This window comes from Niastella caeni (assembly GCF_004834005.1).
GTDB lineage: Bacteria > Bacteroidota > Bacteroidia > Chitinophagales > Chitinophagaceae > Niastella > Niastella caeni.
The window spans coordinates 1-57671 of sequence record NZ_STFF01000016.1 but is presented as its reverse complement, the minus strand read 5'-3'; the positions used below and the strand labels follow the sequence as shown (position 1 = coordinate 57671).

The following is a 57671-nucleotide window of genomic DNA, read 5'->3' as shown; positions in this document are numbered from 1 at the left end:
CGATGTAATTTTCGCTGGCTTCTTTTTCTTTGATCAGTTCAGCGATCCATTTAAAACCGGTCAATACATTATAACATTTTACATTGTTATCGGCTGCAATGCGGTCGATCATGTCCGTTGTAACAATGGTCTTTACCACAAAATCATTCTTTTGGGCAATGCCTTTGGCTTTACGCGCTTCAATGATATAATTGAATGCCAGAACGGCCGTTTGATTCCCATTCATCAACATCCAGTTGCCCTGTTTGTCTTTAATGGCAATACCCACGCGGTCGGCATCGGGATCGGTTCCCAATAAAATATCGGCATCCAGCTCTTTGGCTTTTTTCAAACCGATGCTCATAGCTTCGCTTTCTTCGGGGTTCGGGTATACAACGGTGGGGAAATTGCCATCGGGTTTCGACTGCTCCTCCACAACGTGCACATTGGCAAACCCAAATCGTTGCAATACCTCAGGCACCATCGTAATGCCGGTACCATGTATGGGTGTATATACAATTTTAAGATCGCGTTGGCGGGTGATCACTTCAGGATAAACGCTCAGGCTTTTAACCATGTCGATATACGCGGCATCTACTTCTTTCCCAACAATTGTAATATTGGCTTCACCTCCACTCCATTTCACTTCATCAACCGAATCAATTTTCTCTACTTCTTTTATTACGTTTTTGTCGTGCGGCGGTACCAATTGCCCGCCATCGTTCCAATAGGCTTTATAGCCGTTATATTCTTTAGGATTGTGCGAAGCGGTACATACCACCCCACCCTGGCAGCCCAGGTGCCTGATGGCAAAGCTCAACTCAGGGGTTGGACGTAAAGCTTCAAATAAAAATACTTTAATGCCGTTCGCTGCCATTACATTGGCGGTGATCTCGGCAAACTGGCGGCTGTTGTTGCGGCTATCGTGCGCAATGGCAACACGAATAATGCCGCCAGGATATGTTTGAATGAGGTAATTGGCGAAGCCCTGGGTGGCCATGCCCACCGTATACTTGTTAATGCGGTTGGTCCCTATGCCCATAATCCCGCGTAAACCACCTGTACCAAATTCCAGGTTGCGATAAAAAGCATCGGCCAGTTCCACCGGGTTTTCCCGTTCAAGCCTGGCAATTTCCTGTTTGGCGGCATCGTCGTATTTTCCGTCTTTCCAAACTTGTACGCGCTGCATAATTGCTCCATCCATAGTGCTCAATTTGATGTTTGTATTGAAGGTTTGAAGTTATATAATTTTATGATTTGACAATTGGTTTATTGGCGGAACCGTACTTTTGCGGTCAAACATAAATAGATATAGTGACAGATCTCATTCAAAAAATATACCTCCCTTCTTTTAAAATAACGATCATTTTCCTGGGGCTTATTTTTATTTGTATTAATATGAATGCTCAGCCGGCAATCGGCAGTCGGCAATCGGCAATCGACAAACGTGAAATCAGTTCCCGGCTGCCAGTTCCCGGTTACCAGGACCTTAATGTCAGCATGCCTGCCAACGATCAAGCAGTCATAAATTTGAGCCAAGGCACCCGGCAACCGGTAACCCATAACCAGTTCCTTAATAAACGCCTTTGGCTCGTAGCCGGCGGGCATGTTGCCCTGTGGACGGCCTCCTACATCGCTTTAAACAAAGCCTGGTATGCAGATTATCCTAAAAGCGATTTCCATTTTTTTAATGATAATGGCGAATGGAACCAGATGGATAAAGCCGGCCACACCTGGACTACTTACCAGGTTAGCCGCATCTCAGCCGGTTTATGGCAATGGGCGGGCCTGAGCGACCGGAAAAGCGCCTGGCTGGGTGGCATTAGCGGATTGGCCTATCAAAGCATTATTGAAATTCAGGATGGCTTTAGCAGTGAATGGGGCTTTAGCTGGGGCGATATGGCGGCCAATGCTCTTGGCGCCGCCTCGTTTGTGGCCCAGCAATTAACCTGGAAAGAACAACGACTTCAAATTAAACTCAGCTACTGGCCGTATGACTACAATTCGCCGGAATTGGTAGCCCGCCGTAACCAGCTTTTTGGCAAAAGTTTGCCCGAACGCCTGCTGAAAGATTACAATTCGCAAACCTATTGGCTGAGCGCCAATGTGCATGCCTTTTTTCCCAATTCAAAATGGCCGGCCTGGTTGAATATGGCCGTAGGTTATAACAGCAACGGTATGCTGGGCGGGTTTGAAAACAGATGGACCGATAAACAGGGCAATACGTTTTACCGGTACGATATTCCCCGGGAGCGCCATTTTTTACTGTCGCCCGATATTGATCTCACCCGCATTAAAACCAATAAGAAATGGTTACGCACCCTATTGTCGGTAGCTAATATGGTGAAGGTTCCGGCGCCGGCGGTCGCACTAAATTCCAAAGGAAAGTTGAAGATGTATGCTTTGTATTATTAAAACCAGTTATTAAGTTATTGAGTTTATAAGTTATTTAGTTGGACTCAGAACTCAAGAACTCAGAACTGAATAACTCAATAACTAAACCGGAAATTATCCTATATCCTCTCCGGTAACATGTTACTCTAAATAAGCCCCCGTAACCACATCCCCATCCACTTCCACAAAAATATGTTCCTGCAGCGTGGTAGCTACAGAAAGCCCTACATAATCGGTATTAACGGGGTACACTTTATGGGTACGTTCTACCAGCGCCAGCGTCTGGATCTTTTTAGGCAGGTACGCCAGGAACGGTTTTATGGCAAACAACATGGTTCTGCCACTGTTGGCCACATCATCAATTACAATGATCACTTTATCGGTAAAATCCGTTTCTCCGCTCAGCCTGATGTCGTGAGGCGATTTTTTATCAAGGGAAATATCGATATTCCAAATGGTAATATTGCTGTTTATAGACCGTAATAATTTCTCCATATTACGGGCAATGGCGCTGCCATTTTCGCGAATGCCGGCCAGGATGATATGCTGTTCGTCGAGATTGTTCTCTATGATCTCATAAGCTATCCGTTGCAATTTCCGGGCTACCGTTTCCTTATCGAGTATATAATTACGCGCCATGAATTTTTTGGGGTCAAAGCTAAAGAAAGTTCTTAATAAATAGCTGCAAGCTTCACGCTTCAAGCCGCAAGCAAATACATTTTGCCTTTTGCATTTTGCTTGTGGCTTACAGCTTGCGGCTTGGAGCTGTATTCCATTAGCAAATTAACCTTATCTTAGCTCTATGTCATATATACCTCAGATACTATTTATCATCATTTCGGCTGCAGCCATTTGGTTTTTTAGTAAAAAGATAATGACTATACGCCGTAATATTCTGCTCGGTAAAGATGCTGCTTTCGACGATCGTAAGGGCGAACGCTGGAAGAATGTATTGTTGCTCGCGTTCGGGCAAAAAAAGATGTTCCGCAATCCCATGGTGGCCATCCTGCACTTTTTTATCTATGCCGGTTTCGTGATCATTAATATTGAAGTACTGGAAATTGTTATCGATGGCATCTTCGGCACGCATCGCCTGTTTGCAACATTTGCCGGTGCAGTATATCCCTACCTGATCAACGCTTTTGAATTTCTGGCCGTAACCGTTCTACTGGCCTGTGTTGTTTTCCTGATCAGAAGAAACGTTGTAAAAGTAAAACGCCTGGCCAGTCCCGACCTGAATGGTTGGCCGCGCAGCGACGCCAATTATATTCTCATTACGGAGATCGTGCTGATGAGCCTTTTTCTCACCATGAACGCGGCCGATACCATTTTACAGGCGCGTGGCCATGGCCATTATGGTGAGAATGTCACTGGAAATTTTCTATTCTCTTCCCTCCTGCATCCATTGCTGGGCGGGTTAAGCGATAGCGCCCTGGCAGGCATTGAACGCACCTGCTGGTGGCTGCACATCGTGGGCATCTTTGCTTTCCTGAATTACCTCCCCTGGTCAAAACACCTGCATATATTACTGGCATTTCCCAATGCTTATTATACACGGCTGCAACCGATGGGCAAAATGAATAACATGCCAGCTATTCAAAACGAAGTGTTGTATGCCATGCAGCCTGAAATGGCCCCGGCCAATGCAACGCCGCCCTCTACATTTGGCGCCAAAGAGGCAACAGACTTAAGCTGGCGCAATTTGCTCGACGCCTATTCCTGTACCGAATGCGGAAGATGCAGTGCCGCTTGTCCGGCCACTATTACGGGTAAGAAGTTATCGCCTCGCAAGATCATGATGGCTACCCGCGACCGGATGGAAGACATCGGTAAGAATATCGATCAGAACGGAGATTTTAAAGCGGACGGTAAAACCCTGCTGCACGATTATATTACAGTAGAAGAATTGCGCGCCTGCACTACCTGTAACAGTTGCGTACAGGAATGCCCGGTTAGCATCAGTCCGCTGGAAATTATACTTGAACTGCGCCGCTCCCTGATCATGGAAGAAAGCAATGCACCGCAGGAATGGAACGCCATGTTCAGTAATGTGGAGAATAACTTTGCGCCCTGGAAGTTTAGTCCCGATGATAGAGACAAGTGGGTTTCTGAAATGGCTAGTAGCTAGTAGTAAGTGGCTAGTGGGAAGACAGCTTCCCGCTATACACCTACACACCTAATAAAAAAACGCGCTACGCAAATAAAGTTGCATAGCGCGTTTTTATATTACATTGCCAGGTATGGTTCAAATAATTAGTACAACAGTATATCAAACGTAGCTCCACCAATCGTTACAGTAGCTTTATTATCGCAACCACTGCTACCGTAGTCTAATGAACGGGTCAAACGGCCGGCAGGCGTTACATCTACTTTACCACTTTCGAACCAGTAACAACTCATTTTACGAACCAGCGCCTGGGTAATATTGATCGTATACGCTTCACCTGAAGCAATAGTGCCACTGGCATTACCGGTAATTGAATACGTATCATCCAGGATGTTCAACGGGGTACTGGAACCGGCAAGCCATTCGCGTTGACGGGTAGATACCCAGGTAATGGTGCCGCCGTTATTGGCTTTTACAATAGAACCATCCACTTCAATTTTATACACGAGGTTATTAGATGCATTCAGACCCATGTTGGTAGTCTTATGCGTTCCTTTGATCTGGTTGTCGTTTACGAAATAGTTATCGAAGGTGATGTTCACTACAGTACCCTGATCGCGGTATTTACCGGTCCAGGTAGCCATTATCTTACCACGGCGGTTTCTGCCATCCAGGCACAGGCAGTTGCTGGTGCCGAAATTAATGACAATAGTACGGTTGGTGCTGGTGGTATCAATAGTTACAGAACCGCAATTACCCATAATATTTTCTATTCTTGCTGTATTGTCATTGGTGGCTTGTCTGAATGAAAAGCTGGTGCCTGCATTGGCCGATGCGTCTACCATGGTATTTACATCGTTGTAATTCGATTCAGCCAGGGAGTTATCCTGTGCAGGTACGGTATCGCTGTCTGCTTTTGAATCTTTTTTACAGGCTATAAATGAAAATGTGATCAGGCACAGGGCCGTAAAAGCCAGGAAAATGGATTGTTTTTTTTGCATGGGGTTTGATTTATGATCCGGTCTCAGACCGGAAACAGGGTATGAGGTTTAAAACGCATAACAGTTTTTTTTGGTGTGTTGGTTATTAGAAAAATGATCGTCAGATGTAAACAATTGATTGTTAATATAATGAAAGTTTTGATATTCTAGGGGAAGAAAGGCAACGAGGAAAACCAATAGGGTGCCTTAGCAAAGGCGGGGCAGTCGGTAATCGTGAAATGGGCTAGTAGCTAGTAGCTAGTAGTGAATGGCTAGTGGGCGCTTTTTCTGAATTTCCTACTCGCTCCTTGCCACTCGCTACTCGCTGTTGTTGTTTTCATTCCCACTTACTTTCTTCTAACTATCTTCCAACTCATAATAACAGCAGTAACCGCAAACACCCCCCCAATGATCCAACTGATGAGGTCGTGATGCGCATTCAGGCGGTTTACGATCAATTGTCCGCCGAAAATAAATATGGCGTTGCCCACGAATGTTCCCAGGCCAATGCCAGCTATATACGTGTTATAATGATCGTAGCGCGGTAACAGCACCTTTTTGGTGAACAAAGCAGTGCTCCAGCCAAACCAGAAAGGGATCTGGGCCGGGTTAATGGCGCTCATGGCCACCCCCAGCCAAAAGCGGTGTATGGTGTGGGAAAGAATAACGTTCTTTTGCGCATGTGGGCTTGCCGCTGCTATAAAATTCGACACTGCCAGTGCTGCAATGATCAGCACGGTGAACCATTCGAGCCAGCGAAATAATCTTTGTTGTTTCTGCACCCAGTCCATCGCCACCAGGGATATGCGCACATAGATGATCTCTACCAGTAAAGCGCCAATCGAGAAATACAGGGCCGGACGAATGCCATCACTAACGGAGATCTGCATGGCCGCCATATTCAGGGTTCCCAGCGGCAAAGTACCGAGGAAGCTGATGCACATTCCTGTAATGAAGATCTTTAGATACAAAACTTCCTAATGTTGTGGTTTGTAAATAATATGGCTAGTGGCTAGTAGTAAATGGCTAGCAGGGCTTTTATTCAAACCTCATAATTAATCGCTTCACTTTATTTTAAAATCTTACCTATTATTTTCTTCCTACTAGCCACTAGCTACTTCCTACTAGCCCTCATTCCGTCATTGCTGCTAATTTCTTCGACCACTCCTTATCTTCCCTGAACATGGCAACGCCTTCCCGAAAGCTAAGGTACCGATGTCCTACCTTCTTATTCATGCGACTGATGCGGAGGAGGATGATCCAGTGGCGAACGATCTCTTTCCAGGCAAAAAATAAAGAGTGGCGCGGATCGTAAATATGGGTGGGTTCCGCCCCTGCCCCATTCACTTCAATGATGGAAAAATTTCTCCCTTCTTTCAATGCCTCCCAGGTATCGTACCGGATATCGAGCCGGCCAAAATAAAAATCAGGGATCTCTTTACAGATCTTATCAATAACATGGGTCAATGCTTCATCGGCCAGATGGCTTACATCGAGGAATTTTGACCCCCGGGCATGATTCCCAAACGGCGACACGATCATTCTCTCACCTTCAGGTAAAACGAAGTTCAGCTTATCGCCATGGATCTTTTTCAGGCTCGCCAGGTACATGATGGCCCGTTTATCCTGTTGCAATAAATGAAGGATGGTGTGCCTGTCATCTCCGGTCACCGATAAAAACTCTTTGCCCACAATGCCGGTGATCATTCCATTCTCCTGGTTGGGATAACGCACATAAAAAATACCGACTTCGTTTTTCCAGGGAACAAATTCCTGGATGTGAAAGTCAAGGTATGCATGGCGTACATAATCGATCACATCCTGTTCATCGCGCAATACTTTTACGCCGCGGCCCCGCCCACCGATATTGGGTTTGCCAATAAGCGGAAACTGCAAGCCGGCCCGCTCCAGGTCGCGCAATACCATTTCGCCATTGGCGGGTATGGAAAAGAAAGCGGTAGCCGGATGATATTGGGGTGGAATAATGCTGATGATGTCTTTTTTGCTTTCGCATAAAAAACCGCCATTCCTGATGGAAGGATTGGAAGCGGCAAAGAAAAAGAACGACCGGGCCCGCAGGCATAACAGGAACCATACCGGGTAAAGGCACAGGTATACACTGTTAAAGCTCCAGTATTCCCAGTGAAATAATTTTATAAAAAACCGTCGGTGCAGGATTCGTTGTATGCTATTCATTATGGCCTGCCATTGATTTTTCGACTACTAAATTTTGTGTGAAAGCAGTGTTGTTTTTGAGATCAAGGTAGCGCATTTGCGTCACATCACCGGTAAGGGCCAGTAAAGTAACGCTTACGGTAAATACCTGTCCGTTGCGGTTCATGCGCAGGTCGTTGTGGGTATCGCCGTCGCCTGTAAATTGATGAAAATGCAGAATATCGTCGGGTGAAAGTTGTTTATGTTCCTGCAGCCATGTAGTAAACCAGCTTTTTCTTTTTTCAACCACTTCTTCATCGTACAAGGTAGCCGACGACCAGATGTGCGGCTGTGATACTGAAAGTAAAGCTGTATACTTTTGTCGTCCGTCCCAGCGGCATTCACACAATTGACCATTATTCCATAGCACGGCAGTGAACGGCTCTATTTGTACTAACGACATATTTTTAAAAGCTATAACCGGGTCCGGCGTATCCAGCAGATCAAGCAGTATCAATCCCCGGCTTCTGCGGTAAGGCGGTTGTGGTATATGCCTGATAAAAGCCCCGTTCAAAAACACGATCGCGTTGCCGTTTTCGTGAGCAGCGATCCAGGTACCACCGGCATCGCCATCTTTCGGGAACAACAGGCGGCCCGAAGTAAATGGATATACAGCAGGTGGCAACGCATTGGAACGCCAATGCTTTTCATCGCGGTTGGATGTAAGATATATTTTATCCGCTACGCGGATAAAGGTTACTGTGCACATTGTTTACGGTACTTAACGGTAGACGATGCTACGCCAAAATCATCAGGTAATTGAATGGTGGAAATTTCAGTAATGCCTACACGTATTAAGGCCATGTGGTGGATCGTGTGCTCGAGGTTATAAGCTACCTCGCGGTAATAATTTGTTTCTATGGCAATTGATTCAGCAACGTGTTCATCGTAACAGGCTTCCAGCGTGAGCGTTTTATTGGGCTTGCTCAACCCCTGGTGAATTTCCAGCAACAAGCGACTCGCCAGCTCTTTATCGGTTTCTATTAATGTGTCGCGCTTACGTCTTTCATAATTTACCGTACCTGATTCATATCCGTTCTCGAGGCATTGAAACAGCTCAATGATGTGTCGCACATGCTGGCCGATCGTATTATTGAACAGCGTTTGACACGACTGGCTGTATTGCGGTGGCGATAACTGGCTGAGCGAACCAGCCAATTGTACAAATATTGTATTTACAGCTTGTTGTAATTGCATTGGTCGGTTTTGTTCCTAAAAATAATTATTTTTCTATTAAGAATTTCCGTTTCAAAACTTCATCGTATATCAAAACTTATACTTTCTTTGCTACTACCTTTAACAACACCGTTAGATTATCACTCACTGTACTACCACCCCCCACTTTAAAATCGCGGCGATTCAACTTAAACGACCCATTGAATAAATAACCATCTTTGATAGTTTCCCATGTAAAAGGAAACGAAATATCCTTTGTTATTCCTCTCATGGTAAGCTTACCGGAAACAAATAATGTTCCGTTCTTTTTAGTGCCTGTGATTTTTACAGATACGAACCTGATCTTTGGATAGTTTTTAACATCAAAATAATCCTCGCTGCGCAGGTGTTTATCGCGTAATTCTACCCCCGTATTTACCGTGCTGGCATCTATATGTACATCAAAACTGCAGCCATCCGGATTATCGGGGTTGAACGTGATAGTGCCCGCCAGGCCGCTAAAGGAGCCGGTTGTGTTGAATCCGAGGTTCTTTATTTTGAATGTGACCTGCGATGCGCTGTCAAGGGGCGTAATTGATTGGGCGGATAAGTTTAGGAAAAGGAACAGGGCCAGAAAAGATGCCAGTACAAACTTCATATAAAATACCTTTTAATGTAATGTAGTCCCTGTTACACAAATCATTTGTTAAAGTTATTAACAAAAAGCGTAGAAAATATTGCTCACCTGGTTGCCAATTACCGGTTACCAGTTACCGGTTTTCGGTTCGCACCCCGCCCCCTCAGTTTCACAGGTTGCAGGCTTCCAGGCAATATCAATGTATTGGCTTACGGTTTAAGGCCTTCCACTGTTCAACTTATTAACTTTCTCAACATTGGGATCTGTTGGTAGTACTTAACTAAGAGGACCAAACAACACACAAAAGTGATCAGGGCATAAATAAACAGTACCGCATCTCCATCGAAAACGATGCCTATTTTGGTGAGGTGAAAGAAAAGGGCGCCGCTCATCAGGCCCAGGCCCAACGCTGCCCCCCAACCCGTAGTTCTGGGATACAGGATCAATATCGAAGCGATCAATTCCAGTACACCGGTGCCGATGCGCCCCCAGGGTTCCATGCCCAATTGTGTGAACAGGGCCACCGATTGCTCGTGCCCGGTGAATTTAAAATAAAGGGTTTGCAACATGATTATGGCGGCTAATAACCGTAATGCCCAGATGAATATTGTGTTCGCTTTCATATAAATGTATGTTTTGAGAGTTCTCAATTCATGTTACCTGTTGCCGGTTACCTGTAGCCAGGCCCTGGATGTCGATCACGCTACCTATAGTCACAGCGCCGGTTTTTTACCCGGTAACAGGAACCCGGTAACCGGTAACAGCTACATTTTTAGCTCAATGTCTATTGCTTACTGATTTTCGTCCAATTGTCATCAGCTTTACTTCTTAACCCCGCTTCCTCCTTATTCCAGTCGGTAAGGGTATTGTTGAACAACTTATTATAGAACAGGTACAATTTGCCATTGGTGATCTTGAATGTTGATGGATTAATGGATACTTTCTCGCCCTTGCTGCCCATGGCATAGGCGCACCAGCCCCCATACTGCGGTTCGTACAGCGCCGGGTTCTTTTTAAACTCATCTTTATTGGCGGCAGATGAAAAATAATAGGTGGCGCCCTGATAAAATACGGCAAGGTCTTTACTGCCTTTCTCCGCCTTGTTTTGCTTAAAATAAGCTACGGGGTCATAGCCCTGAATGGCAACACGGTCGTGCAGGTTAAAATGTTTAACGCGCAGGGCTGTTTCCTGGGCATGGCTACTGCTCACCTGTATCAACAGCAAAGCGATAGCAGTTATCAAGTGCTTCATAACATTTATTTTTATATTTCTGATTTTGGGATCCAGGGATTTTGTGATTTCTCTAAATTCAGGTCTCTTTCGAGTTCTTCAAATCCCGAAATCTCAAAATCTCAAAATCCAGAAATCTTAATTACAGCCCAAAACTACATGGCAGGATACGGTAAGTCTGTCGGCTAAGCGACATTGTTGTGGTTTTGTATTTTTTTAACATCGGGAAAACAGATCTCATTGCGATCGTACTGCAGAAGGCCGTCGGCTTCCAGTTCATTGATAAGTGTGGTAACGGTTTGCCGGCTCGATCCTATAAGGTTGGCAATGTCTTCATGCGTAAGATAATTGGGAATGCAGATGGTATTGGATGCGGGATCGAGATGCTTTTGGGCCATCTGCCACAAAAAGTTGATAAGGCGGGTCTTTACATCTTTGTTCAGCAGGTTGAGCAGCCGGTTTTCGATATGCCTGAGCTTGGCGCCTACCTGTTTGCTGTACTTTAATGCCAGGGCTGGCTTTTTTTGCAGCAGTTTTTGAAAATCATCGATTGAAAAGGCGCAAAGGCTAACCCCGCTTTTATAAGCCTGGGCAAACTCGCCATTCATACTATTTTTTTCGAGGGTAATTTGTCCGAACAGCTCGCCTTTCTGAATGATCTCTTTGATAACTTCCCGGCCGCTTTCATCAATGTAACCAATACGCAAATAGCCTTCTTTTACGAAGTACAGTTTGTTGTGATGAAATGCTTCAAAGTAAATATAGTCGCCTTTTCGGGCTTCAATAAAATTGTGCACTATATTCAGCTCATCGTACTCTTCATCGGTTAAATTAGACCATAGATCGTAATTGCGTATCAATAGCCATTTGTCATCGGCAGCCATGCCGTAAATTACACAATTTGATAATAGCAACTGGCTATTGGGGAATTCTGTAATAAGTTACAGGTTTCAAGTTACAGGTTTCTGGGCGCCATAATTTGTATTCCCCCTGTAACCAGAAACCTGCAACAGGTTTGTGGCAACTGTATTCCATTATCAAATTATCACAACCTGTCCCCACTTTAGTCGGGATTAGCTAATTATTTTTATAATCTTCCCCATCACATTCTGCCTCCCCCATACGAAATGCTTAGCTTATTTTATTACGCTTATCTTCCCGGTTTGAACCCAAATTTTCTTTGCTGTTTTTACCCTGATACGGTAATAATATAAGCCATTCTGAAGTGAAGCTACGTCAAGATCCGTGCTGTGGAAGCCCGCCTGTTTACCAGCATCCACAAGCGTTGTAACTTCCCTGCCCAGCATGTCAAATACTTTTATAGAAACCCGGCCGTAAGCAGGTAATTCATAAAATATTTTAGTTGTTACAGATGCCGGGTTAGGCGCATTAGATACCCGCAGCTTTTCAGGCGGCATGGCCGAACGTTCAGAAAATTCACGTCTTGCGTCAATAGTTGTTTGGGTAGCATCAGTTGGGCATGGGCCAAAAATATCTCCATGATCCAAATGGGTTTTTACCCCATTCTGGCTTATACAAATTTCTTTTCCTTTATGACAAACAAGGGCTTTATCGCCTTGGGGGCCACAACCTTCGCAAAGCTGGGTAACCTGAATGGTATAAGCCCCGCTGTTGTCAATGACAACCCCATCGCTTACCCCGAAACGGAGAATGGACGAACCAGCGGGTGCTGGCACAAGTGTATTCATGTTTATAATGAAAGTATAGGTATTGTCAGTTCTAAAGGACGGTACAAATGGCGGCTTTACCCCGGCCCCCGCATCAATATCATAAACGATGTGCCTGTAAGCGGTGTTGGGATTCACGGGCGCTGCAAAAACAGATGGGCCAATGGTAGTGACCAGTTGAAAGAAATTGGGCTCATGGGTAGGGTTTTCCGGAATATCGAAGTAAAACGCATCATTTAAAGATGCGCCAGCCGACTGGCCGGTTCCGGAAACCTTTAGCAAAACCAAACCCGAATATTGATTGTTGGTAACAACACCGGCCGTGGTAGTAAAGGGAGCTACTACAATTTCGGAAGGTTGGCAGGCGATGTAACTGACTCCGCCAATGACAAAACTTTGTGTCGAATAGCAAGGAGGGGGTTCGGCACATGCGCCAAGCTGGTCATCGTGACCAAGATGGTCTGAAAGTTTGGACTTTTTGATACACTGGGTTTCCTTGCCCTGATGGCAGATCAGGATTTTATCACCGTTCTTACCGCAGACGGGCAAAGGTTGGGAATACTTGATAGTAGCATAATCAAACCCTGACCCAATACCGGTGCTTGATCCTGTTATATATACATTGCCTAGCCCGTCAACGGCCATGGGGTGTGAAGAAGGAGTAAAAAAACTTATAGATTCCCCATCCTCACCATTGCCGGGACCATTATATCTTGCCACCCATTGCTCAACGCCTGCTGTATCGTATTTAATAGTAGCTAGGTCATAAGCTTCATTCCCCGGGCCACCGAATAAACCTCTGCTTCTTCCCGTCACATACACATTACCTTCGGCATCCAGAGCCAGGAAGACTGCCTGGTCATCACCGTCAGCAGGGCCATTATACCTTCTTACCCAAACCTCTTGTCCCTTTGCATTGTACCTTATGGTGGCATAGTCAAAATTTCGTTCATCTGGTTCAGCAGCGCTTCTTCCGGTAACATATACATTTTGTAAAGCGTCTACAGCTATGGATAGCGGTTCGTCAATGGAATTGCCAGGGTCATATGTTGCCACCCACAGGTCATTCCCGCTAGCATCATACTTAACGGTAGTATATTCATTGTCATGTTCTCCCAAAGCATTGCTTCCTGTCACATATACATTTCCCGACTTATCTACCGCTATTGCCCACGGGTTAGCACCAAAATTTCCCTGCCTTTTTACCCAAAGTTCTTTTCCTTTTTTATTATACTTGATGGTAGTAAAATCAAGATCGTCCTCATCAGGATCCACTCCAGCAGAACTTGATCCTGTTATATACACATTGCCTGCCTCATCCAGGACTAAAGCAATGGCAAGATCTTGATTGCCCGGTCCGTCATACCTTGCCACCCACTGCTCAACTCCATTTTTATTATACTTGATGGTGGCATAATCGGCAAAAGTTCCGTCGCCAGTACTTTCACCCGTTACATACACATTCCCTTTATCATCTACTTCAATTGATTTCGCCCAGTCAAACCCATTACCCAGACCATTGTATCGCTTCACCCATTTTTTAACTCCGGCAGAATTATATTTTATGGTGGCGTAATCAAAATCAGTTCCATTTCCAGTACTCCGTCCTGTTACATATACATTTCCCTTGCTATCCACGGCTATAGAGTAAGCTGCATCCTCACTGTTACCCGGACCATTATACCGGGCTTCCCATTTTTTTACACCAGCATCATCATACTTGATGGTACTATAATCCAATCCGGTTCCCGTGCCGGTACTTGCTCCTGTTATATAGACATTGCCTTTCTTGTCAACAGTAAGAGATTTCGAATGATCAGCATTGTTACCCGGGCCTTTGTGCCGGGCCACCCACTCCTGTGTAAATTGGGAAAAGCCAGCAATGGGAAGAAGAAAAAATGTTGAAAGAAGCCAGAACTTCATGAATAGTAGCATGATTCTCATACCAGAAGTTTTAAGATTTAATAATAATGGATATTATTATCATGGGGCTAGGTTATACATTCCCTTTTTTCACCGGGAATGGCCTGGTAACAGAGACAGTTGTGTAAAAACGCAGACACTTTCAAGGGAGGGAAGGAAGGCGTTATTGGAATAATTTATGCGTAAGCGCTATTGGAATGGATATGAATTAATGCAGGTGATTATTTAATGGGAATCAAAACTTTTACAAAGGACGGTTATTTGGCGGGGATATTCTATGAGCGCGGTCAGGGAATACAGCCGAAAGAAAACAGGAAAAGGCAAGGCAACAAGGCATAAAGGCAACGAGGCATAAAGTAAAACGCAATATGTATTGCTTGCAGCGCGAAGCTTGCAGCAGTATTTTGTATTCGCTTTTGGCTGTAGACTTTAAGCGTTGGGCTAATAGTTTAGTGGCAGGTAATTACTTTTATGCAGGTTTTTTTCCTAATTCACGGATCATTCTATAATGCGAGGCAATCGCCTGCTGCATGGTAGGAAATTCGTTATAGGTGATATTAAACTGGCGGCAGGTTTGTTTTACGATGCGGTTAATGGCCGGATAATGCACATGGCTGATGCGGGGGAACAGGTGGTGTTCAACCTGGTAGTTCAATCCGCCTACAAACCAGGAAATGAATTTATTGCGGGGGGCAAAATTGGCGGTGGTCTTTACCTGGTGTATAGCCCACTCATTTTCAATTTTCATTGGCTCCACCTGATCGGCGTGCACAAATTCGGTATGTTCAACCACATGCGCCAGTTGAAAAACCACAGCCAGGGTTAAACCCAGGGTCAGGTTCAGGGCAATAAAACCAAACATCCAGGGCATCCAGCCCAATTGAAAGATCGGGAACACAACAAAAAAAGCTACATATAGTCCTTTACTCATCCAAAAGATCACATGTTCCTTAAAATCCATCTTCGTCATGGGTGTTGTATGCACTTTCTGGTTGAAATATTTGGTAAAATCCATTACAAAGAACCAGGCCAGTGAAGTAAAGGCATATAAAACAAATCCATATATATGCTGGTAGCGATGTGGCGGAAACCATTTTTGGGTTGAGCATTGACGCATGAGCGGGCTCAGGGCAATGTCATCATCTACCCCGTCGATATTGGTGTAGGTATGGTGAACGATATTATGTTTGAATTTCCAGATATATGTGTTGCCGCCCATTAAATTTGAGCTAAGGGCCATCACATTGTTCACCCAGCCGCGGCTTGAGTAACTGCCATGACAGGCATCGTGCATTACATTAAACCCGATACTGGCCAGCACAAAACCCAGCATGCAGCAAAGCAGAATGGCCAAAAAGGCAGGTATCGGTAAAAAAAGCAATAATGTGTAAATAATGATCGCCGCAGGCGCCAGGATGGCCGTTTTGGAGTACAGGTTCCAGTTGCCGGTTTTCTTCAACTGCTGTGCAGCAAAATACTGGTCAACGGATGATTTTAATGTATTGAAAAAGCTCTTGTCTTTATTATTAAAGGTTACTTTAGGCATAATAATCCGAAAAATTGTTTTTGTATCGACTTTAACTACTAAATAAAATGCTGCTACTGAGAGAGCCCTTTATTGCTGGTGGGGGAAGATACGTCTGATTTCAGCGACGCAAAGGTAAAGAAAGAAATGTTAATGCCACCCCATTTATTAAATGATTTCAATTTGATAATTGTCATCGAAATGCAGGCGGTCAACGCCGGTAAATAACATGCAGGGAAGGTTGCTTTCTGGGTGGTATGGCAATTATCAAATCTAAGCGCGAAATTCATGCGAAATTGGTTTTAACAGCATAGAATTATATCATACCTGTTGAGCAAACTCTATGCCATGAAGGATATTGGAATAAATGACAAATCTCAAACCAAAAGAACCAAAAAAATCTCAAAACACAAAAATCAAATTTCAAATGACAAGAACCAGGACCTAAATAATAAATTACAAATCTTAAATGCCAAATAACAAGATCCAATCTTAAGGCCCGCTTATAGGTAAGTTTGGTGCTTGGAATTTGTATTTTGGTGTTTCTTTCTTTGGTTCTTGGAAATTGTATTTTGAAATTTTGTCTTACAGTACCAACTGATCATGCAAACGGGCAAGCGCCTCCTGCGGATCTTTACAGAAGCCCGGATGCACGCGCGACGTTTGTAAAATGGTACTGCGTTGTGCGGTTAGCCAACGAAAACGCGAAGGCATATCCAGTTGTGCAATAGGGCCGCCATCTTTTGCGCCTTTGCAGATCTTTTCAAACGCCTGCAGGTAGGCTTGTATTTCGGCGATATCCGCTTTTTCATCCAATGACCTGATCCTCGATTCATTGACCGTGTGTTTTGTTTGTAAAAACTTTTGTGCTTTACAATACAATATGATGCCCACATTGCAAAACTCTTCCCGTTCTACCTTGGGCACTATACGAATAACAGCGTACTCAAATAAGTATTTTTCCTGCATGTTGGGCTTCTTTTACAAATAAGTGCGACGATGCAATTCGTGTTATTAAAAATTCGGAGTACACTTTGCGACGTTCTGCAACGGATGCTTCTTCCAGATCCGTTGCCAGCCATTCTTCCGGCACCAGGTCAACAATAGCGCGTATACGTTGTTCAGTCAATATCGCTTTGAATTCGGCATCCACTTCATTAAGTTGTGTTGCCTGCGGCAATAACACATGATCTTTTATTTGCGCAAAGGGTTTTTGCGCCTGTTCTTTCCAGTTCTTCCAGGAATGATGAAAGTATAAAGTAGCGCCATGATCTATCAGCCAAAGTTCTTTATGCCAGATGAGCATATTGGTGTTGCGCGGTGTGCGGTCAACATTCATCAGTAAACAATCGAGCCACACAATTTGCGAAGCCAGTCGTGCATCGAGCGTTGTTACAACAGGATCATAAGTAATGGAGCCCGACAAATAATGCAGCGCCAGGTTCAACCCAACACTTGCTTTTAATAAGTCCTGTATTTCTTCATCGGGTTCTGTACGGCCAAAGGCGGTATCCAGATTGGCAAATACAATTTCGGGCATTTTCAATCCAAGCGCCCGAGCTATTTCACCACCAATAAGTTCGGCAATGAGCGCTTTTACCCCCTGCCCTGCTCCCCGGAATTTCAACACATACATAAAGCCATCATCTGCCTCTGCAATTGCGGGCAATGAACCACCTTCGCGCAACGGCGTTACGTAACGCGTAACGTTCACTGTTCTTAATTCTAAACTTTCAGACATAAAAAATGGCGCTAAAAGTAGCTTAAAATCGTGAATCGGCAATCGGTAATCGGGAAATGGAAATTTCACTAATCGGGCGGGCTTTGAATCAGCGCGGCGGAGGGGTTGCAAAAAAATCCCCCTGGTTAAACCGGGGGGCGCTCGTGTATAAAATTGATTTTTCCAGAAAACGTTTCATCGTTTTTTGTAGGTACTCCATTCTTCAAAGAATTCGTTCTCATTATATTGATCTTTAAAATACATTTGAAGGGTACTATCGGTTAAATTGGTAATAGATAATGTAACATTACCATTGACCACAATCTTTTTATCATTATCGATCAATTGATAGGTAGCTGTGTCTCTCTGGGGGCTGAATTAGCCGTTTTTTTAAAGTTAATCGGGAAGGTCACCTGCTGTGCGTAACGCCTAGGGAAAAGTCGAAAAAAAAGCGAAGTGTGCGGACTGATAATGCAGGATTAAAGTATGTTTTCATGGATATAAGGTTTTCTTAATATAGCGTATATACATTAAGTATATATCTGGCGCGAAAGTAAATAAAATATCCACGGTTACAAAAAGAGCTACGTTTTATCCATCGCCATAAATTGAAAAAAGGCCGTTCCGATAATTCGGGACGGCCTCTTGCCATGTATGAAAAATGAAATTATTTTTTGAAGTGATCCCATTCTTCGTAGTAATCACCATCTGCATTTTTTACTTTTTTGAAATATACCAGCAGATCAGTACCGGTAAAGGAATTGATGATCAGGGTATCATTATCGATCATAACAGTACGCGCATCGAGCATTTTGTAATGCAGGGTATCGGTACTTAAGGGGGAAGAAGAAATAACCCTGCCATCGCCTTTGAATTCTATATGCAACCCACCGCCATTAAGTGTAGATGAATCTTTATGATCTGCGCCATTATAATGTTCATTCCAGTTGGCGCTTACTAAAGTCATTTTTCCCAATAATTTTTCCGGCGTCGATGAGGTTGCATCTTTTTTACAAGAGAATGCAAGAACAAACAAAGCCATCATGGATACGATCGTGCACCTTTTCATTTGGTCGGTTTTATATTTCACTTATTGAATTTTTGTGTTACGCGCTGCTATTTTTCATATGAACGATAACGCCGCATTACATTCAGCGAAACAGTAATGGCAGGTTTACTTATTGGCAATCGCAATAGCACCCTTTTGTGTTTGGTAATTTCCCTGTATGTTCTGAAGAATTAAATGGTCCAATGCCGTTTGTAAAACACAGAAAGCTTAGTGACCAGCATGGTAATGAAGTGATTAGGTACGTTTTTCATAAGTTTCAGATATTAGATATAAAACAACTATGTTAAACCAGCAGCTAAAGTATAAAAATATTTGGGGACTTGCAAGAGGGGGAAGAAGAAGGGCAGCAAGCTGCGAAAAATTTAGGCTTCAAGATGAAACTTGCAACCTGGGGTTGTATTACATGAAATTGTATTCGCGTGCAGCTGAATTTTACTTTAGGCTGTAAAAGGATTTATATTGATCAGATTGCCTGGAATTAAAAAACCCGATGTTACAAGACAGGCTCATAACATCGGGCTTTGTATTCGTTTATAACTTGCAGCTTGAAGCCTGCGGCTGTATTCAACTATTTCTCACTTAAGCTAACCGCTACTGAAACGCGTGTTTCATCCATAAACAAATTCAGTGCAGTTGGTTTAGCGCCGGCAGGAACTTTATATGTCCAGGTTTCTTCTTCTGAAGTTGCTTCCGGTTGCGCCTCCAAATATCCTGAACCTGAATCATGGGTGATATTGGTGCCATTATCTAATTGTAAACGGGAATTAGGATAATCGACATGTAAATAACTGCCGTCGCCGATCTTGCCTCTATTGGTCAGCGTAAGCGTAAACGTGATTTCAATGCCATTGTCTTTACCATCGGCATCTGATAATACGATTGCTGTAGCGCCTTTTACTTTTACCAGGGCTTCTTTCTTTTTGCCTAAAATAGCAGAATCTGGCGTAATGGTCACTTTGTATTCTTTAGGCTGATTGGCTCCTGCAGGCTTTTGCTCTTCACCGCCGGCAGTTGTTTGTGTAGCATTGTTTGTTTCATTGTTCTCTTCTTTTTTGCCATCGCTTTTACAAGCAGAGAATACCAATACAGTCGCCATGAAACCCAGGGTAATAATTCTTTTCATAAAAAATTTTGAGGTTTAAATAATCCAATAGAAAAAGCATGCAAATAAAATGTATTTAATATGAAAGCGGGATTAACTGTTCAAAATACCTACTTACCTTAGTAGTTATTGCCAGGTGAATCGCTTTATATTACATACGCGTTATATGTATGGCCTTCGATTGTTTTGTTACACCTGGGTTTATTAAGAAACAAAATTTTTTTAAAGCCTGATGGCTGCGGGAAGTCAGGGTTACTAAAAAGGTATATCTTTAATGACCGTTCTTATAGGCTCAAGTAGGGCAATAACCGTTTTTTGCAATTTTAATTGGCTCCTGCCCTTTTCTCTACAAATCATCTACCTGTTTATTATTGTTTTTACCCCGGCTTTGGACCTTGGTCGTATCTGGGTTATACCTGGGTAACCAATGTCCCGTATATATTCCGTACATATCTCGTATTTGTCTCGTATATAAGCCGTTCCTTTAAAAGAAACGAAACATCATCGAAATACCTGCGAAACAGGTACTACATAAGTACGATATAATGGTTAACCAAATACGATGCAGGTATAGCCCAGGTTAGAACAAGGGATAAACAACAGGTTAGAAAATAGTAAACTGGAAGTAAAATGTGTGATCTGGCCGGGGTAGCTTATTGTGAAGATTTATGGGGGCCTATGTGTAAAATATAGATAACCCGTACGTAACCGCGAAGATACATATTTTTCGTAACTTACATGTGTTATTTTTGTAATACACCATTAAACCTGCCATTTATGGGAAAGCTAAAGCCAATCCTCAACTTTACCGGTTCTGTAGCCGGATTATCTGTTTATACAATGAGAGGGTCCGATCAACCCATTATTCGCCGGAAAGGCGGTCCCACCAGGAAACAGATCAAAACAAAAGACTCGTTCGCTACTACCCGCAAAAACAATATGGAATTTGGCGGAAGGGCCAAAATAACCGCTCAGGTGATGGACGTGCTTCGCCCGTTGAAATACCTTGGGGATTACAATATCGCCGGCCCGCTGAATTCGCTATTTATACCGATACAGGAACTGGATACCAAACACGAAAAAGGCCATCGCGATGTTCAACTGACCAAAGATCCCAGGGTGCTGGAAGGATTTAACCTCAACCGCCGCACCCCGTTTGAAAGCATCGTGCTTAACCCGCCTGAGTACACGCTTTCAAAAAAAACATTGAAAGGCGCCATCACATTTCCTGAATTGACGCCTGACAGAAACTTTATAGTGCCCGGCAATTTTCAATGGTACAGGTTCATCGTTGTATTAGGTATAGTGGAAGATATGTTCTGTGATCCTGGTAGCCGCTGGGACGATTATCACGCCAAACATGGCAATCCGCTATGGCTTGCCATTAGCAGGGAAACAGATTGGCTGGAAGTATACCCCGGCTCCCCGTCAACCACTTTCAATATTGAAATGAAAATATCACGGAAGGATTATTTAAAGCAGCTTAGTCTTAACTGCCACAGCCTGATGCTCGGCGTTGGCATTTCCTTCGGCACAATGCAAAAAGGCAAGATCACCATGGCCAAGTATATTGGTGGCGCTAAAGTTTTGGGAATGGCGTAGGGGAATGGTGAATAGTGAATTCGCCCAAAGCCAAGGCTTCGGCGAACAAGTCGGCAGTCAGCAATCGGCAAGTTCAGTTACCGGTTGCCGGTTACCGGTCGCCAGGCCCTTAAAGCAGGACGTCTGCCAATAATTAGATGCCATTGATTTGAGTCCCGTAACTGGAACCTGGAAACCGGTAACTATAAACTATAAACTGCAAACTATAAACTATAAACTATAAACTGCAAACTATAAACTGTAAACTGCAAACTATAAACTGCAAACCATTAACTAACCTCCACCACCACAATAGTATCAGGCCCTTCTATGGTAATACCTTCCGTCGAAATAACTATACCGGTTTTTTGTTTGGTGAATTTTACAGGCGTGTTGCCGCCCAGCAATCTTACCTGCTTTATTTTTATTTTGGCATCGGGCAGTAAAATAGTATTGCCCTCCGGGGCTTTGAATAAATGGAGATAGATGAGTTTTCCTTTCTGCGTGGTTACACCCCACGACTGCGGCTTAAGCGGTCCGCCCCGGGTGCCATAAATGCTTTCCCCGTATTGTTGCAACCACTTCCCTGCCCCGGCCAGCGTATCGGTAAATTCTGATTGTATCAGTCCGGTTGGCATGGGCCCTACATTCAGTAAAAGATTGGCATCGCGGCCTGCCGCGCCCACCAGCAATTGCACTACCTGATTCACTGATTTATACTTTCTATCGGTAATGTTATAGCCCCAGGCGCCGTTGATAGTTTCGCAGGTCTCGAGCGGCATGGCATCAGACGGCTTTTGAAAGCTCAGTCCCGATTTATTTTCACCTGGCAGGTCTCGTTCAAACATCTGGAAATCTTCTCCTGCAAGGGGTGATAAATGATGGTTATTGCCTATCATGCATTGCGGCTGCAATTTATGTATGAGCTCGTAGATCTCGTTGTACTTCCAATCGATGCGTGAAGAACGGTCGGCATGTCCTTCCTCATTGGTCTGGTCCCAATGCCCATCGAACCAGATACACAGGATGTCGCCATAATTCGTCAGCAGTTCGGTAAGCTGGTTCTTCATGAACTGCAGGTAAGAAGCGTAATCGCCTTTGCCGGTTCTGCCCGTACCCTGACCGGTTCGACCGGTTTCCCAGGGATAATCCGTGCGGTACCAGTCGAGCAGGGAATAATAGAGTCCCAGCTTCATTCCCTGCTTACGGCATTCTTCTGACAACAGTTTCAGCACATCTTTACCATATGGCGTGTTGGTTATTTTCCAGTCGGAATATTTGGTATCCCAGTTCGAAAACCCATCGTGGTGGCGGGTAATGAACACGATGTATTTCATTCCGGCATTTTTAGCCGTTGCCACCCATTGCGCCGCATTAAAGTCAGCCGGGTTAAAAGCGTGCAGCAGGCGGGTATAATCAACCACTTTAATATTCCGGTTATGCATCACCCATTCGCCATCGGCCAGCATACTCGATAATCCCCAGTGAATGAACATCCCGTATTTATCTTCCTGGAACTGGCGCCGCGACTGCAGGTTCTGCGCAGTGGGCTTGTAATTACCGGTGTCGGGAGCGGTTGTTTGCGCAAACAGGCTGGCAATAGCCATAAAAATGGCAACAATGGTTGTAGTGGCTTTTTTCATTTGTAACGTTATTGTGCTATGAAAATAAGGGAAAAGCTGTAAGCTGCAAGGGAAAAAGCTGTAAGCTGTAATGTAAGCCAAAAGCTTCTTTGTATGCATAGAGCTCTCTGCTTAAAACCTGAACTTTATTTTTAATTGTAACTTGCAGCGCTGTATTGCTTTCGACATTCGGCTTTGGGCTTTCGACTTTAGGGTTTCGGCTTAAAGCGTGAAGGCTCTGTATTCGCTTATAGCTTGTAGCTTACAGCTATGCATTTAATAATAAATTATGGAAATAGGCATAAGTACTTTTGTTGAACTCACTCCTGATCCGGCAACAGGTAAAACCATCTCGCAGCACCAACGCATGCGCGACCTGATGGAAGAAGTAGAACTCATGGACCAGGTAGGCCTGGATGTATTTGCGGTAGGCGAACACCACCGGCCCGATTTTATAGCTTCCTCCCCTGCTGTTATCCTGGCTGCAGCAGCCGCCAAAACAAAAAACATCAAACTCTCCAGTGCGGTAACCGTTCTTAGCTCCGACGACCCCGTGCGGGTGTTTCAGGATTTTGCTACAGTTGACCTGTTGAGCGATGGCCGCGCAGAGATCATGGCCGGACGGGGTTCTTTTATTGAATCGTTCCCGCTGTTTGGCTATAACCTGAATGATTACGATGCCTTGTTTGCCGAAAAGCTCGACCTGCTGGTGCAATTGAATAAAAGCGAAAAAGTAAGCTGGAAAGGAAAGCACCGGGCTTCTATCGATAACCTGGGCGTATATCCCAGACCTTACCATCCCGAATTACCTATATGGGTAGCCGTGGGCGGAACTCCGCAATCGGTGATGCGGGCCGCATCATATGGCTTGCCGCTGGCCATGGCCATTATTGGCGGCAGCCCCGAAAACTTTGTGCAGTTGGCGCAGTTGTATAGAAATACATATAAGAAAGCCGGGCACGATGAACAAAAGCTGCAAATAAGCGTGCACTCACATGGTTATATAGCCGATACATCACAACAGGCAGCGGATGAGTTCTTCCCTTCTTACCAGCACGTGATGACGCAACTGGGCAAAGAACGCGGCTGGCAACCCATGACGCGGCAACAGTTTGAAGCCATGCGTACCAAACGCGGCGCGCTGCTGGTGGGCAGTCCGCAGGAAGTCACAGAAAAAATATTGTATGAACAGGAACTGTTTGGCCTGACCCGCTTCTTATTGCACGTGAGCGTAGGCACCATGCCGCACAGTAAAGTAATGCGCGCTATTGAATTGTTGGGAACTAAGGTTGCTCCGGCAGTAAGAAAGGCGCTTGGCCATTAAGAGTTTATTGTTTATGGTTTATGGTTTATTGTTTGTTGTTTATGGTTTGTTGTTTATGGTTTGTTGTTTATGGTTTGTTGTTAAAAAGGCAATGTTTACGACGTATAGCTGTATTTGCTTCGGCTTGCAGCTTCCCCCATGGTACATGATTTGAATCAGTAGTTCAAATGATAACCTTGACCTGGGTTATTATTCCTTTGAATGTATTCCAATCTGAATACAATAAATTATATTTGAATTATCAGATAAATGTTTGGGGATAGTTGTGGTATAGTACGCAAATCATTAACTGTTAAAACTTTCCCACCATGCGCGGAGAGACCTACCAAAACACTACACTTCCTAATTTATATGAAATGCTGAACGATTGCAGCATTGACCGGGTGATGGCTATTGATGATCAATGGTGCGTAATTGCCTGGAACAAAACGGCTGTCCTGGTTACCGGTATCGATAAAACCCATATCATTGGCAAACCGTTGCTTAATGTATTTCCGGAATTACAGAAAGATAAAGAAATGATCGATGCGATCCAATTCGCGATGAAGGGTAACAAATCTTTTTTACCTGCCCGGGCCGGATTGCTTAACCGCCAATCGTACGAGAATCATTTTATTCCATTAACAGATGAGGATGGTCAGGTAAAAGGGGTAATGAATATCATGCATGATGTGGCCCACCGGGAAAAAGCAGAAAAAAAATTACAGGAATTAAATGAAGCCCTGGAGCAAAAATACCGTCAACTGGAAACTGCCACAACAGAGATGGCGACATTCACCTATATTAGCAGTAACGAAATAAAGGAACCCTTGCGACATGTATACACGGCGTTTGAGTTGCTGGTGAAATCGGAAGGGAAATCGTTATCCAATGGCGGCAAGGCCAACATCCGTCGTATACAGGCGTCCCTTAACAGGATGAACCTGTTGCTGGATGACATCTGGGCGCTTAGCCATATTAACAGCTTTCAACAGGTTCGCAACACCGTTGACCTCAACGACATTTTCAGGGAAACGCTGATCAAATTAAGTAATAAAATAACAGAAAAAGAAGCTATTGTTACAGCAGATAATCTCGGGGTTGTACCTGGTTACAAAGACATGTTGCAAACCCTGTTTGTTAACATCATTGATAATGGACTGAAGTTTCAGAAACCTGACAATCCGCCTCAGGTACAAGTCACGAGCCACCTGTTACAACCCAATGAATTGCCTGGCAGTTTTCAAATCAAAGAGCCAATGGTATTACTCACGTTTACCGATAATGGCATTGGGTTTGACCCGGCATATGCCGATCGGGTGTTTATCATGTTTGAAAAGCTCCATTCCTCAAGCCATTATTCCGGATCAGGTATGGGATTGACCATTGCCAAAAAGATCGTGGAAGCACACGATGGTTTTATACAGGCTACCGCCCATCCGGGAAAGGGAGCTACCATTCAGTGTTATTTACCAGTTGAATGATATTTGTTACCGGTTGCCGGTCACCGGGCAAAAAAACGAACACCCCACTTTTTGTAGGGTGACCGAAATTCCCCTGGCAACAGGAAACCGGTAACTGGTAACCCCTATTTTATACATCGGTCGGGCTTTGTAACCTGAACCCTGTAACCTGTAACCGGCTTACACTACCCATATTTTTTTATCCCAGTTGTACTTGCCTTCATGTTCAGCTTCCACGTTGATAAACGTTTCGGCAATATCGGTTAGTAACTGGTCATTCCATTCTTCTTCGGCCAGTGATTTATCCAGTATATCTGCCGCCCGTTCGAGGCCCATTGTTAAAGCCAGTGCCACCAAACCGCCATATGAAGCAATTTCGTAGTGCTCTATTTTCTGACAGGCAATGATCAGTGCGGCATCCCGAGTCATAGTACCTTCTTCTGTTTCCCTTATAATCGTTTTGCACTCCTTTATTAAGCCGTCCATTGCTTCACACCGCTTCCCTTCTGGTTTTGATCCGATGATATGAAATACTTTTTCGAGCCTTTTCACATGCCGTTTTGTTTGTTGGGTGTGATCTTCGATCGCGTCTTCCAGCTCTTCGGTGGTGGCAACACTTTTTATTTCGGGTAGAGTCTTTACTAATTCCTGTTCGGCATAATACATATCTTTAAGCTGATCGAGAAAGAACTTCTGCAGAAATGATGGTGACTCCTGCGCACCTGACTGACCGGCGCCTTTTTTCTTGGTTTCTGACTCAGGCCCATGCCCATTTCTTTTACCTGTTTCTGTTACCGTGCCCATATTTTAAATATTTGAATGGTTAATAGGTGAAAATAAGTTAACCTTTGAGGTCAAAGCTTTATGAAGTACGAGGTATGAAATAAGAAGTACGAGGTATGAATAAAAACCAGTAATGAAGTCCAAAATACAGGTTCTTCCTATTTCTTACCTCCTACTTCTTACTTCCTTATAAATTACCTGGAACTACTTCTGCTTCTTTGTCCGCTTCTTCCGCGTTGTGAACGGGAGGAAGAGCCACTTCTGCTGCCTGATGAACGGCCGCGATTTGAACTGCTGCCACGACCGCTGCCGCCGCTATTACCGCCGCTGCGTGCCTGTCCGCCCATACTGGCTATACGGCGTACTTCACTTTTGGGCATACTGGCAAAACCACGTCGGGATGTATCGCCACTGCTTCTGCCCGAACGGCTGGAAGAAGAACGACCTGATGATCCACTGCGGGATGAGCGGTTTCCAAATGACCTGCCTCTGTTCTGATCGCTTTCGTGTGAAGCGCGGCCTCCCATACTGGCAATACGGCGAACTTTTTCACGCGGCATGCTTCCAAATCCACGACGCGAACGTCCCTGCATCTGACCCTGCCGGCCACCATATTCATCTTCCTCTTCGTCTTCTTCTTCATACTCTTCCTCTTCTTCTCCATACTGGCCCTGCATGCCATATTCATCATAATCGTCCTCTTCTTCATCATAAAATTCACCTTCATCAACATCTTCTTCTTCTTCTCCATAGCGGCCCATCATTCGGTTATCGTCATAATATTCATCTTCATCAAAATCCTGGTCTTCATATTCACTACCATATTGCTGGCCATATCCTGTCTGTTGTCCCCAGCCGCCTCTTTGCTGTCCATATTCTCCCTGTTGTCCAAAGCCTCCATATCCGCCCTGTTGCCCATAACCACTCTGACTTCCTCCATATCCTTCTCCCCAGCCACCTTGCTGTCCTTGTCCATAGCCATGCCTTCCCCAACCTCCGTAACCACCATGCTGTCCGTAACCCTGGTTTCCATAACCGCCCCAGCCTCCTTGCTGGCCTCCATAGCCCTGGTTTTCCCAACCACCTTGTTGTCCATATTCACCTTGTCCTCTAAATCCTCTTTGCCGTCCATATTCTCCTTGTCCGCCAAATCCTCTTTGCTGTCCGTATTCACCTTGTTGTCCAAAACCTCCTTGCGAGCCATAGCGGCCACGGTTGCCTTCATTGTATTGACGACCGTAATCTTGCCTGCCCTGGCGTTCTCTTCTTCTCATAATTAAAGTGTTTAATCGTTAGAAAATTGATGTGACATACATTGCAATTTTAATGCTCACCGTATTGATTTGTATTGTATTCCTTTATTGTTATAAACACTGATGTTGGCATAATAAAGGATTTTCCCGTATAACAACTATTGTTTTGCGTTATACTGCAGGACATTTAATATCAACTATCAATTCTTAAACTATAACAATAAAAGAAGTTCTTACATGTTGCAGAAGTGTATAGCCAAACGGCGAGCTGGTAAAATATTGCCGTTAGTGTATTAAAGCTATTTACAATTGATTGAACAAAAAAAATAAACCACACAATTTTTTATTGTTGACTTTGATGCCGACATATTTCCACAATATGTCCCAATGAGTTGCTTTTGTAAGGCAGCATTTCACTGGCATACAATTTTTATATAATAGTGAAATGTTTCTCATGGGGGTGGTTATGTAAACAGGTTTACCTTTTGGGTAAACATGAAAAACAAACCTGAGATTATACTCCAACAACCTGATCTGGGTAATGCCAGCGAAGGGACTGAGGAACTAAGAGGACTCCGGTACAGCCGGAGTCTTTTTTTTGCCATACCTGCACTATAGATAATGCGTATAAAATATTCTACAGCAGTTTTTTATTCAAATCGTAATTTACAGTCTTATTTTTTAATGCTACATCATGTGCGCAAAGCAAAAGAAACCAGCGAGGGCAAAAGCGCCATCTCGAAAACAAGCTCCAGCTAAAAAGAAAAAAACAGATGCGCCGTATTTTGCCGAACCTATTTTTCCTGTAGCTGCTATCGGTGGTTCTGCGGGCGGCATTGAGGCCATCTCCCAATTTCTTTCGCACCTGCAGCCAGACCTGGGCATTGCTTATGTTATCATTCAACACCTTTCGCCGGATCACTCGTCCATTTTGCCGAGTTTACTGGAAAAGCGCACTTCTATGAAAGTGCATCCGGTTACAGATGGAATTAAAGTAGAGCCCAACAATGTGTACGTTATTCCCCCTGCTGTATACATGACCATTTCCGACGGGCACCTGGTATTGTTGCAGAAATCAAAGACAGATAAACAACGGCATGTGTTCGATTATTTTCTGCTATCGCTGGCGCCGGTATACCAACACAAAGCCATTGCTATTGTACTGTCGGGTGTTGGCTTCGATGGCACCCAGGGCGTTCAGGCCATAAAAGCCGAAGGCGGTATTTCCTTTGCGCAGGACGATTCAGCCCTGTTTCAATCCATGGCCCGCAATGCATATGAATCGGGATATATAGATTTCATCTTGTCGCCCGAAGGCATTGCCAATGAATTGGCTGCTTTGTCAAGACAGAACTATTCAATACAATCTCCCGAAGAAGACATAGAAGTAAATGAGCTTGCTATAAAAAGGATCCATTTATTGTTACATAACCGCTTTGGGGTCGATTTTGCGCATTATAAAGGCACCACCATCAACCGGCGCATTTTACGGCGTATGGCACTGAACCGGTTAAAGCAACTGGACCCGTATATTAAATTGTTGCGCGAAAATCAAACGGAACTGGAATTGCTGTATCGTGATCTGCTGATCAATGTTACCTGCTTTTTCCGTGAGCCAACCCTGTTCATAACACTTAATAAATTAATTTTTCCTGCTTTATTCAAAAACCGTAAGAACGGTGAACCGTTGCGCATCTGGATCCCGGCCTGCTCAAGCGGTGAAGAAGCCTGTTCCATGGCTATTTCCCTGTTTGAATTCCTGGGTGAAAAAGCATTTACCACACCTATACAGATCTTTGCTACCGACCTGAGTGAAACAGCTATTGAAAAAGCACGAACTGGTATTTACAGCAAAAACTCGTTACAACATGTATCGCCGCAACGGCTGAAGCAGTTCTTTGTTAAAGTGGACGGCAGTTACCAGATCATAAAACCCATCAGGGACATTTGCATATTTGCCACCCACAATCTTCTGAAAGATCCGCCGTTCAGCCGTATGGACCTTATCAGTTGCCAGAATGTAATGATCTACCTGGCATCCAATGCACAGAAAAAAATATTGCTTGCATTTCATTATGCGTTGAAACCAATTGGATATCTGGCATTGGGCAAATCAGAAACCATTGGCAATGATACCGACCTGTTTGAAGCAGTAGACAAAGAACATAAGCTGTATATTAAAAAAGCGATCGCCCAGCCCCTGCCTTTTGATTTTTTCAACCGGCAGTCCCGTACCCCGGTATTGCAACAAACATCTCCCGGGAAACAGGGTTCTGCTCCCAATAGCGATGTGGATATTGAAAAAGAGACAGATAAACTCTTATTGTCGCGTTATGTACCGGCCAGTGTGGTGGTTAACAAAGACCTGCAGATCTTACGATTTCATGGCCCTATCAGCGATTACCTGCAACCCGCTGCCGGCAAAGCCAGCCTGCACCTGTTAAAAATGGTTAAAGATGAACTGGTGTTTGAACTCAGGGGTTTGCTGAACAATGCAAAAAAAAGAAAACAGGTAATGCGAAAAGAAGGCATACATCTTAAAGATGGCAGTTATCATCGCTCCATCCGGATAGAAGTGACGCCGGTAAAATCGCATTTGTTCAATGATCCATATTATCTTATTGTTTTTAAAGATGACCATGACGTAGAACTGCAAAAAAGCAAGCAGCCTGTTCAGCAAAAAAAAGGAAGACCCGATAGTAAAGACCGGCGCATAGATATACTGGAGCAGGAATTAAAAGATGCCCGTGAGCAGATGAAGACCATGGGTGAAGAGTTTGAAGCTACCCGGGAAGAATTGCAATCGGCTAATGAGGAAGTGCTTTCTTCCAATGAAGAGCTGCAAAGTATTAATGAGGAGCTGGAAACTTCCAAAGAAGAATTGCAAAGCACCAATGAGGAACTGATCACGATCAATGAAGAATTGCAGTTGCGCAATGCCGATCTGAGAGAATCGGTTGAATACACTGACGCCATTGTGCAAACCACCCGCGACCCATTGGTGGTTTTACATACCGACCTTCGGGTGCGCACCGCCAACAAAGCTTTTTATAACCTGTTCAATTTGCAGCAGGAAGTAGATGGCTTGTATTTCTTTGAATTTGCCGACGGTTTGCTGGATGTGCCTGCCTTACGACAGCAATTACAGGAGACCGTTACTAAAGGTATCGGGTTTCAGGATTTTGAGCTTACGCATCAATTCCGCGAACTGGGCGAAAAGACACTGCTCTTTAATGCCATGCGCATGCATGGGGAAGGCGGCGATAAACGCGCCCGTATTTTGCTGGCCATCGGTAATGTTACCGAAGGCAAACGGGCCGAAGACTCATTGCGCCGCAGTATGGAACAACTGCGTGAAAAGGAAGAAAGACTGCGGATAGCCATGGAGGCGGGTAAAATGGGCACCCTCGACTGGAACATTTTTACCAGTGAGATCCAGTGGTCTACCGATCATAATGTTATGTTTGGTATTCCCGTTGAAAAGCGAAGCGGTACCTACCAGGAGTTCTTTCAATACGTGCATCCGAACGACAGGGAAAAAGTAGCAGGCGTATTACAAACAGCCATTGATACCCGTAAAGACTTTGCGATGGAAATGCGGGCACTTCATACCAATGGCCGCATTACATGGATTGCCGCTTTTGGCCGTCCCTTTTATAATGAGCAGGGCCAGGCCCACCGCATGATCGGGATAGTGATAGATATAACAGAACGAAAAATTCTGGAGAACCAGAAAGAGGAATTTATAGGCATTGCCAGCCACGAACTAAGAACACCGGTCACCAGCATTAAATCCTATGCCCAACTACTGCAGGAAATGCTGAAAGTAAAAAATGACCTGGAAAGTGTGGAAATAATAAAAAAGCTCGATCGCCAGATCGACCGCCTGTCGCATTTGGTCGCCGACCTGCTGGATATTACCCGCATCAGGGAAGGGCAACTATTGCTGCATCCCGAGCTATTAGATCTCAATGTGCTGATCAGGGAAATGGCGGAACTGATGCAACGAACTACGGTACAACATGTAATTGTGTATGAGTTGCAATCGCTGCCACCGGTAAAGGCCGATCGCGAACGAATTGGACAGGTGCTGATCAACCTTATTGGAAATGCGATCAAATATTCACCCAAGGGCCAGCGTATAATTATCAGTTCGGTCTTAATAAACAAAACAGTGAAGATAAGCATAAAGGATTTCGGCATCGGTATGAGTGAAGAAACCCGCCTTAAAATATTTGAACAGTTCTTCCGGGCCAGCGATAACAATGTTCAAACTTACCCTGGCCTTGGTCTTGGTTTGTTTATTGCATCAGATATCATTAAAAAACATGGCGGCGAAATTGGAGTGGAAAGTGAAAAAGGAAAAGGAACACTGGTGTATTTTACACTGCCGGTACAACCTGCATAGGTATACGCCTTTTATTTCACCCTTATGAAAAAAGTAATGATCATAGAAGACGATGAGGCGATCCTGGATGCATTGAGCATAATATTTACCCGTGCCGGTTACGAGACCTCCGGTTTTATAAATGGTAATTTCTTATTGGAAGGTGAATTTGACATTCCGGATCTGTTCGTTATTGACAAACTACTGTTGGGTGTTGATGGGCTGGATATTTGCAAATACCTGAAGGGGTTGCCGGCAACACAGCATTTGCCCATTATTATATTATCAGCTACACCTTATTTGCAAGAACAGGTAAAGCGTGCCGGCGCAGACGGATACCTGGAAAAACCTTTCTCCAATAACAACCTGTTGCAATTAGCTGAAGACCTGCTTAATGGCACTAATCGGCCTTTACATTAAATTTTTCAAGCAGTGCGGCTTCTGCCCTGATATCATCCGGTACTTCTGCATCGACTGGTGTTTTATTGACAATGGTATATTGTATTGCTTCAATCATGCCGGCTACGGGTAAAATAAAATCTACCATGGCATTATTCAGCACCGATTGAGGCATATCGGGGTAAGCGGCTTCGCGGGGTTCCTGAACAATACAGGTGCCGCCGCATCTTTTAATGGCCTGCATGCCTGCCGTGCCATCATCGAGCAAACCGGTGAGTACAATGCCAATAACCCGTTCGGTGTAATATGCTGCAGCAGAGCGAAATAATACATCTATTGACGGCCGCCACCGGTTCTCCGGCGGCCCTTTTGTAATATGCATTGCCCCAGCCTTCAAGATCAAATGATGATCGACCGATGCTACATAAATATGCCCTGGTTTTATAGATAATCCTTCAGTCGCCAGCTCACAATGCATTGAAGTGTATTTTTGCAACTGGTTTACTATAAAATTATCATTACCCTTACTGGAAATATGCAATACGATGAAAATGGCTGCATGAAGGTGCCGGGGTAAAGTGGCTGCCAGTTTGCATAAAGCATCATGCCCGCCGGCAGAAGCACCAATCACTATTATAAAAAATGGCATGACTTACCGGTATTTATGTAGCTTGAATTGCATATGTGCTCAAAAAATCATACCACCGCCAAAAAAATCATATAAAATGATGAGATAGAAATGTAAAATAATTTTTTTACTCATTTCGAAGTTTTATCTTTATATCACCTGCGGTAATACCACATCCGTTTGTACATACATCTTTTCTCTTATTGTATATTATCCATTTCATCAACCCTTATTGATTTTATACGTGAGTCTTGTTTAGACACAGGCATTGGATAATGCAACGCTTGCCTCCCGAAAAATAATGAATTACCACCAATGCCAGGTGTAGTGGCGGGTAATTTCCATACTCGTATTATTGCAATTTGTGTTTTTAAATAAATAACCTTGTCAAAAGATGGTTATGCAAAAAACAATCTTACTGGTAGACGATGATGAAGAGGAATTCTACATTATTAAAATGGCGCTGGAAATGACTGAATTTAATTACCGGTGCATTTGGGCGAATGGTTTAGATCAGGCTAAAATTATGGTGAAGGAACACCAACCTGATTTTGTTTTTATAGATATCAATATGCCTCGCTACAATGGCATCTGCTGCTTGAAACAATTGAAACAAATTACTCAGTTGCAACATGCTGTATTTGTAATATATTCAACTTTTATCAGCGAAGATGATCACCAGGCAGCCATGGAGTTAGGCGCCTCCTGCTGTATACATAAACCGGAGAATATAAAAATTCTGCTGAACCAGTTAACCGGTTTATTCAACAATAAAGCCCATTACTCCTAATTGAAAAAAATTAAGGGAACACATTGCAACGCGCCTCACGACCGGTATGCAACGTGTCCCCTGTAGTCAATTTATGCCGCAAAACAGCTTAACTGATCTTCTCAGCTTTATAGCCTGCTTCCTGGATGGACTTGATCACCTCCGTTTCATTTACTTTATCACCGGAGCTGATGGTTAACACCTTATCAGGTGACTGCGTATCTACATTCCAGTTATCTTCCCCTGCCGTTTTATTCAGGAACGGGGTAACATTGGCCACACAGCCACTACATTTAATGGTCGTCTTGAATTTTAATGTTTCCATACTATGTGTTTTTTACAATTTTGTTGATCTTAATCTTAAACTATTGGTTACTACTGAAACCGAACTTAATGCCATGGCAGCACCGGCTATCATCGGGTTCAGCAAAAATCCGTTGACCGGATACAGCACTCCTGCTGCCAGCGGTATACCGATGAGGTTATAAATAAAGGCCCAGAACAGGTTTTGCCGAATGGTGCGTACCGTTTTACGGGAAAGCACCAGCGCTTTGGGTATCGACTGCAGGTCAGAAGTGATGAGCGTCATTTTAGCTACGTCCATCGCAATATCAGATCCCTTGCCCATAGCGATACTTACATCGGCCTGAGCCAGCGCATGAGAATCGTTAATACCATCGCCTACCATGGCCACTACCTTATTTTGTAGTTGTAATTTTTTAACGAAATCGGCCTTCCCATCAGGAAGCATACCGGCGGCATAATGGGTGATCCCCACCTCTGCAGCAACAGCCGCGGCGGTTTGCTCATTATCGCCGGTTAACATGTACACCCCGATGCCCATGTTCATCAATTGCTGTACGGCCTTTGCCGAAGTAGCTTTTATTTTATCGGCAATAGCTATTATGGCCAGCACCTGGTGTTGATCGGCAAAATATACAACGGTGTTAGCCTGTTTTTGCAAAAGCAATGCGGGTTGAACCAGCGCAACATGGGAAATACCGTTCTCATCGATGAGTTGCTGGTTACCTGCAAAGTACCGTTTACCGTTATGCACGCCGGTAACGCCACGTGCCGTAACGCTCTCGAAGTTTGTTACTTCACCGGCAGTCACTCCTTCCTTTTTCAATTCATTAATAACTGCTTCGGCCAGCGGATGCTCCGATTGAATTTCCAGGCTGTACAGGATTTGCTTCAGCACCTTGTTATTTTCAGCACCCGGAAGCCATACCATTTGGGAAACAACCGGTTTACCTTCCGTAATGGTCCCGGTTTTATCTAATATGATCGTATTTACTTTATAAGCGAGCTCCAGGCTTTCGGCATCTTTGATCAGCATATTATGCTCTGCTCCTTTTCCTATACCCACCATAATAGCTGTAGGTGTTGCCAGGCCCAGGGCACAGGGACAAGCAATAACCAACACGGTTACAGAAGTGAGCAACGCATTGGTAAATGCGTTATCGCCCCCAGCTATCAGCCAAACCACAAATGTGAGTATGGCAATACCGATTACTACCGGTACAAAGATGCCGGCAATTTTATCAACCAGTTTTTGCACGGGTGCTTTGCTGCCCTGGGCTTCCTGTACCATTTTAATAATATGGGCCAGCATGGTATCATTCCCCACTTTCTGCGCCTGGAATTGAAAACTGCCTTTTTGATTCACTGTACCGGCAAATACTTTGCTGGCTGATCTTTTTTGCACAGGCACCGGTTCACCGGTGATCATACTTTCATCAACATAGGAAGAACCGGAAGTAACGATGCCATCAACAGGAATTTTTTCACCCGGCCTAACCAGGATGGTATGCCCCGGTAGCACAGCCGAAACGGGTATTTCCTGTTCTTTGCCCTCCATCACCACGCGTACTGTTTTTGGCTGTAAACCCATCAGTTTTTTTATTGCCGATGACGTGTTGTATTTGGCTCTTTCTTCCAGTAATTTACCCAATGAAATAAAGGCGATGATCACGGAGGCGGCTTCATAATAAACATGCGGGTGAATACCGCGAGCATGCCAGAAATCGGGATTGATGGTATTGAACGCGCTAAATACAAAGGCAATACCGGTGCTGAGGGCTACCAGGGTATCCATATTGGCTTTACCATGCCGGGCCTGCTTCCAGGCATTTATAAAGAATGAACGGCCGAACCAGCCTATAACGGGAACCGTTAGCGCCATGGAGATATAGTTACCATACGGCATATTCATGAAGAACATGCCAATAATAACAATGGGAAGCGATAAGATGGATGCCCAGATTGTTCGCTGCTTCAGGGATTCGTAATGGTCCTGCCGGGCAGCTTCTTTTATTTCGGTACTATTGGCTTCATCTATTACGAGGTCATAGCCAATAGAGCGAACTGTTTTTTGTAAATCGGCGGTTGTGGCAATGGCCGGGTCATATTCAACCCAGGCGGTTTGATTGGCAAAATTCACGCCTGCACCTGCTACCCCTGTTACCGATTTTAACATCGATTCAACACTTATTGCACAGGCGGCACAGGTCATATCCAGCACAGGAAAGGTTTTCTTTACCGTTTGGCTGTGAACTATTGTCTTTTGGTCTTTTTCAATGGTTGTAGTTGACATAGAGAAATCCTTTCCACAAAATTCCTATTATGCCCGTACTCCATTGTTATAACATTCAGCGGCTGATGTATATAATTTTAAGAAACAGCGGTGAGGAGCCCTATACCTTGTCTAAAGGTTTGCGAATGTTATCTTTTAATTCGCGGAATTTGGTAGGCGTTAGCCCGGTTTCTTTCTTAAACTGTTGGGAAAGGTGTTGAACACTGCTGTAATCCATTTGTTCAGCAATTTCACTAAGACTTAATTCATTATACGTAAGCAGTTCTTTTACCCGTTCAATCCGCTGGCGAATGGAGTATTTTTCAATGGTGATGCCCTCCATGGAAGAAAACAGGTTCGACAGGTAATGATAATCCAGTTGCAGCTTTTCTTCGAGAATGGCAGACAATTTCTTATTCCGGCTGTCTTCACTTCTATGTATAAGGGAGATAATGATGTTCTTTATTTTTTCAACCAGTTTGTCTTTTTTATCATCGAGCAATTCAAAGCCTATGGCGGTAAGGTTCTTGTTTAAGGTTTCCAGTTGTTCGGGGGTCGGTTCTTTATCAAGCTCAACTTCACCTAAATTAACATTATTATAAGCAATGCCCGTTTTTTCCAGTTGTTCCTTTATAACCAGGATGCAACGATCACAAACCATATTTTTTATATACAATTGCATGTTGCAAAGATACGGCATATACTTTTGACAACGCAACGCGGCCAGGCTACACGACACGACCCCTACTCTATTATGTATATACCGTTCTTTTGGGAAAGCCGCCCGTCGGTTATGCGGCAAAGGATATCAAGTGCCTGCCGTATGCCAATATCTTTGTTAAAGGCCGCGGTAGTAACCACCTCTTTCAGTGTATTGCGTTTTACCTGAATAGATACATTAAAAACCCGTTGCAGGTCGGCAATAATATCGGCAAGCATTTCATCTTTATAATACAGGTTGCCCGATTTCCAGGCGGCAATATGGGCAATGTCGATATTCCTTAATTCAGCGGTAGTTCCGGTGATCCTTACCTGCTTTCCCTTTTCCAGGTTGGCCAGCATTTGATTTCCTGCCGAAACCCTCACCTTTCCCCGTTGCACAGAAACTATAATATTTTTTTGTGCGGGATATGCCTTGATATCAAAGGCTGTTCCTATAACCTGGGTAGTTATTTCACCGGTATGGATAACGAATGGAATTTTATCAGCATGTTCTACATCAAACCAGGCTTCCCCGGAAAGGGTTACTGTTCGCTCCCTGTCTGAAAACGAATCAGGATATCGAATGGAAGAGGCTGAATGCAACCACAGGTGACTACCATCGGGCAACACGACTTCTTTTTGATCACCAGGCGCGGTGGTTATTTCATTAAAATGCATCGGCGTGTTCTGGGCAACAGGAGCAGGTGATTTTCTGATCAAGAAATAATACAGCCCCATACTCGCTATTATCACTATTGCGGCAGCACAGCACCGGTACAACCAAACTATCCCGGAAGTTCTTACAGGCGCCTGCAAAGGGGTTTTATCGACATTGACAATACCCTGTACCATTGCCTGCCAGGATTCCTGGTGAACGGGGATCACAGGGGTTTCCGCCTGCATTAATTCGGCGATAACAGATCTTACTTCCTCACCATTGGTATCGGCTTGCAGCAAGGCCAACAATTCCTGCTGTTCCTGCCGGGTTGCTTTATCAGCGAGGTGCTGCTGAAGCAGGTAGGTCAATCGTTGATTTTCCATTGGTGATCATTTACTGTATTAAGAATCATAAGCAATTAGTTATGGCTATTGCTGAGAAATTTTTATATTCTGTAAAGCAGGAAGATGATCGACAATATAACATCGTATTTGTCGAGGTATTTCCTGATAAACTTCAATGCAGTAACCAGTGCATTCTTAACCGTATTGGTGGACAAACGCAGCTCCGAAGCGATCTCCGGAATACTTTTTCCCTGGTTACGGCTCATTTGATAGATCCTTTTGCGCTGTTCCGGTAACTCATTGACGGCATCGTGAATAAGCCGGTTCAATTCTTTCAGATCAAGGTCTTCTTCCGTTTGTTGTACCGGCTCCAATGCTGATGCGATGGCATAAGAAAATTTATTGTTCAACGCATTTTTCCGCATATAACTATAACACTCATTAGATGCAACTTTATACAACCAGCCACCCGGATTATTTATTTCCTCCAACTTGTCCCTGTTCAACCATACCCTGATGAAAGTTTCCTGGATGATCTCCTGAACAGCCGCTTCCGACCTGGTGAGTTTTAAAATAAATGGGTACAGCTTGGGTAGAAATAAATTGAACAACTTACCAAAGGCATACTCGTTCCCTTCCGCCACCTGGGAAAACAGTATTTTTTCGTTATATGATACGGCATTTTTGTTATCAGCAGCCAAGCAAAACAGATTTTCCATCAAAAGTAAGAAACGGTTAGCTGTAATGTATCTGACGTGCTTACACCAGTGAAAATACCATGTCCGTGTTTAATATTCGTAGGAGCAGAAACAAGGTTTTGTGAACTATTGTCGGGTTCATTGAATAATATCGCATATTCAGGCAATATTTTGTACAGGATCACCTCGTGTTTCCCTAGCCAGAAAAAGTTTTCATAGGTGGGAATCGACGCTTTATGCTCCAGCGAAGGGGCTGTAAATATATTATGGTCTTTTTTCGTGTGATTAGCTATAAGCACCTGGCGGTTACCTGTTTCCACGTTTTTAATAATCACCGTGTGGTATTCCATCTCCCGGTTATCCCATGTGAATTCCAGCAGTTCAGGTGATACACTATTTCCCCATGCCTTGTATTTAACTGTTTGTGATGAACAGGTAAAACCGGTTGGCCGGGTGGGTACAATGGTATAACCGGTTACCTCTACTCCGTTATACCCAAAATATAATCTGCAGGTATCTCCTTCGCTGATGACCATGTCGGGATTGGCATATATTCCTTTTCCCATATAGGACAGCGTGTAAGGAACACGGTTCTTATCGATCTTCACTTTTAGATCATTTAGGGGTATCAGGGTGTCTATAGCGCCAGCGGTAATTTCCTGCGTGATCTTTATGGAAACGCCTTTGCCGGGCGACACATAACCTTCCACTATTGCCTGAGGTACAGGATTTCGTTCACTTTGTTTGATGCAACTGTTTAGAATGACCATTAGAACTATTATAATTTTTCTCATATACTTTTTGTATTAAGTGGTTACAACCTATCTCCATTTAAAGGAAACATTCAGGTTGGGGGTAATACCCAGGTAATTAATGTTTGATTCTACGATCTGGCTGGTTACGATCTGGAAATTCTTATACCAGAGGTTACGCCGGTTATAAGCATTGAAAACAGATAATCCGATGGTGCCATTCCGTTTGCCCGGTTTTCCAAAATGCCAGTTAACGGCCGCATCCAACCGGTGATAATCGGGCAAACGCAAGGTATTCTTATCTGATACGATCAGGAGGTTTCTGATAGTGCCATCGGGCAATGAAATCTGATAGCCACCAGTTGGTGCTGTATAGGGTTTGCCGGTAAGGTACAACCAGGTAATAGCAAAATCCCATCGTTTCAGGCTGTACATCTGAATGATCTTGCATTCATTCCTGACATCGTTGGATGCAAAAAAGTTGTTGGGCCCGTATACAGGAAAATTATTTTTTACTGTTGATAAAGTATAGGCTATCCAGCCGGTGTATTTGCCGAATTTCTTTTGCAACAGCACATCAATACCCTGTGCATAACCGGTGCCTTCGTAAAACAGTTCTTCATATTCCGCACGATCGGGGTTGGGTTGGTAACGCAGGGTATACTCACTGAGCCCACGCAATTTTTTGTACCAGGCTTCCACATCAACCAGGAGATCGTTGTTTTCCCAACTGGCGCCTGCCATAACTTGCCGGGAACTGCTTACCGGTAACTTTTCATTATCGGCCAGTACCCAGAAATCTCGATTTCCATTCAGGATATCTTCCCGTATCACCCGCTTGGCAAACTGATAATACTGCCCGGCTGATCCCTTTAGTTTTATATTGCTGCTGAGATCATAAGTAACAGTTAAACGCGGTTCGTGGTACAGGGAGCTGGTTGCATCAAAATGTGAAATACGTATGCCTGGGGTAAATACCAGCCTGCCATTCAGTAACCTTAGTTTATCCTGTATGTATACTGCATTGGTATTTCCTTTTGAATCGCGGGTTATATAGGCGAGCGAATCGTTCCTTATGTATTGGTATGAAATGTGATTCCGGGTTAGCTGAATGCCCCCGCTGATGGTATGCGTGGCATTGGGCATCCATTCAAACCCGGCTTTCAGCGTATAATCTTTCAGGTCATTGTTCTCTGCAAAACCCGTTTCAATGATCTTGTCACCCTGAATGGTGTCAACGAGGATCTGCCTGGTATTGGCTGTGCGGTCGCTGAAATAATTGGAATAACTGATCAGCGCGGTTGAGAATAATTCCGCATTCCATTTATGGTTCCATTTCAGACTGGCCCCTGTATTGCCCCATTGAGTATTATCGGTAGTACTGGTAAAAAACGCTGTATTTTCATCACTTTCCGCCTCGATGTGGTTGTTCAACTGGTCTTTACCATGATAAAAGCTGGCACTGATACCGTCTTTTTCGGTTGGCCTGTACGTTAGCTTCACGTTCATATCATCAAAGCCAGACACCAGCTTCGTGGTGCCGCGGGCCCGGTCCAGTTTTACCGTACCATTGTCCAGCGATGTTTTATCGGTCCTGGCATGATTAAGCAGGGTGTCATATAAAGGGGTTTTAAAACTGCGGCGGAAAGAAGCCAGGGCTGTTATCTTTTTACCAATGGGAGTTTCAGCAAATGCGCTGGCGCTTAAAAGACCCAGATCAACTCCGGCATTAAAATGATTCCGGTTGCCTTCTTTGCCGGTGATCTCGGCCAGTGCCGATAAACGGCCGCCGTATTTTGCGTCAAAACCACTTTTAAACAATTGTACATCTTTGATGGCATTGGCATTGAAGGTGCTGAAAAAGCCATACAGGTGATCGACATTATAAACTGTAAATCCATCGAACAGGATCAGGTTTTGATCGGGCGTACCGCCACGAACATACAAACCGGCAGATTGCTCATTGCCGGCACTAATACCCGGCATTAACTGAAATGAGCGAAAGATATCCTTTTCGCCAATCCGCGGTAAAGTGGCAATATTGGCCACCGATAGTTTTAGCATACCTGGTTGCTGGTTCAGCTTAAACGTATTGCTCTTTTTATGAGCTATGGTTACCTGGCCAAGATCGCGACTTGCTGTTTTCATTTCAACAGTTATCACAGATCCTGCCTGGGCTCCATACAATGGGTATTGTACCAGTTGGTGTCCGATGGCAGTAAAGATCAATACCGTTGTATCAGGAAGATCATGTATCGTAAATAATCCTGCTGCATTGGTAACAAACCCGCCAGGCAGGCCTGCTATGGCAATATTTACATATGGCAGCGGTTCTCCCGTGATGGCTTCTTTTACCATACCCGTAACCGATAGCTTTCCTTTTTTACCAGCCGGTTGTTGCGGCCGCTTTTTTACAATGATGTATTGCTGTAACTGTTCATATTGCAAGGAAGTATTGGACAACAGGTCGTTCAATACCTTTTTTACAGCAACTTTTTGTTGCTGATAAGTGATCCCTTTTACGTCAGCTACATCTGCCGTTTTATAATTAAATTTCAGGGAGGTAAGACTTTCAATTTTACTGAAAGCCTCTGCAAGTGTTACATTTTTCAGTTCAATACTGATGGTCATTTTGCTTATATCCTGCGCTTGCAACTTTACTGTTTGCATTAAGCAGCAACCAATGAGCATCCATAGGGATAAAATTCTTTTCATGGTTTAATACTGGCTGGTTTACTAAATAGAAGCGGGAACGGTTGAATAGGACTATCGCAATGAAAAATTATTTTACAGGTTATATTAAAAAAACACCCCAGATCTGATCTCCTTTCTCTTTGCAAAAATAAACTTCTGTTCAGCTTATGGTTTTTTAATTAATTAGTAATAGCGGAAATAGCACCTCATGAATGAAGAAAGACGCACAGCGTTTATTAAAGCGGCCACCTGGCATGATTCGATGGAGGAAGCAGAATGGTTGCTGGTGCAGATCCCAATTCGGGGTTCATGACAAATGGACGATCCCTTGCTGGAGAAACATGGTCTGCGTGCGGTTGCATTGGCTGCCCTTGAAGAACGCAGCGATGCTTTGAAGTTGTTTGCACAAAGGCATTAACATAGAACTGGATGGCGTTATCCAATTAATAACAGCCTGTGCTATGGGTGATGCGGCGGCAGTTTAAGAAATGATATATCAATCCCTGTCTTGGCAACATTTAATTAAAGTTCAACCTCCATTTCTTATAGGTATAGCGCCGCTATATTTTAATGATTACAATAATTTAGTTGTTTCATTAACCAATTATGTAACTATTTTTTGTGTTGAAATTTATTGACCCAAGTCACGTTTTTTGAATTATCCTCTTTAATGAATTGTAACAAAAACGCTTAAATAAATATTTTTTTTTGAAAATGGTTTTAGCCATAAAACAATCTTCATTCAGTTCTTTACTATAATTTAATTACTTATTATATTTGATAAGCTCTAGAGATTCCCTGTAATTCCTATGGTGGCCCCGTTTTTTCCGATATCTTATGAGATGGTCCAATCCTGTGAAATGAGGATCCTATCTTGTGAAAAGTCGCACACACAGACTCTTGTTAGTGCAAATTATTAAACCCAAAAACCCCATACCACGATGGGGTTTTTTATTTGTAGTTGCCCCTGTTTTGAGTATTCAATCGTTGTTATAATAAAACATGATCAAGGAATTTTTTTTCAAAGCGTTTCCCTTGAAATCACTGCACCGTTAACCGATGACTGGTTCTCGGTGCAATTTTATCATACTTTTTCTTATGCTTTCTTCGGCTTGCCTAAATGTACTTTATAATCATCGGGCGTTCCGGTGATGGTGAGGTTCATAAAGCGGATTCGCTTATCCTTATCCCGGTATTCGATCGCGTCTACCTGGTCGGGATCCACTTCTTCTTTTTTCTTATTAAACAGCATTCGAAAACCTACCTGCGTCACCATTTTCAGGGGAATACGCACATAGTACGCCATTTTCATATCGAGCGACTGGGTGCCGGAGATTTCCATAAAGCCCAGCGATGAATTGATATTCATGGCCGGTATGGACAAGGTAGCATCTTTAAATGTAAGCACATTGTGCAATGTATCGAAGCGGATCATCTTCAGGTTCTTGTCCTTGAAATATGACGACATGGCGGCCATAGGCGCAAAATTGATCAGCGTTCCGTTGTAAATATTTACATCGAGCTCCGCCTTCGATTGATCTAATAGCGGCGTAAGATCAGGATGTACCCGCATATACCCTTTGATCTGTCCGCTTAACCGGCCCTTGATATTTTTATTGATAACATAGTCCTGGCCAAAGTAATCCAGCTTCAGCATCATTTTTTCCAAATCGATATTATCTACCTTGATGCGGCTTCTTAAGTAGATCTTTTCCGGATTATTACCATTAAAGTGTGCGCGGGCATCTATCTTGCCACCGGCCATTTCAAGGTGCAGCGTATCCAGGTACAGGTGATGGTTTTCCAGCATCCGCACATTGGTGGAAAGGTTTTTCAACCACAACCGGCGGTATTTTATTTTGCCCACATTCACCGTAGCATTAAAATCAAGGAATGGCATCTGGAAAACATTAAATGCTTTGGCATGCACAGAAGAGGAAGCTGTACGTGCGTTTGGAACAGCCGTCCCTATTGAATCGGTTACTACGTTCGCTGCCACTTCCTGTTTTGCGGTCAATCTGTAATTCGTCAATTGGTCAACATCCAGGAAGTTCGAAGAAAACTTCAGGTAATTTTCTTTCATTCTTCTGGCGCTGTCCTTACCGGTGTACAACCGCATGCTTAGATCAAAATCACTGCGACCGATCTTGCCACGCAGGGTATCGATCTTAATAAAATTATCGGTATTGAATTTCACATTGCCTTTGATGCTGTCTAATTGAAAGGCATGCTTTGTAAGCTGCCCGGAAATATTGGCAATTTTTACATTGGCGAATTTAAATACAGAATCGTACCGCAGCATGGTCTTGGAACGCAGCCAGAGGTTGGTAGCCACTTCATCGTGATAATCTTTCGGCACCATTTTCTTTGTCTTACGGCCCAACAGGTCTTTCATAGCCAGTCGTTGCGACTTCAGGTCAAAGGCGATCTCTGTTCTCCCCTTTTTAACTTTGTCGAACCACAAGGCGTAGTTATTCACGCGGCCGCTGAACAGGATATCGGAGCTATCGATGTGCCCGCCAAAATTTTTCAACCGCAAGGTGGTATCGCTGATCGTTAATAGTGCGCCAAACTCGTGAAAGGCATGCGGATATCTTTTAAAAGATGCATTGAGGTGTTCCAGCTTCATCACTCCCTTTGGCAATGGTTTGGGGTGCAACAGTTCATTCACCGATGTTTCGAGCGACAGGCCTACCGTAAATCCATATATTTCTTCTTTTCCTCTCCGGTGTTTGGTAGTATCGATGTTCAGCAGCTCCCGCATGATCATTTTTTTGCTGCGCGCATTCAGTGTAGCTACAACCGGTTTGCTTTGCTGATGAAAGATCGCGGGCAGGTCGCTCAGCGATCCATCTACATAAAAATCAGAATGACCAATATTACAAACCAGAGAATCGAGCCGCACAAAACCATTCTTCATATTGGCATGCAGGTTCAAACGCTCAACGTTGTGCGGATAATTGGGTATGCGGAAGGTAAGATTGCGCACAGCAAGTTCGCTTTGTACGCCCTCGGTGAGCTTACCCATCGATTGTTCGGGCGTACTGATATCAACCAGTTCTTTAAAATTCATTTTAAGGCTGATCTGCCCCGTTAGGCGTTGCAGATCTTTTATACCAAGGAAGGCGCCGATAAATTCCAGCTCCAGGTTCGAATTTACCTGCATGAGAATTTTCGGGTTCTCAAAATTGCGCATAATAAAGTTTCCATCGAACACACCGGTACCGGGTTTTGCATGCATGCCCAGCAGGCGCAGCTCTGAGGTTTTCAGGTTTTGTCCATCCCCGTTGGTATAATAGCCTTTAAAAGCCAGAGAATCCAGTTTTTTATCAGATTGGGAATTATGCAGCCAGGCATTAACGAGGGAGAAGGACACCTCTACCCGGGGCATTTTTCCACTGGCAAGACTGCCTTTAACCGATCCATCAAAGTTCACATGACCATCATAGCGAAAATGTTTTAATTCTTTGGCCACCGATTCGGGTGCAAAGGCAAACAAATGTTGCAGGTCTGGCTTATCGCCCGAGAACTTCAAATCAATAGAGTTATTATTCTGCCGTAAGCTGGCTGAACCGGTGATATTAAAAACGGCATCTTCCACTTTCAGCTTTCCTTTACTTAATTTGAGTAATTGCGAGTTGTACTCATAGGAAAGCGCCAGATCTGTTTCCAGGCGTTTTTGGCGGAAAAGAATCGTATTGCCGGGACTGGTATAATCAATCGTCATCTTGCCGGTTAGTCCGGCATTCAGTTTCAGGCTGTCATTTTCGAGGGCAGACTGAATTCTTTCAATTTTCGAAACAACCAGGCGGCCGCTTTGTTTATCGAGATAAGAAACCGCCATGTTCTTCAGCACGATCTTTTTAATATCCAGTTTCAGCGCAGCATCAGAGGTATCGGTGATAGTGGTGGTATCTGCGCTTATACGGCTGGCCTCTACAATATTCAACTGGCCGTTGTTCTCCTCCACCAGGTCAAGGTGTCCGTTCTTCATGAAGATCACCTTCACTTTATAATTTTGCTTCAGAATATCTGGCAGGCTAAAGCCGGCAAAAAGCCGCTCTGCGGAAAACAATGGTTTGCCAGCGGTGCTTTTAGTGGCGTAGAAGCGCACATTGTTCAACCGAACAGAGATATATGGAAAATTTTGAAATAATGAGATCTTGCTTCCCTCTATTGAGATGGCGCCGGGTAATTTTTTATTGAGCTCCTTTACGGCCAGCTTAACCAGTCGCTGTTGCTGGGTGTATAAAATGGTAAACGCTATTGCTAACAACAACACCAGAGAGATAACCGGTATTAACAGGAAACGAACAAGCCTTCTTCGCACTTTGCTTTTCATGGACAATTTGGTTTGGGGTTTCATGACAAGGTCGGGTCAATGCCGGTACAAAAATAACTGCTGATCGCTAAAAATATATACGTGCTGCATATAATGACTTATTCTTAACGATTCCACGGGATACAAAGTATGTGGGAAAACACTTACAGGCACTGATCGGCAAAATTTATGGGGTCATACTCACATTTTTACTAATATTGGGCATGCAGCTGCCTTTATCCAGGCTCAGTGAGAAAAAGGAGCTTATCCTAAAGCGTTTCTCTACCTTCCGCCCAGGTTGATGCCATATTTTGAAATAGGGTCATCCAAACTCACCTTACCCTGTTCTACCAATTGCATGAGGATGATAGACCCGAATGTTTTTGTAATGGACGCCAGGTGATACACGGTATTTTCATCCGGTTTGATCTGCTTTTTCATATCGGCATATCCTAACCCACCCTGCACAACCAGTTGCTTTTCATTTACGATACCAATAGCCAGGGACGGAATATTATACCTCAGCCGTAAAGCTTCCAGTCTTTTTTCAAAAGCTGCCACATTTGCAGGGTTCCATACTTTATCAGCCGCCGTCACCGGTTGCACTGAACGATTGAGTTTGCGTGAGGAATTACAGGCCAGCACGCCACAGGAGATCATAATAAATAAAATGTATTTCATGCAGACGCCATTTTTATATGACAGGCGAATGCAAACTTCTTATGATTTTAATTTGTATAAAAGAATTGTCCGTCTCAATTCCGGATATGAGATGGATTTCGACCATCAATGCTCCCTGATCAGCGTAATGCGGGTGCCAGTTTACGATATTCAGAAGGAGACATGCCGGTAAGGTCCTTAAAAGTGCGCTGAAAAGTAGCTTGTGAATTAAACCCACAATCCGTGGCAATACCGGCAATGGTCAGGTGACTGGTTTCAGAGAGCTGCAATTTTGTCTTAACTGCTTCTACCCTGTAATGGTTAATGAATTCATTAAAACTTTTTCGCAGGTGTTGGTTCAACACGGCCGAAATTGTTTTTTGCGCAATGTCTGTATGCATTGACAGTATATTGAGGTTGAGCTCGGGATTCAGATACATTTTATCCTCTTCCATGGATTTCCTTAAAAGCAACACCACTTCGTTAATTGTGGCGCCGGTAATTGTTGATGGAATAGAACCATTCTTTTTTGAGATGCCTTGTTGCCAGGAAATGAGATATCCTTTGATCCCCAACCAATAGATCATGATCGCCAGCGGAATATATACCGGATACCATTTAAACGTGTCGAGCATAAAATTGGTGTACCGCGGAATAACGTACGGAATCAGATAGAGCAGCCAGATAAACTGGAAGGCAAGAAAAATATAAACAAACTGCTGCATCCATTTAAAGGTGGCCAACCTGTCGTTGCTGAGCTGGTTCTTCGCTTTTAAATTAGACAGGTATTTTACCGACAACAATAAATAAAACGTAACAGACATCAGGAAGATCAGTTTGGCCAATAAACGATTTGAAAGTTTATTCTTCTTTGCATAAAACAGGAGGCAACAAACGATAAAACCCTGTAAAGTGCCCAGCAATATCACCGTATTTAGAAAAGTGGCAAAGAGAACATGTAAGAAAGGTTATGTAACTGTAATTTACATTAACCTTTTAATTTCAATTACATTATTTCCATGGACACCAAATGATCCCATCCTTATGATCATCACCTCTTAAAATAAACGAAAGTTCAAATGTTTTCGGTTTTTGTTCAGCTTCACTGAGTTTTGAAATGGTAACATCATAGGTTAAGCCGAACTGCATGTTTTTATATCGCAGCCCAATATATGGGATAATGGCATTCTTCGACCAATACCACATACCCACGTAGAAGATCTGGTCTTCCCCTGTTTCATTAATAAAAAAACCTAATGCACCGCCAAGTGAAAAATAACTGGCTTTTGATTGTTCCTGGTAAATACCATTGGTATTTAACAATATATTATCATTGAGGTAGGTTTCGAAATTGGCATGCACCACTTTTCGCATAGCCAGGTACTTGTTCGGATCATCGAGTACCGTTTGCTTAGGCCGGTTCAAATGAAAAACCGCAAGCCCCATGTCGAAATTGCTCCTGTCGTTTGTAAAGCTGTAGGTACCACCTGCACTGGTAGAAAAATATGGTTTCATGTTTGACAGGGCCGCTTCGCCGGAGGGCAGGTTCGTGTCAAATCCATTTCCTACAAATTGTTCAGGATAAATAAGCCGGTGAAATGAGATCCGCTTGTTGGCAATAATGCCCCCTACTCCTATTCCCAGTCTGTGATCACCTACGTCATTAGACAACGTAATGTTATATGATACATTCATTGAACCATATAAACTTTGATGAATACCCGACTGCGCATAATCATACATAAGCATACCGCCTAATCCCAGCACACTGGTTTCAGGCAATTTATCTTTCATGATCTTGCTATCAAAAGAAACCGTTCCGGTAGCATACGGACTGGCAGGGCCTATCCACTGGTCCCGGAAATTGGTAACCAGGCGCCATTTGCTATTGATGTTAGCCGTTAACCCGGGATTGATATTTAACGGAGAGGAAAAGAATTGTGAAAAACTTGGGTCCTGGGACCATCCGAAACCAGGAATAAGTAACAACAACCCTACTACTTTCCAAGTTAATTTCTGTTTCATAACACAAAATTTTATCGTAACAACATTGCATTACCTGCTTTCTTGAATACGGTTCCATCATTTCCAACTGCTTCAACCGTCCAGGTATAGGTATCCATCACCTGTTGTACACCTTTATAGATGCCATCCCATCCATGATCTAATGTCTTTGTTTCAAACACCAGCTCACCCCAACGGTTAAACACCCTGAAATAGCGCAATTCAACAATATTCACATGGAATGGATAGAGGAAATCATTATGACCATCTTTGTTATGTGGCGACCAGGCAGTGGGCACCCATAAGTTAGGGGGTTCATTCACCTGTGTTCTGGCAATCACTTTCACTGTTTGTGTATCTATAACCAAACAGCCATCAGCAGATGTTATGTAGATCAGATAATCCATCCGCTGCCCATAATTGAATACCGGATTGATTATATCGTTCGTGTTCAAACCTATTGCCGGAGACCAGAAATAGGAGTAATTGCCGCCAAGCGCTCTCGCCTTCAATTGCGCTGACACATTTGCCGGAGTAATTACTTCATTATACCTCACGGAAGCAGGCGGTTTGATTATGTTTACAGCAGCAGATGCATTCATAGTATTGGTGCACAAGGCATCGGATACGCTGGTTAGGGTGTATGTTGTATTGGCAGATGGCGACACTTCAATTTGATAAACGGAAGTAGTTATACCAACTACTGTGCGACTGATATTTCCATCGAAATAGGTTATACTGAATGGCGCTTTACCTGAAAGCGTAACGGTTAATTTGGCTTTTGCTCCCGGACAAATATTTCCACCGGCGATAATGGCTGATGGCTTGCTGTTCAGCCGGGCATCAACAGGTTTAATGCTGTAACAGCCTGCGGCATTTGTAGCTTTGATATAGTAAGTGCCGCTGGCATTTACTGTTCTTGGAGCAGGCAGCGGCCTGGTTGCGCTGGAGTCTGTCCAATAGGTGAAGCTAAGGCCAGCATCGCTACCTGCGGTAATAGTCTGTGCAGTAAGGTCGATTGAAGTTTGATTACAATCGGCTGACGGGTTATTTACATTTAAATTCGGCGAAGATTGCAAGGTCAGGTTAGTGGTAACGATACTATCGCATCCATCCTGACTGGTAAAGCTCGATTGGTAAACACCACTTGCAGAGGCAATAACTCCGTTGGGTAATTTATAGGAAGTTTCACAAGTAGAAATATTTTCTGTTTTAGAAGGTGACGATTTCACGGTCAGCAATAAGGTAACAATAGAATCGCAACCAACGGTACTTGTCAGTGTGTCTTTGTAAATGCCAGCAGTGTTGTATTGAGCACCATTCCAGGTGTATGGTAACTGGTTGGCGCAAATGGTGGTCCTGGTTGTGTCGCTCAATACATTGTTTACGGTTAAGATTAATGTGCTGATGGAATCACAACCGGCGGTGCTGGTCAAAGTATCCTTGTATGTTCCAGCAGTGTTGTATTGCGTACCATTCCAGGTATATGGTAACTGATTGGCACAGATAGTTGTTCTGGTCGTGTCGCTCAATACATTGTTTACAGTCAGAATTAATGTGCTGATGGAATCACAGCCGGCAGTGCTGGTGAGCGTGTCTCTGTAAGTACCGGCGGCGTTGTATTGAGCGCCGTTCCAGGTGTATGGTAACTGGTTGGCGCAGATAGTTGTTCTGGTTGTATCGGTTAATACATTGTTTACAGTCAGGATTAATGTGCTGATGGAATCACAACCGGCGGTGCTGGTCAGCGTGTCTATGTATGTTCCAGCAGCGTTGTATTGAGCACCGTTCCAGGTGTATGGTAACTGGTTGGCGCAAATGGTAGTTCTGGTGGTATCGGTTAATACATTGTTTACAGTCAGAATGAGTGTGCTGATGGAATCGCAACCGGCGCCGCTGGTTAGCGTGTCTATGTATGTTCCAGCAGCGTTGTATTGCGTACCATTCCAGGTATATGGTAACTGGTTGGCGCAGATAGTTGTTCTGGTCGTGTCGCTTAATATATTGTTTACGGTTAAGATTAATGTGCTGATGGAATCACAACCGGCAGTGCTGGTCAGCGTGTCTCTGTAAGTACCAGCAGCGTTGTATTGAGCACCGTTCCAGGTGTATGGAAGTTGGTTGGCGCAGATAGTGGTTCTGGTTGTATCGGTTAATACATTGTTTACAGTTAAGATTAATGTGCTGATGGAATCGCAACCGGCAGTGCTGGTCAAAGTATCTTTGTATGTTCCAGCAGCGTTGTATTGAGCACCGTTCCAGGTGTATGGTAGCTGGTTGGCGCAGATAGTGGTTCTGGTCGTGTCGCTCAATACATTGTTTACGGTTAAGATTAATGTGCTGATGGAATCACAGCCGGCGGCACTGGTGAGCGTGTCTCTGTAAGTACCGGCGGTGTTAATGGTTTTACCACTCCAGGTGTATGGCAATTGGTTGGCGCAGATAGTGGTTCTGGTCGTGTCGCTCAATACATTGTTTACAGTCAGGATTAATGTGCTGATGGAATCACAACCGGCGGCGCTGGTGAGTGTGTCTTTATAAGTGCCAGCAGCGTTGTATTGAGCGCCGTTCCAGGTGTATGGTAACTGATTGGCGCAAATGGTAGTTCTGGTGGTATCGGTTAATACATTGTTTATAGTCAGGATTAATGTGCTGAGGGAATCGCAACCGGCAGTGCTGGTGAGTGTGTCTTTATAAGTGCCAGCAGCGTTGTATTGAGCACCGTTCCAGGTGTATGGCAATTGGTTGGCGCAGATAGTGGTTCTGGTTGTATCGTTCAATACATTGTTTACGGTCAGGATTAATGTGCTGATGGAATCGCAACCGGCGGTGCTGGTTAGCGTGTCTCTGTAAGTGCCAGCAACAGCATATTGAGCGCCGTTCCAGGTGTATGGCAATTGGTTGGCGCAGATAGTGGTTCTGGTTGTATCGGTTAATACATTGTTTACGGTCAGGATTAATGTGCTGATGGAATCGCAACCGGCAGTGCTGGTGAGTGTGTCTTTATAAGTGCCAGCAGCGTTGTATTGAGCACCGTTCCAGGTGTATGGAAGTTGGTTGGCGCAGATAGTGATTCTGGTTGTATCGTTCAATACATTGTTTACGGTCAGGATTAATGTGCTGATGGAATCGCAACCGGCGGTGCTGGTGAGCGTGTCTCTGTAAGTGCCAGCAACAGCATATTGAGCGCCGTTCCAGGTGTATGGCAATTGGTTGGCGCAGATAGTGGTTCTGGTCGTGTCGCTTAATACATTGTTTACGGTTAAGATTAATGTGCTGATAGAATCACAGCCGGCGGCGCTGGTCAGCGTGTCTCTGTATGTTCCAGCAGCGTTGTATTGAGCGCCGTTCCAGGTGTATGGTAACTGATTGGCGCAAATGGTAGTTCTGGTGGTATCGGTTAATACATTGTTTACAGTCAGAATGAGTGTGCTGATGGAATCACAGCCGGCGATGCTGGTCAGCGTGTCTATGTAAGTTCCAGCAGCGTTGTATTGCGTACCATTCCAGGTATATGGTAACTGGTTGGCGCAGATAGTGGTTCTGGTCGTGTCGCTCAATACATTGTTTACGGTCAGGATTAATGTGCTGATGGAATCACAACCGGCAGTGCTGGTCAGCGTGTCTCTGTAAGTGCCAGCAGCGTTGTATAGCATGCCATTCCAGGTATATGGTAACTGGTTGGCGCAGATAGTGGTTCTGGTCGTGTCGCTTAATACATTGTTTACAGTCAGAATGAGTGTGCTGATGGAATCGCAACCGGCGCCGCTGGTTAGCGTGTCTATGTATGTTCCTGCAGCGTTGTATAGCGTACCATTCCAGGTGTATGGTAGCTGGTTGGCACAAATGGTGGTTCTGGTTGTATCGGTTAATACATTGTATACGGTCAGGATTAATGTGCTGATGGAATCACAACCGGCGCCGCTGATCAATGTGTCCTTGTATGTGCCAGCAGCGTTGTATTGAGCGCCGTTCCAGGTATATGGTAACTGATTGGCGCAGATAGTGGTTCTGGTCGTGTCGCTCAATACATTGTTTACAGTCAGGATTAATGTGCTGAGGGAATCGCAACCGGCGCCGCTGGTTAGCGTGTCTATGTATGTTCCTGCAGTGTTGTATTGAGCACCGTTCCAGGTGTATGGTAATTGGTTGGCGCAGATAGTGGTTCTGGTTGTATCGGTTAATACATTGTTTACAGTCAGGATTAATGTGCTGATGGAATCGCAACCGGCGGTGCTGGTTAGCGTGTCTCTGTAAGTGCCAGCAACAGCATATTGAGCGCCGTTCCAGGTGTATGGTAGCTGGTTGGCGCAGATAGTGGTTCTGGTCGTATCGGTTAATACATTGTTTACGGTTAAGATTAATGTGCTGATGGAATCACAACCGGCAGTGCTGGTCAGCGTGTCTCTGTAAGTGCCAGCAGCGTTGTATTGCGTACCATTCCAGGTATATGGTAACTGATTGGCGCAAATAGTTGTTCTGGTGGTATCGGTTAATACATTGTTTACAGTCAGGATTAATGTGCTGATGGAATCACAACCGGCGGTGCTGGTTAGCGTGTCTATGTATGTTCCAGCAGCGTTGTATTGCGTACCATTCCAGGTATATGGTAACTGGTTGGCGCAAATGGTAGTTCTGGTCGTGTCGCTTAATATATTGTTTACGGTTAAGATTAATGTGCTGATGGAATCACAACCGGCAGTGCTGGTCAGCGTGTCTCTGTAAGTGCCAGCAGCGTTGTATAGCATGCCATTCCAGGTATATGGCAATTGGTTGGCACATACAGTTGCCCTGGTGGTATCTCTGAGTACATTGTTTACAGTTAAGATGAGGTTGATTATAGAATCGCAACCACTGTTGCTGGTGAGTGTGTCTCTATAGGTTCCGGCGGCGTTAATGGTATTGCCATTCCAGTTGTATGGTAATTGGCTGGCACAAACAGTTGCCCTGGTGGTATCTCTGAGTACATTGTTTACAGTTAAGATGAGGTTGATTATAGAATCGCAACCACTGTTGCTGGTCAGCGTGTCTCTGTAAGTGCCAGCAGCGTTATATAGCATGCCATTCCAGGTATATGGCAATTGGTTGGCGCAGATAGTGGTTCTGGTTGTATCGCTTAATACATTGTTTACGGTTAAGATTAATGTGCTGATGGAATCACAGCCGGCGGCACTGATCAATGAATCCTTGTATGTTCCAGCACCGTTGTATAGCGTACCATTCCAGGTGTATGGCAATTGGTTGGCGCAGATTGTTTTTCTGGTTGTATCTGTTAATACATTGTTTACTGTTAAAATTAATGTGCTGAGGGAATCACAACCTCCGGCGCTGGTCAGCGTGTCTATGTATGTTCCTGCAGTGTTGTATTGGGCGCCGTTCCAGGTGTATGGTAACTGGTTGGCGCAAATGGTAGTTCTGGTGGTATCGGTTAATACATTGTTTACAGTCAGGATTAATGTGCTGATGGAATCGCAACCGGCGGTGCTGGTCAGCGTATCTATGTATGTTCCAGCAGCGTTGTATTGAGCACCGTTCCAGGTGTATGGAAGTTGGTTGGCGCAGATAGTTGTTCTGGTGGTATCGGTTAATACATTGTTTACAGTCAGAATTAATGTGCTGATGGAATCGCAACCGGCAGTGCTGGTCAAAGTATCCTTGTATGTGCCAGCAGCGTTGTATTGCGTACCATTCCAGGTGTATGGTAACTGATTGGTGCAAATGGTAGTTCTGGTGGTATCGGTTGATACATTGTTTACGGTCAGGATTAATGTACTGATGGAATCACAGCCGGCGATGCTGGTCAGCGTGTCTATGTATGTTCCAGCAGCGTTGTATAGCGTACCATTCCAGGTGTATGGTAACTGGTTGGCGCAAATGGTAGTTCTGGTGGTATCGGTTAATACATTGTTTACTGTTAAAATTAATGTGCTGAGGGAATCACAACCGGCGGTGCTGGTCAAAGTATCCTTGTATGTGCCAGCAGCGTTGTATAGCGTACCATTCCAGGTGTATGGTAGCTGGTTGGCGCAGATAGTTGTTCTGGTTGTATCGCTCAATACATTGTTTACAGTCAGAATTAATGTGCTGATGGAATCACAGCCGGCAGTGCTGGTGAGCGTGTCTCTGTAAGTACCGGCGGCGTTGTATTGAGCGCCGTTCCAGGTGTATGGTAACTGGTTGGCGCAGATAGTGATTCTGGTTGTATCGGTTAATACATTGTTTACAGTCAGGATTAATGTGCTGAGGGAATCGCAACCGGCAGTGCTGGTCAAAGGATCCTTGTATGTGCCAGCAGCGTTGTATAGCGTACCATTCCAGGCATATGGTAACTGATTGGCGCAGATAGTGGTTCTGGTCGTGTCGCTCAATACATTGTTTACGGTTAAGATTAATGTGCTGAGGGAATCACAACCGGCGGTGCTGGTCAGCGTGTCTATGTATGTTCCAGCAGCGTTGTATTGAGCGCCGTTCCAGGTGTATGGTAACTGATTGGCGCAGATAGTTGTTCTGGTTGTATCGGTTAATACATTGTTTACAGTCAGAATGAGTGTGCTGATGGAATCACAGCCGGCGGTGCTGGTCAGCGTGTCTATGTATGTTCCAGCAGCGTTGTATAGCGTACCATTCCAGGTGTATGGTAACTGGTTGGCGCAAATGGTAGTTCTGGTGGTATCGGTTAATACATTGTTTACAGTCAGAATGAGTGTGCTGATGGAATCGCAACCGGCGCCGCTGGTTAGCGTGTCTATGTATGTTCCTGCAGTGTTGTATTGAGCACCGTTCCAGGTGTATGGAAGTTGGTTGGCGCAGATAGTGGTTCTGGTCGTGTCGCTCAATACATTGTTTACAGTCAGAATTAATGTGCTGATGGAATCACAGCCGGCAGTGCTGGTGAGCGTGTCTCTGTAAGTACCGGCGGCGTTGTATTGAGCGCCGTTCCAGGTGTATGGTAACTGATTGGCGCAAATGATGGTCCTGGTTGTGTCGCTCAATACATTGTTTACGGTTAAGATTAATGTGCTGATGGAATCACAACCGGCGGAACTGGTCAATGTATCCTTGTATGTTCCAGCAGCGTTGTATTGCGTACCATTCCAGGTATATGGCAATTGGTTGGTACATACAGTTGCCCTGGAGGTATCTCTGAGAACACTATTTACAGTTAAGATGAGGTTGATTATAGAATCGCAACCTGCGCCACTGGTGAGGGTATCTCTATAAGTGCCAGCCGCGTTGATGGTGTTGCCGTTCCAATTGTATGGCAATTGGTTGGTACATACAGTTGCCCTGGTGGTATCTCTGAGTACATTGTTTACAGTTAAGATGAGGTTGATTATAGAATCGCAACCACTGTTGCTGGTGAGTGTGTCTCTATAGGTTCCGGCGGCGTTAATAGTATTGCCATTCCAATTGTATGGCAGTTGGTTGGTACATACAGTTACCCTGGTGGTATCTCTGAGAACACTATTTACAGTTAAGATGAGGTTGATTATAGAATCGCAACCGGCGCCACTGGTGAGGGTATCTCTATAAGTGCCAGCGGCGTTGATGGTGTTGCCGTTCCAATTGTATGGCAGTTGGTTGGCACACACAGTTGCCCTGGTGGTATCTCTGAGAACACTATTTACAGTTAAGATGAGGTTGATAATGGAATCACAACCACTGCTGCTGGTGAGAGTGTCTCTGTAGGTTCCGGCGGCGTTAATGGTATTGCCATTCCAGTTGTATGGCAATTGGTTGGCACATACAGTTACCCTGGTGGTATCTCTGAGAACACTATTTACAGTTAAGATGAGGTTGATTATAGAATCGCAACCGGCGCCACTGGTGAGGGTATCTCTATAAGTGCCAGCGGCGTTGATGGTGTTGCCGTTCCAATTGTATGGCAGTTGGTTGGCACACACAGTTGCCCTGGTGGTATCTCTGAGAACACTATTTACAGTTAAGATGAGGTTGATAATGGAATCACAACCACTGCTGCTGGTGAGAGTGTCTCTGTAGGTTCCGGCGGCGTTAATGGTATTGCCATTCCATGTGTATGGCAATTGGTTGGTACAAATGGTGGCGGTTTCCGATCCAGTTACAGCCGGATTAACGTTCAGGGTCAGGGTTACAATAGAATCACAACCAGAAGCACTTACTAATGTATCCTTATAAGTGCCCGCTGAGTTGTATGTATTACCGTTCCAGGTATAAGGTAATTGGCTAGCGCAGATAATTTCAGTTTGCGTTCCGGTTACTGCCTGGTTAACGTTCAGGGTCAGGGTTACGATGGAATCGCAGCCAGCACCATTTACTAAAGTATCCTTGTAAGTTCCAGAAGCATTGTAAATGTTGCCATTCCATGTGTA

Annotated in this window: 43 protein-coding genes and 1 riboswitch (1 of these 44 running past the window's edge); of the genes, 9 read left to right on the top strand and 34 right to left on the bottom strand. The window is 44.2% G+C overall.

Going from position 1 to position 57671, the window contains the following annotated elements; all coding sequences use genetic code 11:
* Positions 1-1183, bottom strand: the 5' portion of a protein-coding gene (locus tag FAM09_RS30015) for a phospho-sugar mutase (RefSeq protein WP_136580872.1). Its footprint begins 551 nt before the window's first position; only the first 1183 of its 1734 coding nucleotides appear in the window; it begins with the start codon at positions 1181-1183; its stop codon lies beyond the left edge, outside the window.
* 110 nt (positions 1184-1293) lie between these two features.
* Between FAM09_RS30015 and FAM09_RS30010 the strand changes: the two genes are divergently transcribed.
* Entirely contained in the window at positions 1294-2394 is a 1101-nt protein-coding gene (locus tag FAM09_RS30010) for a DUF2279 domain-containing protein (RefSeq protein ID WP_136580871.1), read from the top strand.
* Between the two features lie 120 nt (positions 2395-2514).
* On the opposite strand, the gene FAM09_RS30005 is transcribed toward FAM09_RS30010, so the two are convergent.
* Positions 2515-3012, bottom strand: coding sequence for a phosphoribosyltransferase family protein (locus FAM09_RS30005; RefSeq protein ID WP_136580870.1), 498 nt, complete (start codon positions 3010-3012; stop codon positions 2515-2517).
* A gap of 163 nt (positions 3013-3175) precedes the next feature.
* Here FAM09_RS30005 and FAM09_RS30000 point away from each other — a divergent pair, with 163 nt between their 5' ends.
* On the top strand, positions 3176-4501 hold the full coding sequence (locus FAM09_RS30000; RefSeq protein ID WP_136580869.1) for a (Fe-S)-binding protein: 1326 nt from the start codon (positions 3176-3178) through the stop codon (positions 4499-4501).
* Positions 4502-4626: 125 nt separating this feature from the next.
* On the opposite strand, the gene FAM09_RS29995 is transcribed toward FAM09_RS30000, so the two are convergent.
* The 7 genes from FAM09_RS29995 to FAM09_RS29965 all read right to left on the bottom strand — a co-directional run bounded on the left by FAM09_RS29995 (position 4627) and on the right by FAM09_RS29965 (position 10089).
* Positions 4627-5481: a hypothetical protein gene (locus FAM09_RS29995; RefSeq protein ID WP_136580868.1), complete on the bottom strand. Its 855-nt coding sequence runs from the start codon at positions 5479-5481 to the stop codon at positions 4627-4629.
* A gap of 326 nt (positions 5482-5807) precedes the next feature.
* The gene (locus FAM09_RS29990) at positions 5808-6431 is read right to left on the bottom strand and encodes a LysE family translocator (RefSeq protein ID WP_136580867.1); all 624 of its coding nucleotides are present in this window, start codon (positions 6429-6431) and stop codon (positions 5808-5810) included.
* Between the two features lie 160 nt (positions 6432-6591).
* Positions 6592-7656, bottom strand: a complete 1065-nt coding sequence (locus FAM09_RS29985) for a D-alanine--D-alanine ligase (protein WP_136580866.1) — start codon at positions 7654-7656, stop codon at positions 6592-6594.
* Entirely contained in the window at positions 7649-8383 is a 735-nt protein-coding gene (locus tag FAM09_RS29980; protein ID WP_136580865.1) for an NRDE family protein, read from the bottom strand. Before FAM09_RS29980 ends, FAM09_RS29985 begins: the two co-directional genes overlap by 8 nt.
* The gene (locus FAM09_RS29975) at positions 8371-8871 is read right to left on the bottom strand and encodes a DinB family protein (RefSeq protein WP_136580864.1); all 501 of its coding nucleotides are present in this window, start codon (positions 8869-8871) and stop codon (positions 8371-8373) included. The genes FAM09_RS29980 and FAM09_RS29975 overlap by 13 nt, the downstream gene beginning before the upstream one ends.
* A 76-nt stretch (positions 8872-8947) precedes the next feature.
* Complete coding sequence (locus FAM09_RS29970) at positions 8948-9487, bottom strand: YceI family protein (protein WP_136580863.1); 540 nt, start codon at positions 9485-9487, stop codon at positions 8948-8950.
* Between the two features lie 212 nt (positions 9488-9699).
* On the bottom strand, positions 9700-10089 hold the full coding sequence (locus FAM09_RS29965; RefSeq protein WP_136580862.1) for a DoxX family protein: 390 nt from the start codon (positions 10087-10089) through the stop codon (positions 9700-9702).
* A gap of 13 nt (positions 10090-10102) precedes the next feature.
* Between FAM09_RS29965 and FAM09_RS30850 the strand changes: the two genes are divergently transcribed.
* Positions 10103-10264 (top strand): hypothetical protein, encoded by a 162-nt coding sequence (locus FAM09_RS30850; RefSeq protein WP_153825486.1) that lies wholly within the window; start codon positions 10103-10105, stop codon positions 10262-10264.
* On the opposite strand, the gene FAM09_RS29960 is transcribed toward FAM09_RS30850, so the two are convergent.
* The 9 genes from FAM09_RS29960 to FAM09_RS29915 all read right to left on the bottom strand — a co-directional run bounded on the left by FAM09_RS29960 (position 10251) and on the right by FAM09_RS29915 (position 19745).
* Positions 10251-10718: a YHS domain-containing (seleno)protein gene (locus FAM09_RS29960; RefSeq protein ID WP_136580861.1), complete on the bottom strand. Its 468-nt coding sequence runs from the start codon at positions 10716-10718 to the stop codon at positions 10251-10253. The genes FAM09_RS30850 and FAM09_RS29960 overlap by 14 nt on opposite strands.
* 164 nt (positions 10719-10882) lie before the next feature.
* Positions 10883-11581 carry a Crp/Fnr family transcriptional regulator gene (locus FAM09_RS29955; RefSeq protein WP_136580860.1) on the bottom strand — a complete coding sequence of 233 codons (699 nt, stop codon included), beginning with the start codon at positions 11579-11581 and terminating at the stop codon, positions 10883-10885.
* Positions 11582-11833: 252 nt separating this feature from the next.
* The gene (locus FAM09_RS31340; RefSeq protein WP_243751812.1) at positions 11834-14329 is read right to left on the bottom strand and encodes an SBBP repeat-containing protein; all 2496 of its coding nucleotides are present in this window, start codon (positions 14327-14329) and stop codon (positions 11834-11836) included.
* 448 nt (positions 14330-14777) lie between these two features.
* Positions 14778-15854 (bottom strand): fatty acid desaturase family protein, encoded by a 1077-nt coding sequence (locus tag FAM09_RS29940; RefSeq protein ID WP_136580859.1) that lies wholly within the window; start codon positions 15852-15854, stop codon positions 14778-14780.
* Positions 15855-15907: 53 nt separating this feature from the next.
* Positions 15908-16123 carry a hypothetical protein gene (locus tag FAM09_RS29935; RefSeq protein WP_136580858.1) on the bottom strand — a complete coding sequence of 72 codons (216 nt, stop codon included), beginning with the start codon at positions 16121-16123 and terminating at the stop codon, positions 15908-15910.
* A 295-nt stretch (positions 16124-16418) separates the two neighbouring features.
* The gene (locus tag FAM09_RS29930; RefSeq protein WP_136580857.1) at positions 16419-16802 is read right to left on the bottom strand and encodes a DUF3037 domain-containing protein; all 384 of its coding nucleotides are present in this window, start codon (positions 16800-16802) and stop codon (positions 16419-16421) included.
* Positions 16780-17574, bottom strand: coding sequence for a HipA family kinase (locus tag FAM09_RS29925; RefSeq protein WP_136580856.1), 795 nt, complete (start codon positions 17572-17574; stop codon positions 16780-16782). Before FAM09_RS29925 ends, FAM09_RS29930 begins: the two co-directional genes overlap by 23 nt.
* A gap of 646 nt (positions 17575-18220) precedes the next feature.
* Positions 18221-18622 (bottom strand): hypothetical protein, encoded by a 402-nt coding sequence (locus tag FAM09_RS29920; RefSeq protein ID WP_136580855.1) that lies wholly within the window; start codon positions 18620-18622, stop codon positions 18221-18223.
* 568 nt (positions 18623-19190) lie between these two features.
* Positions 19191-19745: a hypothetical protein gene (locus FAM09_RS29915; RefSeq protein WP_136580854.1), complete on the bottom strand. Its 555-nt coding sequence runs from the start codon at positions 19743-19745 to the stop codon at positions 19191-19193.
* A gap of 756 nt (positions 19746-20501) precedes the next feature.
* On the opposite strand from FAM09_RS29915, the gene FAM09_RS29910 reads away from it, so the two are divergent.
* Positions 20502-21326 (top strand): hypothetical protein, encoded by an 825-nt coding sequence (locus tag FAM09_RS29910; protein WP_136580853.1) that lies wholly within the window; start codon positions 20502-20504, stop codon positions 21324-21326.
* Between the two features lie 269 nt (positions 21327-21595).
* On the opposite strand, the gene FAM09_RS29905 is transcribed toward FAM09_RS29910, so the two are convergent.
* Positions 21596-22948 (bottom strand): alpha-L-fucosidase, encoded by a 1353-nt coding sequence (locus tag FAM09_RS29905; protein ID WP_136580852.1) that lies wholly within the window; start codon positions 22946-22948, stop codon positions 21596-21598.
* 268 nt (positions 22949-23216) lie between these two features.
* Here FAM09_RS29905 and FAM09_RS29900 point away from each other — a divergent pair, with 268 nt between their 5' ends.
* Positions 23217-24251, top strand: coding sequence for an LLM class flavin-dependent oxidoreductase (locus FAM09_RS29900; protein ID WP_136580851.1), 1035 nt, complete (start codon positions 23217-23219; stop codon positions 24249-24251).
* 308 nt (positions 24252-24559) lie between these two features.
* A complete protein-coding gene (locus tag FAM09_RS29895; protein ID WP_136580850.1) occupies positions 24560-25714 on the top strand; it encodes a PAS domain-containing sensor histidine kinase in 1155 nt (384 codons plus the stop codon).
* 159 nt (positions 25715-25873) lie between these two features.
* Here the strand turns inward: FAM09_RS29895 and FAM09_RS29890 are convergent, their stop codons facing one another.
* Complete coding sequence (locus FAM09_RS29890; protein ID WP_136580849.1) at positions 25874-26497, bottom strand: YciE/YciF ferroxidase family protein; 624 nt, start codon at positions 26495-26497, stop codon at positions 25874-25876.
* 173 nt (positions 26498-26670) lie between these two features.
* Complete coding sequence (locus tag FAM09_RS29885) at positions 26671-27750, bottom strand: KGG domain-containing protein (RefSeq protein ID WP_136580848.1); 1080 nt, start codon at positions 27748-27750, stop codon at positions 26671-26673.
* A 425-nt stretch (positions 27751-28175) separates the two neighbouring features.
* A riboswitch (TPP riboswitch) is annotated at positions 28176-28302 on the top strand.
* Between the two features lie 121 nt (positions 28303-28423).
* On the opposite strand from FAM09_RS29885, the gene FAM09_RS29880 reads away from it, so the two are divergent.
* Both FAM09_RS29880 and FAM09_RS29875 read left to right on the top strand, forming a co-directional pair.
* Positions 28424-32137: a CheR family methyltransferase gene (locus FAM09_RS29880; RefSeq protein WP_136580847.1), complete on the top strand. Its 3714-nt coding sequence runs from the start codon at positions 28424-28426 to the stop codon at positions 32135-32137.
* 24 nt (positions 32138-32161) lie between these two features.
* Positions 32162-32536, top strand: coding sequence for a response regulator transcription factor (locus FAM09_RS29875; RefSeq protein ID WP_136580846.1), 375 nt, complete (start codon positions 32162-32164; stop codon positions 32534-32536).
* On the opposite strand, the gene FAM09_RS29870 is transcribed toward FAM09_RS29875, so the two are convergent.
* Positions 32517-33164 carry a chemotaxis protein CheB gene (locus FAM09_RS29870; protein ID WP_136580845.1) on the bottom strand — a complete coding sequence of 216 codons (648 nt, stop codon included), beginning with the start codon at positions 33162-33164 and terminating at the stop codon, positions 32517-32519. The two genes, FAM09_RS29875 and FAM09_RS29870, sit on opposite strands and share 20 nt — an antisense overlap.
* A gap of 379 nt (positions 33165-33543) precedes the next feature.
* Here FAM09_RS29870 and FAM09_RS29865 point away from each other — a divergent pair, with 379 nt between their 5' ends.
* Positions 33544-33933, top strand: a complete 390-nt coding sequence (locus FAM09_RS29865) for a response regulator (RefSeq protein WP_166437317.1) — start codon at positions 33544-33546, stop codon at positions 33931-33933.
* 88 nt (positions 33934-34021) lie between these two features.
* Here FAM09_RS29865 and FAM09_RS29860 read toward each other — a convergent pair whose 3' ends face one another.
* The 12 genes from FAM09_RS29860 to FAM09_RS29805 form a co-directional block, all read right to left on the bottom strand.
* Entirely contained in the window at positions 34022-34237 is a 216-nt protein-coding gene (locus FAM09_RS29860; RefSeq protein ID WP_136580843.1) for a heavy-metal-associated domain-containing protein, read from the bottom strand.
* A gap of 12 nt (positions 34238-34249) precedes the next feature.
* On the bottom strand, positions 34250-36508 hold the full coding sequence (locus FAM09_RS29855) for a heavy metal translocating P-type ATPase (RefSeq protein WP_136580842.1): 2259 nt from the start codon (positions 36506-36508) through the stop codon (positions 34250-34252).
* A gap of 100 nt (positions 36509-36608) precedes the next feature.
* Positions 36609-37169 (bottom strand): helix-turn-helix domain-containing protein, encoded by a 561-nt coding sequence (locus tag FAM09_RS29850; RefSeq protein WP_136580841.1) that lies wholly within the window; start codon positions 37167-37169, stop codon positions 36609-36611.
* A gap of 62 nt (positions 37170-37231) precedes the next feature.
* Complete coding sequence (locus FAM09_RS29845) at positions 37232-38230, bottom strand: FecR family protein (protein WP_136580840.1); 999 nt, start codon at positions 38228-38230, stop codon at positions 37232-37234.
* A gap of 62 nt (positions 38231-38292) precedes the next feature.
* Complete coding sequence (locus FAM09_RS29840; RefSeq protein ID WP_166437316.1) at positions 38293-38892, bottom strand: RNA polymerase sigma factor; 600 nt, start codon at positions 38890-38892, stop codon at positions 38293-38295.
* Positions 38893-38909: 17 nt separating this feature from the next.
* On the bottom strand, positions 38910-39683 hold the full coding sequence (locus tag FAM09_RS29835) for a DUF4249 family protein (RefSeq protein ID WP_136580838.1): 774 nt from the start codon (positions 39681-39683) through the stop codon (positions 38910-38912).
* A gap of 27 nt (positions 39684-39710) precedes the next feature.
* Entirely contained in the window at positions 39711-42356 is a 2646-nt protein-coding gene (locus FAM09_RS29830; RefSeq protein ID WP_136580837.1) for a TonB-dependent receptor, read from the bottom strand.
* Positions 42357-43431: 1075 nt separating this feature from the next.
* Complete coding sequence (locus FAM09_RS29825) at positions 43432-46677, bottom strand: AsmA family protein (RefSeq protein ID WP_136580836.1); 3246 nt, start codon at positions 46675-46677, stop codon at positions 43432-43434.
* Between the two features lie 261 nt (positions 46678-46938).
* A complete protein-coding gene (locus FAM09_RS29820; protein WP_136580835.1) occupies positions 46939-47337 on the bottom strand; it encodes a serine hydrolase domain-containing protein in 399 nt (132 codons plus the stop codon).
* 119 nt (positions 47338-47456) lie between these two features.
* Complete coding sequence (locus FAM09_RS29815; RefSeq protein WP_136580834.1) at positions 47457-48140, bottom strand: AraC family transcriptional regulator; 684 nt, start codon at positions 48138-48140, stop codon at positions 47457-47459.
* A 187-nt stretch (positions 48141-48327) separates the two neighbouring features.
* Entirely contained in the window at positions 48328-49341 is a 1014-nt protein-coding gene (locus FAM09_RS29810; RefSeq protein ID WP_136580833.1) for a PorP/SprF family type IX secretion system membrane protein, read from the bottom strand.
* An 11-nt stretch (positions 49342-49352) separates the two neighbouring features.
* Positions 49353-57671 (bottom strand): T9SS type B sorting domain-containing protein (locus tag FAM09_RS29805; protein WP_208025683.1); only part of this gene is annotated, 8319 nt, incomplete at its 5' end.

Excerpts from the sequence above, each read along its gene's own strand:
- FAM09_RS30005 (WP_136580870.1), bottom strand. The coding sequence starts at position 3,012 with ATGGCGCGTAATTATATACTCGATAAGGAAACGGTAGCCCGGAAATTG.
- FAM09_RS30000 (WP_136580869.1), top strand. The coding sequence starts at position 3,176 with ATGTCATATATACCTCAGATACTATTTATCATCATTTCGGCTGCAGCC.
- FAM09_RS29995 (WP_136580868.1), bottom strand. The coding sequence starts at position 5,481 with ATGCAAAAAAAACAATCCATTTTCCTGGCTTTTACGGCCCTGTGCCTG.
- FAM09_RS29985 (WP_136580866.1), bottom strand. The coding sequence starts at position 7,656 with ATGAATAGCATACAACGAATCCTGCACCGACGGTTTTTTATAAAATTA.
- FAM09_RS29980 (WP_136580865.1), bottom strand. The coding sequence starts at position 8,383 with ATGTGCACAGTAACCTTTATCCGCGTAGCGGATAAAATATATCTTACA.
- FAM09_RS29975 (WP_136580864.1), bottom strand. The coding sequence starts at position 8,871 with ATGCAATTACAACAAGCTGTAAATACAATATTTGTACAATTGGCTGGT.
- FAM09_RS29970 (WP_136580863.1), bottom strand. The coding sequence starts at position 9,487 with ATGAAGTTTGTACTGGCATCTTTTCTGGCCCTGTTCCTTTTCCTAAAC.
- FAM09_RS29965 (WP_136580862.1), bottom strand. The coding sequence starts at position 10,089 with ATGAAAGCGAACACAATATTCATCTGGGCATTACGGTTATTAGCCGCC.
- FAM09_RS29960 (WP_136580861.1), bottom strand. The coding sequence starts at position 10,718 with ATGAAGCACTTGATAACTGCTATCGCTTTGCTGTTGATACAGGTGAGC.
- FAM09_RS29955 (WP_136580860.1), bottom strand. The coding sequence starts at position 11,581 with ATGGCTGCCGATGACAAATGGCTATTGATACGCAATTACGATCTATGG.
- FAM09_RS31340 (WP_243751812.1), bottom strand. The coding sequence starts at position 14,329 with ATGAGAATCATGCTACTATTCATGAAGTTCTGGCTTCTTTCAACATTT.
- FAM09_RS29940 (WP_136580859.1), bottom strand. The coding sequence starts at position 15,854 with ATGCCTAAAGTAACCTTTAATAATAAAGACAAGAGCTTTTTCAATACA.
- FAM09_RS29935 (WP_136580858.1), bottom strand. The coding sequence starts at position 16,123 with ATGAATTTCGCGCTTAGATTTGATAATTGCCATACCACCCAGAAAGCA.
- FAM09_RS29930 (WP_136580857.1), bottom strand. The coding sequence starts at position 16,802 with ATGCAGGAAAAATACTTATTTGAGTACGCTGTTATTCGTATAGTGCCC.
- FAM09_RS29925 (WP_136580856.1), bottom strand. The coding sequence starts at position 17,574 with ATGTCTGAAAGTTTAGAATTAAGAACAGTGAACGTTACGCGTTACGTA.
- FAM09_RS29920 (WP_136580855.1), bottom strand. The coding sequence starts at position 18,622 with ATGAAAAGGTGCACGATCGTATCCATGATGGCTTTGTTTGTTCTTGCA.
- FAM09_RS29915 (WP_136580854.1), bottom strand. The coding sequence starts at position 19,745 with ATGAAAAGAATTATTACCCTGGGTTTCATGGCGACTGTATTGGTATTC.
- FAM09_RS29910 (WP_136580853.1), top strand. The coding sequence starts at position 20,502 with ATGGGAAAGCTAAAGCCAATCCTCAACTTTACCGGTTCTGTAGCCGGA.
- FAM09_RS29905 (WP_136580852.1), bottom strand. The coding sequence starts at position 22,948 with ATGAAAAAAGCCACTACAACCATTGTTGCCATTTTTATGGCTATTGCC.
- FAM09_RS29900 (WP_136580851.1), top strand. The coding sequence starts at position 23,217 with ATGGAAATAGGCATAAGTACTTTTGTTGAACTCACTCCTGATCCGGCA.
- FAM09_RS29895 (WP_136580850.1), top strand. The coding sequence starts at position 24,560 with ATGCGCGGAGAGACCTACCAAAACACTACACTTCCTAATTTATATGAA.
- FAM09_RS29890 (WP_136580849.1), bottom strand. The coding sequence starts at position 26,497 with ATGGGCACGGTAACAGAAACAGGTAAAAGAAATGGGCATGGGCCTGAG.
- FAM09_RS29885 (WP_136580848.1), bottom strand. The coding sequence starts at position 27,750 with ATGAGAAGAAGAGAACGCCAGGGCAGGCAAGATTACGGTCGTCAATAC.
- FAM09_RS29880 (WP_136580847.1), top strand. The coding sequence starts at position 28,424 with ATGTGCGCAAAGCAAAAGAAACCAGCGAGGGCAAAAGCGCCATCTCGA.
- FAM09_RS29875 (WP_136580846.1), top strand. The coding sequence starts at position 32,162 with ATGAAAAAAGTAATGATCATAGAAGACGATGAGGCGATCCTGGATGCA.
- FAM09_RS29870 (WP_136580845.1), bottom strand. The coding sequence starts at position 33,164 with ATGCCATTTTTTATAATAGTGATTGGTGCTTCTGCCGGCGGGCATGAT.
- FAM09_RS29865 (WP_166437317.1), top strand. The coding sequence starts at position 33,544 with ATGCAAAAAACAATCTTACTGGTAGACGATGATGAAGAGGAATTCTAC.
- FAM09_RS29860 (WP_136580843.1), bottom strand. The coding sequence starts at position 34,237 with ATGGAAACATTAAAATTCAAGACGACCATTAAATGTAGTGGCTGTGTG.
- FAM09_RS29855 (WP_136580842.1), bottom strand. The coding sequence starts at position 36,508 with ATGTCAACTACAACCATTGAAAAAGACCAAAAGACAATAGTTCACAGC.
- FAM09_RS29850 (WP_136580841.1), bottom strand. The coding sequence starts at position 37,169 with ATGCAATTGTATATAAAAAATATGGTTTGTGATCGTTGCATCCTGGTT.
- FAM09_RS29845 (WP_136580840.1), bottom strand. The coding sequence starts at position 38,230 with ATGGAAAATCAACGATTGACCTACCTGCTTCAGCAGCACCTCGCTGAT.
- FAM09_RS29835 (WP_136580838.1), bottom strand. The coding sequence starts at position 39,683 with ATGAGAAAAATTATAATAGTTCTAATGGTCATTCTAAACAGTTGCATC.
- FAM09_RS29830 (WP_136580837.1), bottom strand. The coding sequence starts at position 42,356 with ATGAAAAGAATTTTATCCCTATGGATGCTCATTGGTTGCTGCTTAATG.
- FAM09_RS29825 (WP_136580836.1), bottom strand. The coding sequence starts at position 46,677 with ATGAAAAGCAAAGTGCGAAGAAGGCTTGTTCGTTTCCTGTTAATACCG.
- FAM09_RS29820 (WP_136580835.1), bottom strand. The coding sequence starts at position 47,337 with ATGAAATACATTTTATTTATTATGATCTCCTGTGGCGTGCTGGCCTGT.
- FAM09_RS29815 (WP_136580834.1), bottom strand. The coding sequence starts at position 48,140 with ATGTCTGTTACGTTTTATTTATTGTTGTCGGTAAAATACCTGTCTAAT.
- FAM09_RS29810 (WP_136580833.1), bottom strand. The coding sequence starts at position 49,341 with ATGAAACAGAAATTAACTTGGAAAGTAGTAGGGTTGTTGTTACTTATT.